Source organism: Mycolicibacterium boenickei, assembly GCF_010731295.1.
GTDB lineage: Bacteria > Actinomycetota > Actinomycetes > Mycobacteriales > Mycobacteriaceae > Mycobacterium > Mycobacterium boenickei.
In genome coordinates this window covers 1-57671 of the sequence record NZ_AP022579.1, presented here as the reverse complement: position 1 = coordinate 57671, position 57671 = coordinate 1, and the positions used below count along the sequence as shown (strand labels likewise).

Sequence of the window (57671 nt, the reverse complement as noted above, 5' to 3'; positions counted from 1 at the left end):
TGGACGGTCACCGCCCAAGCCAATTCGAGTGGCGGGTCATCTGAGCTCGATGGCCAGTAGGTGTACGTAGCTCCGACCTGTGATGAGAATTCAACATTGGCAGGGAGCCCGTACTTGTTCCCCCAACGGCCGACGACGACACCAATCTCACCGTTAGCGACGTAGTTCAGTCCCGCGCCGTCCGGATAGGCTTTCGCGCGAGAGTTGTTCCGCGTCTGCATCACCTTGTCGCCGCGAACGATCTGCTCTGGCCCAATGGGTTTCGGATTTCTCCAACCTCGATACCTGAATGCCTTCTCGATGTCTTGAGTTCTCAAGCTGCGTTTGAGATGACGATTGATCTCGACTGTGCCAAATGCTCGCGACCGGTAGGGGCTCAGGATCTGCCAGTCCTCTGCGCGGTCACCGGCGCCGCCCTTGCCAGTATCCCAATTCATGTACTTGCCGTCGTCGGACAACGTACCGCCGTAGCTCAGGCTGAAGGCGTATTCGCGGTCCGCATGTTTGGTCCAGTCGACGACGTCGTTCAGCACCTTATCGACGGATGCAACCACACCGCCTTCACTCCATATTCGATGCTCCAGATGCTGTGACGTGACGCCGGCCCGCAAACGTTCCCATACTGCGTCGGCGCCGGCGCCCAGCTCGCCGTTGCCGAACCATTGCGCAAGCAACACATCGTCGCGACTGCTTCCACCCTGGCGACGGGACACAGTCAACTCGACGTAGGAAGGTCCGACGCGTGAAGTCGTCTCGAATAATTCGGGGCGGAGATGATTGATCAAATCGACGAACGGCCGCCCTGCACCGATCGGTGGGAGCTGCTGTGGGTCTCCCACCAGAATGAGCCGCTGAACGCTACCGAGCGCGGATAGCGTCGATGCCAACATCTCTTCAGTCAGCATCGAGGCTTCGTCAATCACCACGAGGCCAAAGTCTTCGGCATATCTGACGTCGACTGGTCGATAGATGTCGCGGTCCGGATCGTAACCGCCCTTTCTGACAAGGAATGATGCAAGCGTCCTGGCGTCCCTTCCCACCTTGGTTCTCAGCTGCACGCTGGCTTTGCCAGTCGGAGCAAGTAGAAGTACGCCCTTGTTGGATACAGAGGGAATATCGGCCAGCGCCTTCAACAGCGTGGTTTTTCCGGTCCCGGCCGGGCCTATGAGCACTGCCAGTCGGGAGCGAAACAGTTCAGCTAGACCGGCCGCCTTTTCCTGCCTCGCAGCCTCCTCATCCCCGTCGATCGCACCGCCGTGACCACTGGCCTGCAAAGTTTGGTCGATCTGTTCGCGTGCATCGAAGTCGCCAGAGTAGGACGCCGCGCCGATTCGAGGGGAAATCCATTCAAGGATAGTATGTTTGGCATCGGCTAACTCCGGAAGCTTGTACGCAGGTTGATCATTGCCCAACCGAGCGCCGACAAACGGTTCCCACTGGTCTTGACTGGCGAGAGAATCAGGGTCCAGTCGGAGCCCCGCCAGCAAGGCGGAACTCAGCTCGACAGGTTCAGTCAGTTCGAGGCCGTTCACCCAGTCAATGAGCGATTGTTCGGGAGCAAGAGTGTCGCCCTGCCTAGCGGCTTCCCTGAGTCCTTCAGTCATGAACGCGCGAACGCGTCGGCGATCGCGGGGGTCAGACATCCTGCACTCGTGAGGGACCTGTGAACTCCATTTCGCGTGCGCTGATGGAAACATCGCGCGGTCGACAGTTCGGATGTCGATCCGTTCAATGTCGGGAGCAGTGCAAATGGCAGCCAGGTATGGGTCGTCAAGCAGTTCAACGGGGTCCAACTCTCCTGCAGCCTTGCCGGACATCACTAACCCAACCTGGTCGGGACGCAGGTCCATGGTTGACATCAGCTTCAGGACGGTCCGGGATTCCTGCGACGTGTGGTTCCACTCGACTCCGACGGATTGGTGAATCAGTCCTGTCAGCTGAGAAGGCCAGTTGCTATCATTGGCGAATCCTCGCTCTAATACCTGCCAAGGATCCGCGCTTAGTTTGACCAGCTCGCGAGCAACGAGATGTGCATGTCGAACATGCAGGTGAGCAAGGACGGCCGGAAGCCCAGGCGTTGCCCCGCGTTCGTCCCAGAGCCGATGGACCTGCGAGTCGATCCAGGCGACCGCAGACGCAGGGACATCGATGCCAAGGCTCTGCATTCCCTCCGCTGCTGACCGTAAGGAAGCGAGCGCATCGATCGCGATATCACTACTGACGTGCTCGGTAACGTATGAGAACTCGGTGTTTTTACCGTCTGGAACCCATGCCAGAGCGCGCGATATATCAGCACCGGCGTCTAGTCGCTCGACGAGCTGTTGGTAGGGCAGCAGCACGCCCCGCTTTTGGTCTGGCCGCAACGAGTGGACGACTTTGGTTTCCCACATCGAGGAGTCGAACGGTTGGTCACCTGACTGCGTCCAGAACCCAGGTAGCGCAATAGATTCAATCAACGCGGCTCCGACTAGAAGCCGGTCCGTCCGTTCGTCCTGGAATGGCGAGTGCTTCAGATAAATGAACACGAGACTGGCTGCCGGGACGACTGGTTCGAAGAAAGAGCGGATGACAGCCTGCTGGTTGCGTCCATCCATGATCCAGTTGGTCTGCTTCAGGCCGAGGATGCGAAGAGCCTTGTCCTCTGCCTCGGGGTCATAGTCGGCTCGCCATGCTTGCCACAACTCCGATTCGAAGGTCTCTCGCCCCATCCATCGGTACGGGATAGCTTCAAAGGCGTACCCCGGCATGCTGAGCACCGTAGGTTCGAGATGGCCTTTCAACGCCTGATTGAAGGCATATGGGTGGTGTTTCGTGATGTGGTAACCGTTGGGAGACATGAATGTTCCGCGCTCACTGAGGCACGGGATTTCGTTCAGGGCCCCGATATCGCCGAGCGCGTGGGCAACCTCGTAGTCATCGTCTCTCTTGTCGCCGATGCCTTTGAGCAGGAGGCAAGATGAGTTGTCGAGCGGATGCGCGCACACGCGATGGTCCCATGGCTGGTCGCGCCAAGGGACCCGCATCGACAAGTGTGTGATCACGCTGCCACCTAACTGTTCCGAAGCCCATCCGGCAACGACCGTGAATAGACCACTGCGAGTTCGCGATTCGCACGGGTAAGTGCGGTGTACAGCGGCCCCTGCCGTCCGACGTTGAGCGGAAAGTCGCACGGTTCCATGACGACGACGCCGTCGAACTCAAGTCCGCGGGCTTCGTCGACGGTGAGTACGGAGACCTCACGCTTATCGTGTCGCCACACGGTCTCGTCGAACGCCGAATTTCTCCACCCACGCGTCCGTAGCGCTCGGGTTACCAGAAGCGGAGCGGCCGAGATCGCAGCCACCGTGCCTGCCGGATATGCCTCCACCAGACGTTCCAGCTCCGCTGCCGTACGGTTCGCAAGGTCCTTGTTGGGTACTTTGTTGACGCTGGGGGTCGGACCAATCTCCTGTAACGCATGCAGCTTTCGCTGACTTCGGGGTAGGAGTCGATTTGCGAACTCGAGGATTGGCCGAGTTGACCGATAACCACGGCTCATCCGACGGACCGGTGTGTCTTCTTCGATCGCGATGACATCTAGGACTCGGGACCAGTCATTGAGAGTGTGGTCCGACCGTCGCTGATTTAAATCACCGAGGATTGTCCAGGCGTCAGCCTCGTTGATCTCGTCGAGTAATAGCCACTCTAGCGGGGTTACGTCTTGGGCCTCATCGACGATCACATGCTCTATACCGGAGAAGTCGCGCGGTCGCAGTACCTCCCATTTGATGAATGCAATCAATGGCGCGTGGCGGTCGTCCAAGATCGCTGTCTTATATGGGGGGAGGTTCTGGAGATATCGGGCCCACTCTCGGTCCGAAGTGACACTGCCGGGACGGGTGCGGAGATGCTCATAGATCTCTTCCGGCGGCGGCGTTACACCCTTGGCGCTCTTAATTCTAGCGAGAGCTGAGCGCGCCAACTTAGCCAACTGCCAGTCCGCGTCGTGCCATGTACGGGTTTGGTGTGACCGCGGCGGGCGCTTGATTCCTATGATCTTGTTAATCAGTTCGGGTAGCGACAGCACCTTGATCCGCTCTGTAGGGCCGGCAAGGCGGAGTATCACCTCCTGAACATGCCTCGAGTAACCCGACGTCGGGCCAACTACAAGCACGATGCCGTCGAGCGTGTTTTCCGGTGGCGTGTCGTCGTTTACGAGGTATGCAGCGCGGTGCGACGCGACGATCGTCTTTCCAGTTCCAGGTTGGCCCTCGATGATCACGTTATCCATCGCCGGCAGCGTGACGAGGTCATACTGGTCCGGCTGCAGCGTCGCCAACACCGGCGCAAGGCTTTTCGTCCGCGGTGCCTGCAGCTGCTCTCTCAACAGTGCTTCGGCGCGCAAAGGCGTGAGGTCTCCTACCTTTGGCGCCGAGGCTGGATGGGACGGTGCCTTCGGCCCAGGTCTCGGATCGTGCTGAGTAGGAGGCTGGCCGTGGATTGGTGCAGACGATGGTGGTGGAGTTGGAACGGGCCGGGGTTGTGTCGACCGTCTTGGTGGCGTGGGAATACTCAGGCCACGTTTCCGGAACGGAGCCGCAGGGGCGTCTGCACGTACGGTCTCGTCGACGAAATCGACAATCTCACCGTTGCGCGACACGAGTGCCCGCACGACAGCGACATCCTCACAGAGGTAGTGCTGACCAGAGCCGCGAAAGAACGTGCAGGCAATCGGATTGGCCCATCCAAACACGTTGACTTCGTTGACTTTTGCATGAGACTCGCCGATGTAGAAGTCAGCCCCGCCGTCCAGCAGGTCTTGATCAGGCCGGACGAGTGCGACGCGACCCAACAGATCTCCGGTGCCCATTGCCCGTGGTTTCGGCATCCCGGTCCCTGTCCACTGTCCGTTGGCAGGCCCGCTGTAGGCAATTGGCTTCGCAGCTTCTTCACGGAGAATCTTTCGGTACTGCTTTTGCGCGGTCTGTTCGTCTGCCAACTCCAGCGCCTTCGTCTGATTCGTACTCATCGCGATACCCCACCGACCGTGATGTCAATGACGCAGGCAGCCAGAGGCTCCAGCTGAATCTCGGGTTGCGCCTGGGCGGTGATCTCGGCGTGCAGGGCCGAGTGTCGTTGTTCTGCTCGCTGCAGTTGTTTATGGAAGAGAGTGATGCTGCGCTCTTGCCGGCCCCGGCTTCGCGAGGTCGCGATTCGGTTCTCAATCGCGGCCTTCCTACGCTGATGCTGAGCTTCCAGGCTGATGAGTTTGGCTTCCCGCAACGCCTCAAACTCTGAGTCTCGCTTGGCTTGCTCGTCTGCGTGACGGATGTGAAGTTGATTGAGTGCGCGCTCTGTGAGGCGATCGATGCGCTCAATTTCTGGCAACGGTTCGTCGGCGAGGCTGCCTTCGGCCAGCGCTGCCAGCAAGGCGTTTACCGGCGCGTCGCCCGCATCGCGTCCTTGTCCCGTCACGGCACACCCCCAGATCTCATCTCCACCTTGCGAGGCCGAGATCGCTGTTGCTAGGACGACAATGTAAAGACCGGGTACGACATTCTCGGAAGTTGTTATCCGGAGGGATGCGAACCGGGCTTGGCGATGACCTGGCACGGCTGCAGCCGCCATTGAGAGGGGGCTGGTCGCGGTCAAGAGGGTTCCACCGCTCGTACGCGCGAACTCTTGATCGAGTACAAGCGAAATCGGTAGCTCGTTGCGAAGAAATGTCGAGATAGAGCTGGTTTCGGCGCGGCTGCGTTGGCTGGTTTTCGTCAGCTCGTCGACTCGCGCCGCCATCGCTGGGTTGCCATGGAGCTCTAGCGTCGTGCCGTCTTGGATGAACGTCACCCCGGGAGCACCGTCGGTGCGAGCCCAGTCATCTAGCAGCAACGCCAATTCACGTTGCCCGATGTATTGCCCGGTCCGAATCAGATCGTGTTCCAATCCCGCCACATCTACGTCGTTGCTCACGAGCAGCGACGTCGCGGCGTCAGCGATGTCCTCTAGCCCGACCCGTTGTTCCTCCAACGCGGTTAGCATTTCGTGGACCTTCTGATTGCGCTCGTCTCGCGTTAGCGTGAAGTCGAATCCGGCTTGAAGGATCTTCGGTGCGCTCGCTGCGATGATCGGCTCAAGTGCGCCGATCGACGATTCAAAGATGTCGATACGATCAAGCAATCTGCTGAGGATTCGTTCGTCAATGGTGCTGTCATTAACGAAGTTGACCACCAAGATGGTTTCTTCCTGTTGGCCTATGCGGTCGATACGGCCGATCCGTTGCTCGATCTCCATGGGATTCCAGGGCAGGTCGTAATTTATTACCGCCGAGCAGAATTCGAAGTCGAGACCCTCGCTCGCGACGCGATTGGCCAGCACGTAGTCGTATGCTCCGGCGCGGAACTCGGCCATGATCTTGAGGCGTGCCTCGCGCTTCACACCTCCATGCATGACTGCGATTCTGTAGTGGCTGCTCAACCGCTCCTTCAGGTACGCCAGCGTAGGAACGGAGAAGGTGAAGATCAGTGCACGCCGGTTTCCGGCATGGAGATTAGCGAGTACTGCGCTTAGGTTGTCGAACTTTGTGTCCACGCCCTCGGGCAACATGCGTGCGGCCGCGATGAGCTCCACGTGGGGTTCGATTCGGACTCCTGCATCGTTGGAATCCGCATCGGAGATGGCACCGAATCCGACTGGATCCAGAACGGCCCGTCGTGCCATCGGTAGGCATGCGCTTGCAAGCCGTAGCGGCATTTGCATTGCGAAGTACAGCGGCAAACCGGTGGCCGCGGCCCGCGCTTGGCACCAACTGAGGTATTCGGCGTAAAAGTCTTCTTCAGCCTCGGTCCAGTGGACCTCCTGCCGGTCTTCCTTTCGTTTGGCCTTGCGGTCATCCACTTCGACCTTCTTGGTACGCGTGATGACAGTCGACAACGTGTTCAGATCAGACAGGTACCTCTTGGCGTCAACTATGTTGCGGGGCGTCAGGCCGTCGGAGTCGAGCAACTGCCGGAGGAGCGCGAAGTCTGGCCGTTGCATTAGGCTGCGGCCGAGCGGCGTTGACGAGAGCTTTTCCAGTTCACGGAGAAGGTCTCGTCCCCGTACCCCCTTGTCTCCGAGCCGAGTGGCCACACTATTGGTGATTCGATTCGGCTCGAGACGAAGTTCGAGGTCTGCCAGATCGCCATAGTCTTCGGGTGCGAGCAACTCCAGCAGATTCAATAAGTCGTGTTGGCGTAGGTTGATCGGAGTCGCCGTCAGGAACACCAAGTTGTCAGCCCAGTCGGCGAGCTCGGTACCGAGCGCGTAGCTCTTCGTATCCGAATTCCGCATCGAATGCGCCTCGTCGACGATCACCAAGTCGAACTCTGGCGGAAACTCTCGGAGCTCATCAAGCCCGTCCCAGCCTCGCAGTCGCTCTAGGCTGCAGATATACGCCTGCCTGGCGGGTAGTCGGTTTTGTCGATGTTTGTCGAGGAACTCGCCGAGGCTTTTTGTGTCGAGCTCAACGAGCTCAAATTCGAACCGGTCAGCCATCTCAAGCTTCCATTTGCTCAGCAGGCTGGAAGGGCACACCACCAACACGCGGTCGGCCTCCTGGCGCGCCTCCAGCTCCGTCCATATGAGGCCGGCTTCGATGGTCTTGCCGAGGCCGACTTCATCGGCGATCAGCAAGCGCGCTTTCCCGGTTTGCAGCAGTTTGAGGACTGGCTTGAACTGGTACGGGCGAAAGGAAGTTCGCGTTGCTCGGAAAGAGAACAACGTGTTAGCGAACTTGCCGTGCAGCTTTGCGCGCGTGAGGGTTGCGCCGAACCGACTCGCTGGTGTGGGCGCCATGGTCACCCAAGAAGTAGGGTCGTCGAGCTCTGGACGCGGCCTCAGTTTGGACTCAATGACGTCCTTGCGGCGACCCTCCATGACCACGGAATATGACCATTCATTCCTAAAGAATCTGCGGTCCCGAATCGTGACGTCCACATCGCCTGGGTGCGTAACGGCTACGTCGTTGATTTCAAACTTCGGAGACGGCACGGGCGTGGCCGTTTCCCAGAGATGCTCCGCCCAGTCCCAAGCGCTCCTAAGCGGATGGTCATCCTCGAGTGACGCCAGTGGTGCTACGGTGGCGTCCCCTGGCGGGGCTCCCAACGCCACCTGCATGACTAGCGGCCCTTCAATGCCCTCAAACCAGTAGATCCCCTCGGGCAAGGCAACATCCGCGTTCCAATGAGTACGGCAACATCCGACGCGGTCAATGAGCCCGTGAACGGGGCGATCCATGACGAGGGCGCGGTCGAAGAGCGTGCGGCTGAGTGCCACATCGGCGCGGTCGGCGTCGGGGTGGTACCCGAACGACGGTGCTGAATCCGGAGAAGGTGTAGGACTGTTAGCCATAAGACCACGTGGTTTCTAATGCGATACGGAAGGTGGACGCCTGTGCGGCTGCACCGAACTAGTCACGGTGTGCGTTCTAGGGGCGGGGGTCCTCGAGGGTCGGACTCCGACGCCGCATGACTGTCTGCGAGCAGGTGTGATGCCTGCGGCAATGCGCGCTGGAGACGTGGGCTGCACGTGCGACGTCCTTCGGTTCTCGAGTCGGCGCCACAGCGAAGTCTGTGTCGCTATGTGACCTGGCTGTATTGCGCAAGACAAGATGGCACTTTAGGTGAGTCCAGCAACTCTCGGAGTTCGGTTGGCGGAAATTTTCGTCTGTGTTTGTGGCGGTGCGGAGCTCCGGGTCGCAAACCGGGCGCCCAGTCGCGGGAACAGGACCGTACGCATGCAGGTTGACGAGTCGAGCAGTCCGTTGAACAGCGAGTGTGGCAGTCGACTCACGTGCCGAGTTGCGTTGCGCGCGGTGTGTGGCGGCTGGTGGCTGTCAGCGCTTCCGGCGGGGTTTAACTCTCCACTCGCTCGGTTTCCGCGACCGGAACGTCTCGTCAGCCAGGATTGCAGATGCATCCGGGATTCCAGGACCGTCAGAAGCAGGCTGGCGTGACTTTTCGGGGGCCTGAAGATTCCTGCCGGACGGCTTAGATCCCAAGGAATCCTTCTCGTGCGCCCGCGACTTCTGAGTCTCGGACTTCGGAGTCTTGGCCCCCCTGCTCATAGCACTGAGCGTATCTCCCAGAGTTTGGTCTTACTAGCGCCCGAAAGCAGCGGTAGGCGCATCAGTCGGGCGAAACCAGAAGGGTGGTTGTCTGGTCGACGTGCTCTGAACCGGGCAAGCGTTGGGAGGTGCTCCGTCCAGGCCGGCGAGATCGAATTCTTTGAGGCGTTTGCCGTCGTTGTCCTTGATGCCGCCATACTGGCCACCCAGCGATGCCACGTCGACTCTGTGATCTCCAAGGGCCGGCACACCGCTTTGAGCTCTTGGACGGATCCGGGGACTTATTACCCTCGGCGGGCTTACGGATAATCTGATCCGGCGAAAGCGGCCGGCGCGCGAGAGATCAGATAACCGGCAGCGAACGCGCTCGTGCCTCGGCAGCTGCTCGTATCTCCGTGAGCTCTCGGTGAAACATGTTGTGCGAGTTATCGTGGAGATTCAACGGAAGGTCTAGTGACTCGAACAGCGCGTGCTCCAGTACCCAAGGCTCGGGAGTCGTGATCCAGGAGACGAGTGCGTTGTCGGACATCCATTGGCTGAGTACGGCTTCGCCATCACCGAAGGTACGTCTCGTTCCAGAGCCAACCCGTCGCAATTCGATACCGAGGGCGTCGGCGAGTAGGCAGCCCAGGGTCTTCCGGAGGGTGGAACCTTCCGCGTTGCCTCGATAGTGGTACGTGACTCGAGTTCGCACGTTCTGCCGGCTGGCCGGCTTCCCGTTGGTCGGCGGCCGGCTCGGACTGATCCCGGCGTACAGGAGCGTGAGCTCATCCTTTTGCTCGCAGTGTGAGACGTCGATATCCGCTGGCACTGACCGGAACCACCACCCATAGACGCCCGGCTCGGCGGGAAGAGGACATGGCCGTGCTAGGACCTCATCTCGGGTGTGCGGCCGGGCCGCCAGATACTGCTCGATCAGGGCCGGAATGTCCATGGTTGCTTCCGAGGTTCCAATTGTGGTGTGGTCGGGTATCGGTATGCGCCGCTGTCATGCGACGCCCAAGCCCGAGACGCGACTGCAGCTCACCGGTCACCGGTGTCAGCAATCGGAACGTCACCAGCATGGGCTGAGATCCTTCATGCCTGATCGGCACGACTCGGACGAGATACGTGAACGCCATATCATGGCTACGTCGACGCATCCACAGTTCGATCGACTTACCCGTCTGTATCGACTTGAGGGTCTCGCGACTCTTCTCGTGTTCCAGCGAGGTTGACAGTTGTGAGCTCCAGACGAAGACATTTGGTCCCTCGAAGTGCTCGGCTGTCAACGGCATACTGAATTCTGTCAAGGATCTCCTGAGCCGAAACACCGACACACGTTGAAGAAGTCCGACACCGACTGTTCGCTGACGGCGACGTACCGGGACTTCGCGCTGAGTCCGGACCTGTTCCACTCGGAGTCGCAGGCGAAGACGGGCGCAGTCAGCGACCGGGCGGCGGCACATTCACCATCGTGAACGCAGGTCGCACGTTCTGTTGCTTGTGCGAGGGGAGCGAAGTCTGCGCTGGGTGATGGTGCGTCGAATTCTGCTTGGGGCCAGCCGACTACGTGCCGTACGAAGCGAGCGGGCGATGCGATCACGCAGCGGCTGCACCAGGCTATGCCTACCGAGATCTACTCGGTTCACCCGACACTTTTAATCTCGTCGTCGAAAACGTCCGCTACGTATTCGCGTCAGAATAGCGGAGGCCGCAACCGGCAGGAACCTGATGATTTTTTGAGCAGCCGCGATTGCGGCCCCGCCAGCCACACCAATCGACGCACCTGCCAGAAATGTCAGTTGGCTATTCTCGGCGAGAAGGTCTTCCCGCAATCCACCGGCGCCCTCCGGTGGCTGTAGCGCTTCTTTCCCGCCGACCTCGTAACTCCACAGCTGACCTCGTGAACTATCTGGCAGAGGTTCGGTCCTCGACCATGTGAGCTTGCTTCCATCGGTAATGTCGTACCGCGCCTCCACCGCAACTGCCGCGTCGCCAGTGCCAGTCCTGGGTGGTCCCGGCGTAGGGGGATAGCCGCCGAGAGTGACTGACGGAAAGCGTGTCTCTGCTCTCGTTCTCGACTCCACAAAGCCAATGGCCTCAACCCCGGCTATTTCCATCTGTACGAATAGCTGGGTCTGATCGTGTGAGAGTCGAAGGCGTCCGGGGCCGTCATCAAGCAGAACGGAGTAGCCATCTCTACTGGGATTTATGTCACGGGTAACGGTGAAGGAATAGCCATTGCCGGGCCGATCCCTGACGCCAATGGATGGCTTCGTCGCTTTGCAATCACTGTAGCGAGTCTTTCTAGTTCCGCCCTCCTCGGATTCGGGTGCGGTGCAACCGATATGCCCAGAACCTCCAACGGCCTCATCTGCCGACAGGGTTATGGTCACCCGGACGTCACCTACGACGGGACGATCGGTCGCGACCACGAATTCTGCTCGTAGTCGCCCCGGGTCACGCGTTCCATCGGCTGCGGTGTTGTGCTGCTCGCGGTAGTCGATTGACTTCACCCTCAGCAGCCCTTGCTGGTCATGCAGGGCGCCCGCAAAGTGCAAATCATTCTGAAGTTTGTCGGCGACCAGGTCACGCTGGCCTTCTGGGGTTTGCTCCGGTGAGCTGATGTCGATTGAGAACGCCCGCGGCAACCGCTGCAAAGCTGGATCAGAAGCCTGTTGGAACGTTCTCCAACCCCACTTGCCAGGCACAGCGGTGAGCAACAGCAAGAACAGTATCTCGGCGAGAGCCATACAATGGAGATGCTTGTGAGCCGGCCGCTGTTCGGAATCGCTGTTTCGGCTGTCGCCGGCGGTTTCTGGAGCAGAAATGGCCCTTGCGGGTCTTCGACGTGGTCCGATTACCCAACCAATGAGAATTGCCGCGACTACCGCTTCGACCTTTGCCCGAGCGGCCGGCCCCTTAGCTTTGTTCATCGTCCCTCCCGTCGGAGAACATAGTGGGTGGCTCCGACATTCGGTTTCTACGCGTATTCGCCGACAGTGGCGGACTTTTGCGGCGCGGTTTCTCAAGTGCTTCGTGGCCGTGTCCTCGCATCCATCGTGTCTCGGGCAGAGAGCGTCAACGATGCTGCGCTCCAAGAAATGCTGCGAGGATAGGTCGGTGTCCGACGAGCCGAGCTTTGTCGACGTGGTGAATCCGACGCCAGAGGAGATCCACGCCTGGGCATACAGCGGAGCGTGCGAGCCGATGCAGGACTGGGACCTCATCGTCGCCGACGTGGACAACGTGGAATTGTTCCTGGAGCTCGTCGGTGATCCAGCGTGCCCTGCTCGGGAGTACCTTCTCGGCAGTTTGTATTGCCTGGTAGGCCATTCGGACCGCACCGACCCACGTCTGTTGAGGGCCGCCGAGGCAGCACGGACATCCTCGGATGCGTGGATCGCGACGTGGGGTCGGCGCGCCTGTCAGGTCGCTGAACATCCCTCCGGTTTCGATCGCGCGGACTGGTGCGGCTTGGACGGTCTTCGCTCGAACCCGGACAGATAGGGCCTCAGCGTCCGTACAAGCGCTCCAACGATGTGACCTCAGAAGCTTGTCGGTGGCCTCTGCCATTCTGTCCGGCTGCCCTGAAGACGGGCAGTGCCATTCAGCGTGAGAGGTAGGCCAGTGACACATCAGGACCGCCGCAAATATGCGGCGCAGCTCGACGACGACCTGTTGGAGCGCATCACCGGAATGATCGCCGGCAGCGATGCCATCGAGACATTGAGTAACAAGCGCAGCAACTGGATTACGTCGTTCGACCGTGCGGGCGTGTGGGTGGAGACCGAGCGGTCGCGGGCACGGGGAGCGGGGCCTCAGCTGGTGCCGGCATGGATGATCGTCGCGGCCTGGGAACGGCTGCGTGAGAACGGAACTCTCAGCCATATCGAACTGCTCAAAGATATGAAGGTCATGCGGTCGGCGTTCGTCTGCGCCTTGCTCGCGCAGTTCTCCGATGTCGTGGTGGTGCAGGATCGCCCGGCTGTCCTCGAGAGGATCGGCAACCCATGAGGAGGAACACGATCAGGACGCCACGGCAGGGCTGGGAGTATTGGCGTCTCAACCGCATCGACGATGACAGTCTGCAGTGGCTGGCTATCAGCCTTCCTGAAGCGCGGGCAGTCATCGACCGCTCCAAGGTGTGGACACTGATCCTGAATCGGCGCATATTTCTCGCCAATTGGGTTGTGACTGAGGACCATCACCGCCAGGAAGAACCGGGGGTGTGGGCCCACGAGAACATCGACATCGATGAGGCCCGGGACGTCGCCCTGGAAGTGCCGCAGATATCGCCGGAGGACCTGGCCCGGATTCTGCGACCGGAGCGCTGCCTGACTCTCGACCAGCTCGATCGGTATCCGGCGGACAATATTCTGGGGGCTCACATAGCTCGACTCCTGCGCCGTGAATAATCCGCAGTTATTGCGGATACCGCACTATCTGCGCTATGGTGGATCATGTCCAACTCCTACGAGCAGATCCGCAGCCACCTCGCTCACGCAGAAGGCGCCGGTACCGCCGCCGATGCCCTACAACACCTGCGGCTCGTTTTGACGGAGGTCGGTCAGCTCCTCGACGCTCAGCTGGCCCGTGCCGTCGTCGACGACGAAATATCCATCGCGGCAGCAGGAAAGAGCGCTGGCCTCACCGAGAACGCCGTCGGGCCTCGGCTGGCCAACACCGCTCGACTCGCTCCGTACGCCACCACCGAAGGCCGCGTCACCGCCGAGGACGTCAGGCGCGCCCGCAATGACAAGTGGGCCAACACCCCGCTGCCACCGGCCGCACCCCCTGAGCCGATGCGGTTCAAACCGCGTCGAAACACCAAGCGTTCCTAGATTTTTCAGAGAGAGGCTCCGTCATGACCAACCCGAATCTCAGCCACCTCGTATTCCTGCTCGACCGGTCCGGGTCGATGCAATCGATCAAATCCGACGTGATCGGAGGGTTTGACGCCTTCCTCGCCGAACAGCGGGCCGCTGACGGACAATGCGTCGCGACCCTGGCGCAATTCGACAATGAATACGAGGTCGTCTACCGCGGTGTTCCGCTGGCCCAGGTGCCGCTACTGGATCTGTCGCCGCGTGGGACTACCGCGCTGCTGGACTCGATGGGCAAGCTCATCACCGACACGGCCGCTGAGATCGACGCGCTGCCGGAGGATGACAAGCCGGGCACGGTGGTCGTGGCGATCATGACCGACGGTCACGAGAACGCGAGCGTTGAATGGCAACGGCCGGCCATCAAAGCCTTTGTGGAGCAACAAACCAACGACCACGGGTGGGCGTTCCTGTACATGGGCGCCGATCAAGATGCCGTGGAAGTCGGCGCCGGCCTGGGCGTCAAAGCCGAGCAGTCCGTCACCTACGGACGAGGGAAATCCCGCGAGGTGTGGGCCGCAGCGTCCGGCAACGTCGCCCGGTACCGCGGCGCCAAGCGCCTGGACGCGGACGCGGCAATGCCTGAGTTCAGTGACGAGCAACGGGCCGAGTTGGCGGACGGTTAGCCTCTGCGGCCACGGGGGCCGACTCGTAGTCGGCCCCGAGTTTGGTCAGGAACTCCCTCACCTGGGCACCGACGGTGTGTTTTTCGCTCTTCGCGGTCAGCTTGACGAGCTCGTCGAGTGGCTCGATCAACTCCGACTCGCTCTCGGTGAGATCGGCGTAGGACTCATCGAGGAAGAACGCCGCCGCCGGCACAGCCAGGTAGCCGACGAGGTCGAGGAACAGCTCAAGCTGCCGAGCCGCCCCGGGAAGGTCGTCCTCGTATTCGTCGCCGGCCACAAGGGGGACGGTGTTCAAGTCGTTCTCCCATAGCTGGCGTTCGAGGTGGTCATCGCGCAACGTGAGTACGGTCCCGCGACCCAATTCAGTTGTGTCGTTCCCGCGACCTGCCCGCACCTCGTCGAGCAGGTCGTGAAAGTCTTCGTCGCTCAACGAATAACCGACGAACACCATCTTGCGCATCATGAGCAAGCCTTGAACCAGTCCCATCAATGCGCCGTACTGGCGGGGCATCCTGAGATAGTCGGCTCGCGTGAGAATCATGTCGTCATGCCGGTCGACACTGCCGTGCAGTTTGAGGAGCAGTCGACCATCGGTCTTCCGAGGGTCCTTCGGAAGCACGGCTATGGCATCACGCCCGACGGCATCCTCGAACAGTTCGTCGAAGTTGGTAGTGACTGCCTCTTTGCTCGGCAACGAGGCAAGCAGTCCGTGCACAAGTGAGTAGTGCTGCCGGTCGCGAATGCGATCCGCGACGCGCTTCTTGAAACTGCCGCTTGTCTCAGGCAACGCTGATTGGATCAGTGTTGCTTGGTCCCGCAAGTCTTTTGACTTGAGGAGTTCTCGTTGGGCGTCGGTGAATTGGGCAACGACAGCCAGATTCTCCAGCAACCCCTTCCAGGTGTCCACCCCGGCGCCGGCGCTCACTCCAACACCGACGAACAGCACGAGCTGGCGTTCTTTGGCGTCCTCGGCCAACGCTTCTGCTTCCGATATCAGGTCGTCACGGAGTGGCCACGTGTCGCGTTCTCTGGCGCCTCCGAGGAACTTTCGGCGCGCCCATTGTGCCGCTGCGTAGGCCCGGTCACCGCGAGTGACAAGGATGATGTCCACCGCGTGCTCACGGGCAACTCTGGTCAACAGTTCAACCAGCCCCAGGGTCAACTCACCCTTCTTGCCGCGACCGCCACCTTTCCCCGACCCGACTACGTTCACGGCGAGACGCGGCAACGGCCATTCATAGATGCGGTCTGGTTTCGGGGTGGATTTCGCTTCGGCTGCGGCGTGTTCGACGAACTCCTCGACGGTGCGGGAGACGGCAGAGAACTCCGACTGCTCGCCATATTGCCCAACATTGCCCAACCACACCCGTGGTTTCTTGTGCCGCCGGCCGAGCGGGATGACCTTGTGTCCGTCCCACGTACTGGGTACCTCGTCGCTGTAGCCCTCGATCAAGCCGTTCCACTTGGGCTCAATCGTGAACGCGCTGTCGGTTGGCAGTAGTACCGCATCGCAGGCGATCTTGTTCAGGTCGCCGTTGATGATGAAGAGGTGGCCGCCCATGAACGAAGAGGCTACCGATGAGGCGGTAGTCCATTCATCGGAATCGTCCCGTCGCCCCGCCGTTGGAACGATCTCACCGCTGGTTTTTGCCCCCGATTCGGCAGAGGCATTAGTCGATGGTAGCGGGAGCTGGTGGCACGAACATCTATTTGTCGGTGTGCTCTGTCATTCTGTGCGGCTCGCGTGTGCGAGCACCACGAACAACGAACGGAGCACACACGATGACTACCCACTTGATCAAGACGACCGCGACGCCGGATCACGCCACGACCCGCGCCCCTGCGGAGGTTGCCCGCGTCACGGGTATGCAGTTGGCGATCGGTTGCGCCGCGCTGTGGGCGATCACTGCTGTCGCCGGGGGGCTTGATGTCGCCGCCCCGTCGGTGCAGCTGGCGAGCACCGTCACCAGCCTCGAAGCGCACGACGAACCACATGTCCGTGCGCTGTCCGGACCCATGGTCCCGTTGGGACCAGGTTCGACGGTAAGCCAGCGCAACGCGGTGCGTTCCGCCGAGCAGTACCTCGACTACAGCGCCTTCTCGCGTCAGGGGCTCATCGAGCAATTGGAATACGAGGGATTCTCAACTGCCGATGCGACTTTCGCCGTCGACACCATCACTGTCGACTGGAATGCGCAAGCCGCGAAAGCCGCCAAGGCGTACTTGGACTATTCGGCATTCTCCCGTAGCGGACTCATCGAGCAGCTCGAGTACGAGGGCTACACCCCGGCCCAGGCGGCCTACGGGGCCGCTGCCGCAGGGTTGTAGTGGAGGTGCTTCATGAGCAGAAATAAGAGCTCCTCGGGTGCCGGCGGCGCCGTGTTCTTCGTCTTCGTGCTCATCGCGTTGGTTCCGGCGCCGGTCTGGATCGCCCTCGGCGTCATCACCGTGGTCGTTCTTGTGAGCTGGGGTGCATACAAGGCGGTCGTTGTGCTGGAGCAGCGCAGTTACGAAGCGCAGGAACGGAACCGCAAGCAGCAGGTGAAGCAAGTTGCCGATGCGAAACGTCAACGCGAAGAACGGATCCGCAAGGAGAAGCAACGACGGGTCGACACGCTCGGCAAGCAGAACGCCGCGCTAGTCGAGTCGGCTCTGGACGCGGTGAAGCAGGTCGCGGCATCCGAAGCTGCCCGGGCGGGATGGCTGGGCGACGTCGACTTCAGCGCCGACCTCAAGGGGATCACCGAGAACTTCGCCAAGGCGCACGAGCTGCGGGGAGCGATCGGAAAGTTGTCGGCATTGGACAGGCCGAGCGACGACGATCGCAAGATTCTCGCGGAGGCCAAGACCACCGCGGCCAACCTGGAAACGGCCGCGATCGAACGGGTGGAGCTCATCGGGAAATGCGCCAAGGAAGCGCAACTCATCGACCAGTCCCTCCGCACTGAGCGCGAGGACGCCCGGGTCGCCGAGCAGCGCGCCGAGTTGCACGCGAAGTTGAGCGCCATGCTTTACGGCATCGAAGCCACCCCTGAAGCCACGCAGCAGGATTCGACGGTGGACGCGGTGATGGCACGCGTGCAGGCCTACCGGGAGATCAAGAACCAGATTCAACAAGCCCGTGACGGGGAGGCCGCGTAGCTGCGCATACTGGGCCCATGTCGAACATCACCGCGGTCCACGGCGACATCACGCAACAGCAGGTGGATGCGATCGTCAACGCCGCAAACAACGCCATGCGCGGAGGCGGCGGCGTCGACGGCGCGATTCACCGCAGTGGTGGACCGGCGATCCTGCGGGACTGCATCGAGCGGTTCCCCGACGGGTTGGCCACCGGCGATGCGGGGTGGACCACCGCCGGAGACATGCCTGCCCGTTGGGTGATCCACACCGTCGGGCCGAATTACCGTGCCGGACAGCGTGACCGGGCCTTGCTGACATCCTGCTATCGGCGAGCACTGGAAGTCGCCGACGAGCTCGGTGCACTGACCGTGGCATTCCCGCTCATCAGCTCGGGCATCTACGGTTGGCCACGCCTGGATGCCATCGCCGCTGCTGTCGAGACCATCGCCGGCACGGCGACCCGCGTCGAAGAAGTCAGGATCGTGGCTTTCGATGCTGCGACGTACGACGACGTGAACGAGCAGCTCTCGACGTACCAGTGACGACCGAGCAGTCAATCATGTGCGAGTGAGTCGATTCCTAGGCGAGTGGTCCGTGCGCGCTCGGCGATCTCCAGGATGCGAGGGGTAAGCCCTGGATCGGGACAAGATTCGGTGGACGGCTCGTCTGCGTCTTCGACGTCGTCATCATCGATCTCCCAGTCGATGTCGAGGATGCACAGTGTCTTGGTGTCTGCTCGAATGCACCGGATCAACCGTTGCAGGTCGCACCAGTGCTCATGCATGCACCGCGCCACCGTGCTTTCGGACACCGATCCAGCGAGAGGGATGGGCGGCGTGAGTTCGCCATCCCGATAACGAGCGAGGGTCACGTCGGTGAACCCGTATCCCGGATCGGCGTCCGGTACCTCGGTGACCACGCGCACAATGCCCACGCCCTCGATCGGGATCTCGGTGCGCTCTCGAAACCCGCCACTTGGATAGCTGAACGAGGATATCCGCGCAAGATCACGGTCCAAAACAGGGTAGATAGCTCGGTGTACCTGCATGTTTGAATTTTACCGGGCGGCACTGACATATTTTGTGGAGCTTTGCTGACGACGCAACGCGCGACTACGGCGTCCCCTCAAACCCCGGCCCCCGCAACGGCTCCCCGAACCGTGCCCGCAACTCCAGGAGCGGATCGACCGTGCGGACCGCGAGATCGATGCGTTCCTCCAAAGTTCCGGTCAACAACACCCACGAATGCCCGGCCGCGGTGAGCGCGTCGGCGAACCAACCCGTCATCGACGCGCGGATTTCCAGGTCGCCTTCCCTCATCCCGTCGTCGTGCCAGGGCACGCCCTCGTGGTCGGTCAGCAGGTACACCGCCCGGGGCGGGACGTTCGTCCAGGACCCGCCGGACGCGTCGCCGAGGTAGCGACGTTTCCAGATGGCGGTGGCGAAGGCGTCGGTGTCACAGATCAAGATGGGTGAGCCGGCGCGTGCTGCGAGTTCTTCGAGTCGGGTCTGCTCGGGACCGATGACATCGAAATCATGTGCATTCCACTGCAGTTCGGTGATGTCGACGTCGGGGTGGGCGGTGCACTTGAGCTCGGTGTGCTCGCGGCCGTACTCGGGCACACACTGCGTCGCGGCCCAGGCTCCGCCGCGCGCGGCATAGTGACGGGCCAACTGTTCGGCCACCGTCGTCGTCCCGGTCGACTCAGCGCCCACCACGACGACCCGCGTGGTCAACCTGGCCCGGGTGGCCGGGGCCAACTCGTGCCAGCGCCCGGCGAGGTCGCGTCGTACCGCGGTGCTGCTGCCGGTGCGTCCGGTCCGCACGGCAGTCGCACCGAACCACCGGGCGAGCTCGTCGACATAGTCGTCCCCGCTGAACACCGCGTCGACGTCGGATGCGGCACCGGCGGCGCGCACGCCGGCCCGCATGGCGGCGACCTGCGCCGCCCACACCCGCTGATCGGTCACGTCGACGGGTGCGTCGCAAGGGATCCCGGCGATCCGCACGTTCGCATCGCACTGATGGTCTTCGCGGAGCCAGGCCATCCGGTCGGCCAGCGGAATCGTCTCGACCGCCGCGGCCATCACCAGCACGGTGAACTGGTCGCAGCGCGCGGCGGCGGCCCGGATCGCGTCGTGATGCCCGATCCGCGGCGGATAGAACTTGCCGATCATCAGGCCGTGCCGGAACTCGGTCATCGGGCCGCGCTGTCTGCTGGCAGGGCAGTGTCGGCCGGCGTCAGCTCACGGGTCCAGGCCCTCAGCCCGGCGACACACAGGCCGAGGAACAGCAGGTACACCGCCGCGGTGAGGACCAGGCCCTGGCTGAGGTAGAGCGGGATAAAGATGCAGTCGGCGGCGATCCAGAAGTGCCAGGTCTCGATCCGCCGGGTATTGAGCAGCCACTGCGCGATCAACGACAGGCACGTCGTCACCGCGTCCAGGAACGGCGCCGCATCGTGGGCGGCGGTCAGGATGACGTACAGGACCAACGTGCCGAGCACCAAGAACACGGCGCACCAAGCCAACTCGGTCCGGCCGCTCCGCCGCACCACGGTGGTGCCGGTGTCGGCTCGGCCCTTCAGCCACTGCCACCACCCGGCGAAACCGAGAGCGAGATAGAGCACCTGCAGGCCCGAGGCCGCCCACAGGCTGGCCGAGGTGAACAGCACCAGGAAGAACGCGTTGTTGGCGATCCCGACCGGGAAGTTGAGGATGTTGCGCCGAACGGTCAACGCGACGCACAGGCCGCCGGTGACGAACCCGAGGAACTCGGCCGAGCTGACCGTGTCGGTGCCGATCGTGAAGAGCGCACCGTTGAGCGGTTCCGCCAGTCGGGCCAGCCAGTCGATCACCTGCCACAGCCTATTAGCTACGTTGCCGCTCATGGCCAGACGCTAGTCGAACAATGCGACCAGCCCCGAATGGTCCGTCTCGCCGGCCAGCCGCGGCGCATGGTCGAATTCGCAGGTGCGGACGCGCCGCGCGAACTCCGGCGTGGCATAGATGTAGTCGAGGCGGAACCCATTGTCGCCGGGGCGGCTGAACCACGAGTACTCGCGGACACCGGGATGCAGAGACCGCCACACATCGACGTATCCGGACGCGATGAAACGTCCCGGCATCTCCGGCCCGACGAACCTCGTGCCCGCCGGGTCTTTGTCGAGATCGTTGTTGCCCGTGTTGAAGTCACCGATGAGCAGGTCGACCTCACTGCGTCGAGCCCGGTCGATCAGGGCCTCCCAGTAGGGGAGCTTCGCGTCGGCCTGCGGCAGGTAGACACCGGCGACGATGGTCCCGTCGAACTCGACGCACCACAGGTGGTGCGCCGACAGATCCCGGCTGAAACGCGAGGCCCGGTCGATCGGGGTACGCGAGGCCATGAGCACAGAGTTCTGCCTCGGATCGGCGCCAGGATGCGAGGTCTCATATCCGGCGAGCTCGAGCTGCGCGATCAGGCGCAAGCCGGTGTCGTCGACCCGGAACTCGGTCACCACGAGCAGGTCGGCGTCATAGCCCACCAGCCGCGCGGTGAGTTTGTCAGCGTTCTTGCTCCCGCCGTGGCGGATGTTCAGCGTGGCGATTCGCAGCGTCATCGGGAGTGTCCTCTCGCTCGACGTGGAATCTCCAGCGAGCCGGACAGTATGAAGGAGGGCGCCGACAATCACTCGGAGTCTGATATGCGGGGTTGACGATCGGCGGGATCTATGAGGTTCGTTTCGCCCGGCGGCCTGGACGTTAGCCCAACCACACGTCAGACTGCTGCCGCTTTGGCCCGCTCCTTCTTGGCATTACGTGATTGGCTGTGGCGCATCCACACCGCGGCGTCGAGCAGGCGCAGCGTCGAGATCTCATCAGGGGCGAGATGTGGGCGGATCGCCTCAATGGACCTACGTAAGTCTGGATCAGCCAGACAGTGACGCAGCTCAGCCCAGGGTTGATCACCGAGTGCTAGTGCGCGGCGAATGACACTGTCGATCACTGGGATTAGACGTGGACGCTTGCGGGCCATGAGCTTGCTTGCACGAGTCTCTCCCACCTTGGGCAACTCATCGAGCGCGTCGTATAGCCGGAGAGCAGCTGCGAGATGCTCGTCGCTCGCCTCCCAAAGGTCTACATCGGCGGGCACAGCATCGAGAAGGGCGCTGAATCGGTCTCCATCAGTGTCGAGCAGTTTCCGCACAGCATTCGGCGGCAACACCACATCGAGCAACGTAACAGCGAGTAGGTCCGTGGCCGTGAATCGATCCGAGGGGTTATCCGGCAGTGTGTCGAAGGAGCTCGCAGCGAATGGTCCAGCAGGGCTGAAGAACTCGGCTGCGAGGCGGTCTGCTGGAGGAGAAAGATTGTCGAGGATGCGTGCCCGTAAGGTCGCGGACGAATCAATTTCCGTCATGCTTGTTGCCGTCGGCGAGGCGGCCGTGCGTACCGATTGTGGACTGCGTCGACTTGGGCCGACCAGAAGATGAGTTTGTCGTCGGAACTGGCGGTGTTCGGCAGCAGCCCCAGTTGGATAGCCAGCCGATAGAACCCGGGGCCTGCGTCATTTCGGTCCAAGTAGGCGACAATCGCAGACAGCATCAGCTTCGTTTCTCCGATTGTTCGGTGGACCGCGTGGCCGAGAATCGCACCGACTGCGTTGCGGTCGCTTTCGATCGCGAAGTCGAACGGATTGTGGCCGCGGCGAGCTAACGCAGAATTCAGCTCGCTGTAGCTGACGATGCGCCGAAGCCGGGCTTGGTCGCACAGAAACGTAATGGCATCGTCAACCATTGCGTCCCACTCGTCGTCGCTTCGTCCGAACATGCTGCGATCAGCCCCCTGCCTCGCCGCAACATCACTCATCCGTTGGATGGCGGTTCGGCAAATCCGGAAATTGCGCTCACACTACCTGCCAGAACGTGTCGTACGGCGGGATTCGCGACACGTGGAGTCGAAGGCCCTCTGGGATCTCGGACCTGCTTACTTCTTCACTACCTCACGCCCCGAAATCTTCCGCGTCCGCTGGTACAACCACCAGAGCACGGCCGCGAACCCGATGATCCCGAGAACCTCAGCGAAAGTCCCGTCATTGCCGGTGAAGATCGCGAACGGATCGTCGCTTCCGGTCCCGGCGACGAACCCGGCGAAGACCACGCCGTAGAGGCTTTCGCCGACGATCATGCCGGTGGCCAGCAGCACTCCCAGCCGCTTCTTACGCTCGACGTTGCCTCCGGTGCGGTCGGCCCACTTGTTGTAGAAGAAGCCCAGCAGTGAGCCGAGCGGGATGATCAGAGTCAGGCTCATCGGCAGGTACATGCCCATCCCGACGGCCAGCGGCGGCAGGCTGAATCGCGAAGTACGCGTGAGGATCTCGTCGACGACGACGATCACCACCCCGATCGCCGCACCCAGCCCGATCAGCGACCAGTCCAGGGATCCACCGAACACGCCCTTGGCCAGTGAGGAGATCAGGGCGGCCTGCGGTGCGGCCAGGGCGTGATCGGTGGCGCCCGGTGCACCGAGGAACCCGAAAGCGCGTTGCATCAGGTCGAGCACCGGCGGGATGATCGCCGAACCGAACAACACACCAATCACCAACGCCACCTGCTGTTTCCACGGGGTGGCCCCGACCAGTTGGCCGGTCTTGAGGTCTTGCAAGTTGTCGTTGGAGATGGTGGCCACCCCGAAGGTGATGGCCGCGACGAACAGCGTGAACGCCACCAGCGCGAGCGACCCGTCGTCGGACGTCGGGCCGTACACCAGCTTGATCAGCAGCGCGGCGATGAGCACGGTGAGGATCCCGACGCCGGAGATCGGGCTGTTCGACGAGCCGATCAGGCCCGCCATGTAGCCGCACACCGCGGCGATCATCAGACCGATGACAAAAATGAACACCACGCTCGCCACGATGATCCCGGTCGAGCTGCCGTGCAGCACTGTGGCATGACTGAAATCCCACAGCAGCACGGCAATTGGGATCAGCATCGCCACTACGATGCCCACCACGATGGGGAACGGGATGTCGCGCTGGGTGATGTCGACCAGCTGGCCCTGCCGGCGGTCGCGGGCCGAGGCCAGGGCCTCGGTGATGCCCTTGATGATCGGGCGCAGGATCTTCAGCAGCGTCCAGATCGCACCCACCGCGATGGCCCCGGCCCCGATGAACCGCACTTCGTGGGTGAACACCCCGTCGATGACGTCGGCGACGGACTCGCCGGTCCCGAACGTCCCGATGGTGCGGATCGGCAGCAGCACCCCGAAAGAGATGACCAGTCCGACGAGCATCGCGATGCCGACGGTCATCCCGATCAGATGCCCCACACCGACCAACGCCAGCGACAGGCTGGCGCCGAACATCGAGCCGCCCGCGCCGACCCGGAAATAGGCCGCCACGTAATTGGCCAGCACCTTGAGATTGGCCAGCAGTGCGAACCCGGCCGACACCAGCGAGCCGAACGCGATCACCCGGATTCCGACGCGGTTCTCCTCGACACCGCCGCTGCTGTCACCGACCTTGAGCACCTCGGCCGCGGCCACCCCCTCGGGATAGGGGAGATCCGACCCGGTCACCAGGGCCCGGCGCAGCGGGATGGAGTACATCACGCCGAGGATGCCGCCGACCGCGCACACCGCCACCGTGATCCAGTACGGGAACCCGGTCCACCAGCCGATCATGATCAGGCCGGGCAGCACGAAGATGATCGCCGAGAGCGTGCCCGCCGCCGAGGCGATGGTCTGCACGATGTTGTTCTCCACGATGGAGTGGTTCGCGAAGTTGCGCAGAAGCGCCATCGAGATCACCGCGGCCGGGATCGCCGTGGCGAACGTCAGCCCGACCTTGAGGCCGAGATAGACGTTGGCGGCAGTGAACACCAGCGTGATCGCCCCGCCGAGCAAGATCCCGCGCAGGGTCAGTTCGCGCAGTGTGGGCGTGGTGGGTTCTGCGACGGCCAACTCGGCATCCTCTCGGTTTGCAGTTGCTGCCTAACCGTAAGCGCTGGGTCACGCTGTCGCGGGGTGATCGGCGCAGCGGCCCGGTGGGACCGTGACCCACTGGGTTGATTTGTCGAAGCGTGATGTGAGTCGCAAATTCGATTTGTGCGAATTCGCCCTCTACTGAGGCGAATTGTCGGCCATCAAACATGAGTCGCTCCACGCATTCGACGCGGCCGTCAGTTCTGTCGTACGGTCGAAAACGTGGAGATGTACAACCAAGCTTTCGAATGGACAGATACCAATCGACATTGGCTGATCGAGGTTCCCATTCGGGTTGTCGCCTACATCGTTGTCGCGTTAATCATTCGATTTTTGCTGCATCGCATGATCGACCGTGCGACCACCGGCCGGACCAAGAAGTCCCGTAGCGGAGAGATCGAGGGGCAAGCCAGGAAACCTCCGCTGCTGCGTTATCTGCGGGATCGGGCCTCGGCGACGACCAATGGCATCCGAGCGGCCGAGCGCCGCCAGCAGCGGGCGCAGACCATCGGGTCGGTCCTGAAATCAACCGTATCCATCGTGCTGTTGGTGTGGGTGGTGCTGGCGATACTGAGCGTGCTCGGGGTGAACATCGCGCCGTTCATCGCCTCAGCCGGTGTGGTCGGCCTCGCGATCGGCTTCGGTGCCCAGAACCTGGTGCGCGATTTCGTCAGCGGCGTGTTCATGCTGCTGGAGGACCAGTACGGCGTCGGCGACAATGTCGACCTCGGGGAGGTGTCCGGGGAGGTGCAGAGCGTCGGGCTGCGGATCACCACGGTCCGCGATATCGACGGCACGCTCTGGTATGTCCGCAACGGTGAGATCGCCCGCGTCGGCAACATGAGCCAGGACTACGCGGTCGCCCGCGTCGAGGTGCCGGTCGCGCTGACCGCGGACGTGGACCGTGCCGAGCAGGTGGCGGTGGAAGCCGCCCACGACGTGATCGCCGACCCGTCGATGTCCGGCAAGGTCATCGGCGAACCCGAGATGCTCGGTGTGCAGTCGTTGTCGGCCGACCAGCTCACGCTGCGGATGACGCTGAAGACCCGGCCGAACGCGCAGTGGTCGGTGCAGCGCAAGCTGCGTCGGGAGATTCTGCGTGCCTACGACGAGAACGGGATCAACCTGCCCTACCCGCAGGGCCGCATCCACGCCGTCGTCGGCGGGCCGGAGACCAACGGCTCGTAATCGCCCAGGTTGCGAGAATCTGGAAGCGCCCAACTGACGGTCTCGACAAATTTGTCGGGCGCAGGCTGTTAAATCGTTGCATGCCGCAAGAGGGTGGAGCCGACACCGCCGCTGTCGAACAGTCCGTTCACGACGTGATCTTGGAGCTGCTCGGCAACGACAACGCGTTGTCCAACACAGCTAAAGACGTGGTGCTCAACGCGCTGGCCGAGGTGTCCGGCGGGGCCGGGGAGGCGACGCAAACCGGGCCAGCTGCAACCTATCTCAGCTCGATTTCGGTCTCCGGATTCCGGGGTGTCGGCCCGTCCGCGCGGCTCGACCTCTACCCGGCGCCGGGCCTGATGGTGGTCAGCGGGCGCAACGGCTCTGGAAAATCCAGCTTCGCCGAGGCGCTCGAGCTCACCCTGACCGGTACCAGCTACCGCTGGTACAACAAGAAGGAAAGCCTGTGGTCGGAGGCCTGGCAGAACCTCCACCATCCGGATCCGTGCGAGATCGAAGTCGGGTTCACCCGCGAGGCAGCCGACCCGTTCACCGTCGGGGTGCGCTGGGCCCAGGGCGCGAAGCTCGACGACTGCACGACGTGGACGAAGACGGGCAACGGGAAACGGGTCGACGGCACCGACGCCCTCGGGTGGTCCCGCGCCCTGGAACTGCACCGTCCGCTGCTGTCATATGAAGAGCTCGGCCGGCTGTTCGACGGCGGCCCGTCCGCGCTGTACGACGCGTTGGCCAAGCTGCTCGGCCTGGACGCGCTCGCCGACACCGAGAAGGTCCTCACCGCACGCCACAAGACGATCAAGACCGCCAGCGACGCGGCCGACACAGAACGCCGGCGCGTGCAGAACGCACTCGCCGGCCACGCTGACGAGCGTGCCGAGCGCGCGGCCAAGCTCCTGCGTAAACGCGTTGTGCCCCTTGACGATGTCCGGGCACTGGCGACCGGGGCAGGGGAGGCGCAGTCTGACGTCGCACCCGCACTACGCGTCCTGGCCCAGCTGGAGACGCCGAACATCGACACCGTCGAAGAGGCGACCCGACAACTGCGAGCCGCCGCGCAGGCGGTTGCCGACACCGCGAACGCCGCGATCGACCTCACCAGTCAACGCATCGACCTGTTGCGCACCGCGCTGCGGTTCCACGACCAGGGCGGTGACACCGATTGCCCCGTGTGTGCACAGGGCCGCCTCGACGCCGACTGGGCGACCGCCGCACAAGACACCATCGCCAGCAGCGAGGAGTTGCTCGACGAATACCGTGCCACGGCACAGCAACTGAAAATCGCACGGGCAACGCTGACCACGCTGATCCAGGAGCTCGCCACGGTGCCCGAGGTGCCTGGCATCGACCTCCCAGGACTGTCGACCTACAACGACGCCGTCGGCGCCGCGAAGAAAGCCCCCGTGGGCGACGATGCCCTCGCAACACACGCGGAGTCGACGCTGACCGAGGTGATCGCGGCCGCCGAATCCCTGCGGACACAGGCGTCCCACGAACTCGAGCGGCGCGAAAGCGCATGGGCACCGGTGGCCGCGCAACTGGGCGGCTGGGTCGGTCTCGAGGAACAGGCCCGCAAGGTGGACGACGAGCTCAACGCCGTCGCGGCGGCCAAGAAGTGGGTTACCGAGCACGCCGCCGCCTTCCGCAATACGCGGCTCAAACCCATTGCCGCACAAGCCCGCGACATCTGGCATCAACTCCGTCAGGAAAGCAACGTCGACCTCGTCGAGATCTCGCTGGAGGGAACCGCGACCCGGCGGAAGGTGGTCCTGGAAGGGGCTGTCGACGGCAAGCCGACCAAGGCGCTATCGGTGATGAGCCAGGGTGAGCTGCATGCACTGGCCCTAGCGTTGTTCCTGCCGCGGGCAACCTCGGCGAAGAGCCCCTTCCGGTTCGTCGTCCTCGACGACCCGATTCAGGCCATGGACCCCTCCAAGATCGACGGATTCGTCCAGGTGCTGTGCGAGATCGCCAAGACGCACCAGGTGATCGTCTTCTCCCACGACGACCGGCTGGCTTCGGTTATCCGGGAAACCGGGGTCGATGCCAGGCTCATCGAAGTGGTCCGCGAAGCCGGTTCGCGAGTCACCGTGCGCGACAACGTCAATCCCGCGCTGCGTCAGGTCGCCGACATATTCGCGTTGATCAAGGACACCAAGATGCCCGACGACATCAAACGGCGCGCCGCTCCGGCGCTGTTCCGGATGGCACTGGAGTCGGCTGCCAAGCAGGCCTTCTATGCCAAGCAGGCGCGGGCCGGGCAGGCCATCGCGGAATCCGAAGAGAAATGGTTGTCGGCCAAGAAGACGTCGAGCCGCCTTGCTCTGGCGGTGCACGGGGACCCGCAGACCGATTTGACACCGTGGCTCAGGCCCGAACGCAAACAGGCGCTGCGGATCTGCAATGCCGGCGCACACGGGGACGCGGGGCCGGTCTCCATTCGCGACGCGCGGGATCTGGAGCAGACGGTCCACGCAGTGCTGGCGATGCGATGACTGCGCTGGATCTGCTCGGCCAGGCCCAGCGCGTCCTGCGGGCGCCCGGCTCAGCCGAGGGACTGTCATCCCGGGTAGCGGCATTCCTGGCCCGGCAGGCGCTGGAGGAGATCATCGAACAGCGTTGCCGAGCGCTCGACGCCGACGCTCCCCGGGCGAACTCGCGTAGCAAGTTGGTAGTGCTCAAATCTCTCGACACCGCGGAGGCCGCCGACCGTGCGGCGCTGGCATGGAACCGGCTCAGCGTCGCCTGTCACGTGCACGCCTTCGAGATGCAGCTGTCCACCGCCGAGGTCGAGTACCTGTGCGGGGTGGTCGCGTCGCTGATTCCGGTCGCTGGGTGAGAACCCATCTGACATGCACATTCAGGCCTCGACCGTCGTGCGAAAGAACTAAACTCCGCACATGACTCGGGCCAGATTGGTGCTGTTGTCAGGGGCCGTGATCGGGGGTTTCGTGGGCGCCGCGATACCCGCCCACGCCGAACCGGCGCCTCCATGTTCCTTCGCGTTGTCGCCGCCCGCCGTCGTCCACGTCGACGGCGCCGACATGGTCAGCGTGACCGTCTCCCCGGATGCATGCGGAGGGCCGGCCGACCCCCGCTTCAGCGTGGCGTGTGTCCAACGCCAGGACAACGCTTCACCCGTGCAATGCAATCAGGGCCGGGGAGCCCAGCCGGCGCAGGTGCTGACGCCGTTCCGGCCCGGTGCGACGTATGTGGCCACCGGCCGGGCCTGCGGCGGGTGGATGGGCATCGCGGAGATCGCCCCGCAGTGCCAGGTGCTCGGACCGATCTCCGCGCCGCTGTAAGCCGCCCTAAGCGGCTGGAAAGCTCGTTGCCGTTCGTTCACCTGCGAACTCCCTGTCAGTCACCTGTACGAGGCAAGCTCGTGCGTTCGACGTCGGCAGAACTGAAGAGGGTGACGGATGAGAACGGCACGGGCCGCAGCGGTGACCACCGTGGCAGCGCTGATCCTGGCGGGATGCTCCACCGAGGACAAGCAGTCAGAACAGAGCACCCCGAAGGCGACCTCACCGATCGACTGGAATCTTCCAGCCCAAGACCGCTACCACCGCACCGCCACCTACCCGGTGTACCTCAACAAACCGGCACAGGACCCGGTCGACAAGGAGACCGTCGCCGAGATCTCCACGGTCACCCCCGACGGCAACACAGTCATCTACACCGACGCCGCCGCCAAGCGCATCGGCTTCCTCGACATCACCGACCCCGCCAAACCCATTGGCAAAGGCACACTTTCCCTCACTGAGCTGGGCCACAAGGACGACCAGCCGACATCGGTGGCGGCGGTGAACGACCACGTCCTCGTCGTCGTCGACACCACCGGCGGCGACTTCGCGCACCCGTCCGGACGCGTCGACATCGTCCGGATCAGTGACCGCACCCGGGTGCACAGCATCGACCTGGGCGGTCAGCCCGACTCGATCGCCATCAGCCCCGACGGCTCCTTCGCCGCGATCGCCATGGAGAACCAGCGCAACGAGGAATTCGCCCCGCCCGGCAAGGAGGAAGGCGATCTCCCGCAGCCGCCAACCGGATTCGTGCAACTGATCGACCTCAAGGGCGCACCGGACACCTGGACACCCCGCAAGGTGGACTTCGATGTCGACGACGCGCGACAAGCCGGCCTGGACACCCCCGAAGACCTCGAACCCGAATACGTCAGCATCAACTCCCGCGGCCAGGTCGCCGTGACCCTGCAGGAGAACAACGGCATCGCCGTCATCGACGGCCGCACCGGCACGGTCACCAAGATCTTCAGCGCGGGAAGCCAATCCGTGACAGGCATCGACACCAAGGAAGATGCCGCGATCGACCAGACCGGCTCGATCAAGGACACCCCGCGCGAACCCGACGCCATCGGCTGGATCGGTGACGACTACTTCGCCACCGCCAACGAAGGCGACTGGAAGGGCGGCACCCGCGGCTGGACGATCTTCAACGCCGACACCGGCAAGGTCGTGTGGGACGCCGGCAACTCCTTCGAACAGTTCGCGGTGCGCACCGGGCTGCACATCGAAGGCCGGGCCGAGGCGAAAGGCCCTGAGCCGGAAGGCCTGGCCATCACCACGATCGGCGGTCGGCCCGTCGCGCTGATCGCCTCGGAGCGCAGCAACTTCGTCGCGGTCTACGACGTCAGTGAACCGGCCGCCCCGAGGTTCCGGCAGATCCTGCCGACCACGCCCGGTCCCGAAGGGGTTCTGCCGATCCCGTCGCGCAACCTGCTGGCGATCTCCTCGGAAGCCGACGATGCCGAGGCCAAGGTGAGAGCCTCGGTCAACCTCTACGGCTACGGCGAATCCTTCGCCACCGCAGGCAAACCGGACTTCCCGTCCATCGTCTCCGGCGATGTCGACGGCGCACCGATCGGCTGGGGAGCGCTCGGCGCGCTGTCGGCAGACCCGCGCGACGGCAACCGGCTGTACACCGCCACCGACATCGCCTACGGCCCGGCCCGCATCCTCGGCATCGACGTGGCGCAGAAGCCGGCCCTGATCGACACTGCACTGCCCGTCACCGAAGACGGCAAGCCCGTCACCCTCGACACCGAGGGCGTCTCGGCCCGGCCTGAGGGTGGATTCGTGCTGGCGGTGGAGGGCGAAGACGGCGCCGGTAACCAGATTGTCTATGTCGCCGCCGACGGCAGGATCGAGAAGCGCGTCCCGCTGCCCAAAGACATTGCGGCACAGCTCGGCAGCAACGGTCTTGAAGGCGTTGCCGTTGACCAGAATTCCGTCTGGGTTGCCCTGCAGCGCGAGCTCAAATCCGACCCGAAGGGCGTCGTCCGCATCGGGCGCTACACACCCGACGGCGACACGTGGGAATGGTTCGGCTACCAGCTCGACTCCACGAGCACCAAGGACGACTGGATCGGCATCTCCGAAATCTCCGTCCACAACGGTGAATTGCTGATCCTCGAACGCGACAAGCTCAACGGACCGGACGCGCGTCTGAAAGCGCTGTACCGGGTCGCGATCCCCGAGGGCGCCGGACAATCCGACGCCACACCGCAAGTCCTGCCGAAGAGGTTGGCCCGCAACCTGGTGCCGGATCTGCAGGCCACCAACGGCTATGTGCAGGAGAAGGTCGAAGGCGTCGCGATCGCCGGAAACCAGAACCTGTATGTGGTCACCGACAACGACGGGCTCGACGACGCCAACGGCGAAACGGTGTTCCTCGACCTCGGACCGGCTGCCGAGGCCCTCAAGGGGTAGCGCCCCGACTCGCGGGGCTAATGGTGCAGGGTGGTGTGGGGCTGTGTCGAGAGTGCAGCATATCCCGGCGAAATGTCGAAATCGTCTGGAAAGGTTGCACTCTCGTCACAGTGGCTGGAGGGGGATAGCACCTCCGCGATCGATTCCCCCCAAAGGCGTCGATCTGAGTTTCAACCTCAACCTGTAGGTCCACGTGTCATGATGGCGCCCATGAGGACGGCGTTCATCCGCTCCGACAAGCTGCTGATCTTCGGTGGCCTGGCCATTTGCGTCGTGGCCGGGTTGTCTCACTACGGCGGCTGGCCACATTTGGTCGGCTTCGTCGTCAGTGCGCTGGCAGTCACCGTGTTGGCGTCCCTGGTCGGCCTGGCCGTCGACCAGCTCGGAGACCGGTTCGGTCCCGGCGCAACCGGAGTGCTGCAGTCGGCACTCGGCAATCTGCCGGAGCTGTTCATCTGCATCTTCGCGCTCAAGGCCGGGTTGGTCGACGTGGTGCGCGCGGCGTTGATCGGCTCCATCCTGGCCAACCTGCTGTTGGTGCTGGGCCTGGCGTTCCTCGTGGGCGGACTGAAACACGGCCCGCAGAAGCTCGGCTCGGCGCAGGTGCGGACCATCCTCGTGCTCATGGTGCTGTCGGTGACCGCCATGGCGATTCCGTCGATCGCCCACGAGGTGCACGCCCCCGCCTCCGAACACGAAGTGTCGTTCTCGATGATCGTGTCGGTCGTCCTGCTGGTGCTGTTCGGGTTGTCACTGCCGTACTCGCTGAGCCGGGACAAGGACAAGACCAGTGAGCCTGCGCCGCAACCGGATAAGGAGCCGCAGCGGTGGCCGGTCGGATTGGCGATCGGCATGCTGGCCATCGCAGGCGGGGCGGCGGCGTTCGTCTCCGACTGGTTTGTCGCCGCGCTGGAACCGGCGATGGATTCGCTGCACATTTCGCAGGCGTTCGCCGGCTTGGTGATCGTGGCGATCGCTGGCAACGCGGTGGAGAACGTCGTCGGTGTGCAGCTGGCCGCCAAAAACCAGTCGGAGTACGCCTTCTCGATCATCCTGAACAGCCCGATCCAGATCGCCCTGGTGCTGGCGCCGGTGCTGGTGCTGGTGAGTCAGATCTTCGGGCTCGCGTCGCTGACCCTGGTGTTCGGGCCGATGCTGATCGTCGCGCTGCTGGTCGCCGTCATCCTGGCCGCGATCATCGCCTTCGACGGGGAATCCACCTGGTTGGAAGGCGCGGCGCTGATCGCGTTGTACTGCATCATCGCTGCCTCGTTCTGGTGGGGCTGACCCGTTGCCTGCCCGCGATTGAGGTAGTCGGTTACTCGTGTGCCCGCACGGTTGTGCTCGTCAATCTGAATGGGCGCGGACGGATTCACACACCGTAGGTGTGCAGCCGAACGCGTCCGACAACGAGTCAACAGGGGGTACTGCCATGGAAACTTCATCTGGCCGGCGGGCATTCGCCGGCGCGGTGCTGACGGGCGTGTGTGCGGTCGGCGTGATGTTCGCGCCGCCGGCGCAGGCCGCGTCGCCGAAAGCCAAGCTCGTCAACACCCAAACCGGTCTGTGTCTGACGATCGCCGGTGGGGAGAGCACCGACAACAACGTTCACGCGCTGCAGTTCACGTGCGACTCCCACCCGTCGCGCCAGTGGTTCCTGGACGACATGGGCAACGGCACCGTGCAGATCAGAAACGTGCAAACCAACAAGTGCCTGACCATCGCCGGCGGGGTGAGCCGGGAGAACAACGTTCCCGCACTGCAGTTCACCTGTGACGATCACCCGTCGCGCACCTGGGTGCTGGACGACCAGGGCGACGGGACCACTCAGATCCGCAACGTCCAAACCCAGAAGTGCGTGACGATCGCCGGCGGGGTAAGCCACGAAAACAACGTCGAGGCCGTGCAATTCGATTGCGATGACCACCCGTCGCGGACCTGGCGGCTCGTCTTCCAGGGCGGGTGACTCAGACGGCGAACGCCAGCCAGTAGCCGATCGGGATCATCGCGAAATACCCGAGCATTCCGACGGGGATCCCGATCAGCGGTGTCCATTTGCGCCATTCGGCCACCGCGGCGCCCACGACGGCCAGGACGGTGCCGGCCACCAGGCACATCCACGGAATCCACACGAGGACGTTCTGGCCCTTCGCGGACAGTTGGCACACCTTGTCGGTGACGCCTTCGTGACAGGGGTCGGTCGCCATGGCCAGCGGCAGCATCAACACGACGGCCGCCAGGAACCCCAAAACACCCATGACGCTGAGCAACCCGGCGAACCACACCCAGTGCTTGCCGTAATTGCGCTCGGCGGCAGGGGGTTCCGGGGTGGTCATCGTCAGCCTTCGGCTGCCACCAACGACCCGAGCTTGATGTCGGGGTTGTCGCGCTGGAAACCCTCCAGCCGCCAAGGGGTGGAGAACAGCACCAGCATCACGCCGTCGCTGCGGGTCAGCACTTCGGCCGAGACCTGACGATTCACGTACTCGGCGTCCTCGGGGCGAACGACGCGCGCGACCTGATAGGGCAGGGACTCCAGGGCGATCGGCGCGCTGAGTTCGGTGGCCATCCGGTGGGCGGCCACCTCGAACTGCATCGGCCCGACGGCGGCGAACACCGGCGCCTGGTCGCCGCGCTTGTCCGAGCGCAGCACCTGCACGACGCCTTCCTGCTCCAGCTGCTCGATCCCCTTGCGGAACTGCTTGTGCTTGCTGGGGTCGGTGCCGCGGGCCACCGCGAAGTGCTCGGGGGAGAAGCTCGGGATCGGCGGGTACACCACGGGGATGTCGCGGTACAGCGTGTCACCGGGGCGCAGGGCCGCGGCGTTGGCCAACCCGATCACGTCGCCGGGCCAGGCGTCGTCGAGCGTCGAGCGCTGCTGACCGAACACCGACTGCGCGTACTTGGTGACGAACGGCTTGCCGGTGGCGGCGTGGGTGAGCACGTCGCCGCGCTCGAACGTGCCCGAGACCACCCGGGCGTACGCGATGCGGTCGCGGTGCGACGAGTCCATGCCGGCCTGCACCTTGAACACGAACGCGCTGAACGGGGAGTCGACCGCCCGCCGCACACCGTCGACATCGAGCGATCCGCTGGGCGCCGGGGCCAGCTCGACCAGGACGTCGAGCAGCTGGTTGACGCCGAAGTTCAGCGCGGCCGAGGTGAACAGCACCGGCGAGGACTCACCGGACAGGAACGTCTCCCGGTCGTAGTCGGACCCGTCGGCGCTCAGCAGCTCGGACTCCTCCACGGCGGTATCCCAGTCGTCCCCGGCCGCGGCGTGCGCGTCAGCGGCGGCGATGTGTTCCTCGGGGGCCGCGGTGGCGCCGCCCGCGGTGCGGGTGAACCGGATGAACTTCTCGGCGCGACGGTCCATCACGCCCTTGAAATCCCCGGCGATACCCACCGGCCAGGTCAGGGGCGTGGTGCGCAGCCCGATCCGCTCGTGGATCTCGTCCATCAACTCCAGCGCATGCCGGCCCGGGCGGTCCCACTTGTTGATCACCGTGATGATCGGGATTCCCCGGTGCTTACACACCTGGAACAGCTTGAGGGTCTGCGGCTCAAGACCTTTCGCGGCGTCGATCAGCATGACCGCGCAGTCCACCGCGGTCAGCACCCGGTAGGTGTCCTCGGAGAAGTCGGCGTGGCCGGGGGTGTCGAGCAGGTTGATGACGCAGTCGCGGTAGGGGAACTGCAGCGCGGTCGAGGTGATCGAGATGCCGCGGGCCTTCTCCATCTCCATCCAGTCCGACACGGTCGAGCGCCGGCCCGCCTTGCCGTGGATCGCGCCGGCCTCGGTGATCACCCGGGCGTGCAGCGCGAGCGCCTCGGTCAGCGTCGACTTACCGGCGTCGGGGTGGCTGATGACGGCGAAGGTGCGGCGACGGGCCGCCTCGGCTGCGATCTTGGCAGCTTGGGCGGAGGTGGTGGCAGGCGAGGCGAGGGCGTTGTCGGTCATGTCGATAAGCGATGGTATGGCGGTTGAGGCGCAAACCAGTAATTGAGCTCGCGGTGCCCGCTATTCGGACGAGCCGCTCCATGCGCGAAGCTGCGCGGCGATCTCGTCCAGGTCAGCCTCTGCGCCCGTGGCGACTCGGATCACGAAGTCGAAGCGATCGTCCTCAGGTGCCGTGATCCATTGGCCGTTGAGGCCGAGGAATGTCAGGCAGGCTGTCCATGCCAGCCGCTTGTTGCCATCGACCAGTGCGTAGTTGCGGGCCAGCGAATGCAACAGTGCGGCGGCCTTGAGGTGCAGCTCGGGGTAGGCGTCTTCACCGAAGACTGATGCGCGCGGCCGGGCGAGCGCCGATTCGAGCAGCCCGTAGTCCCCGACCTTGACGTCTTCTCCTACTGCGTGACGGGCAATCCGAGGAGGTCGTCGAGATCCAGGTATTCGATCATGCGTCCTTGAGGCGCTCCAGAACCCGGCTTCCTCGGCGACGACGCGTTGCAGCGCCGACTGAACCTTGGACTTGTGCGCTCGACGGGCGATGTACTCATCGATAGCGGACAGCGCGACAGCCTGCATTGACCGCCCTTCGGCAGCGGCCTGCCGACGCAGCGCCTCGGTCTGTTCGTCACTCGTCCGCAGAGTCATACCCATGACCCGATGATACCGGTTTGATACCACCACAGAGGTGGTCAACAGTCGAAGGCGTGCGGTGCCGGAAGGCATGATCGTTCGTGATGAACATCTGCGTCTTCCTCTCCGCCGCCGACCTCGATGACCGCTACACCGAACCGGCGCGGGCCTTCGCCGAACTCCTCGGCCATGGCGGCCACACGCTGGTGTGGGGAGGTTCGGACAAGGGACTGATGAAGGTCGTGGCCGACGGGGTGCAGAGCAGCGGCGGCCGCCTGGTCGGGATCTCGGTTGAGTTTCTGCGGTCGCACGCCAGAGATGGGGCCGACGAGATGGTGATCACCGCGGACCTCGCCCAACGCAAGGCGACACTGCTGGCGCGTTCCGATGCGCTGGTGGTGATGGCCGGCGGCCTGGGCACCCTCGACGAAGCCACCGAGATATTGGAACTGCGCAAACACCGGCATCACGACAAGCCCGTGGTGCTGCTGAACACCGCAGGCTTCTACGACGGCCTGGTGATCCAGTTGCGGCGGATGGAGCAGGACGGCTTCCTGCCCGTACCGTTGGACGACCTGGTGTTCGTCACCGAGGAACCCGACGCGGCGATCGCATACCTACAGGCAAGTGTCGGAGGCGCTGCCTAGCATCGGGCCATGTCGGCGCAGCCTCTGGGCTAGACGCGTTCCGTGCCTGGCGCCCGCACAACGACCCGATCACGACTCGCCCACATCCGGTGGCCGTTGCGCCGAACACCAAGCGGTCCGGCTACGATTTACGCACGATCGGAACCTCGATCAATATGGCCCTCGCCGAACCACATTGGAGTGATGTTGACGTCTGTTCGTCGTGCCTACCTCGCGGTCGCACTCGCTGTGTTGGCCGTGTCAGGTGGTGTCGTTGTCTCGGCCCTGCCGGACTGCGCCGAGCACTGCCAGACGTTGGCCGCGCCGCCACAAGGCGTCCCTCAGCCCTCACCCACCGAGCCGGCCCGACTGACCATCACCCCCAAGCCTGACGCCGAGGTCGATCCGCTCGCCCGGGTCATGGTCACCGCCGACACCGGCACCGTCGCCCGGGTGACGATGCTCAACGACGCCGGCAAGGAGATCCCCGGCGTCCTCACCCCCGACGCCAGGACCTGGAAGCCGACCACCACGCTCGGCTATGGGCGCACCTACACACTGAAGGTGGACGCTCGCGGTCCCGGCGGCATGCCGACCCGCAAGACCGTCTCGTTCAGCACCGTGACGCCGGGCTACCAGGCCCGCGTCTACCTCAACGGCACCAACTACGCCCCGCTGCAGGACGGCGCCACCTACGGCGTCGGCATGGTGGTCGTCGCGCGCTTCGACGAGCCGGTCACCGACAAGGCCACCGCCGAGAACCGGATGAAGGTGATCACCGAGCCCAAGGCCCTCGGGTCGTGGAACTGGATCGACGATCAGACCGCGCACTGGCGCCCGGAGAAGTACTACGCCCCGGGCACCAAGGTCACCGTCGACGCCGGCATCTACGGCGCCAAACTCGGCGACGACCTCTACGGCGCGCAGGACGAGAAGGTGACGTTCACCATCGGCCCTCCCACGTCACGGTCGCCGACGACACCGACAAACAGGTCAGGGTCTACGACAACGGCAAGCTCGTGCGCACCATGCCGACATCGATGGGCATGGGTGGAACCGAGACCGTCGGCGGCACCACGATGAGCTTCTGGACCCCGCGCGGCATCTACACCGTGATGGACAAGGCCAACCCGGTGATCATGGACTCGTCGACCTACGGCCTGCCCGTCAACTCGCGGCTCGGCTACAAGACGACCATCCCGTGGGCCACCCGGATCAGCATCGACGGCATCTACCTGCACCAGCTGAACTCGACCATCTGGGCGCAGGGCAAGGAGAACGTCAGCCACGGCTGTCTGAACCTCAGCGGCGAGAACGCCGAGTGGTTCTACAACTTCTCGGTGCCCGGCGACATCGTCGAGATCCGCAACACCGGCGGCGACCCGCTCAAACCCACCAACAACGGCGACTGGTCCGTGCCCTGGGCCGAGTGGGTCAAGGGCAGCGCCCTGCGCTGAGCGACCCGGCCCGGTCTACTTCGGCGCCGGCAGCTTGGCTGCGATCCGGTCGATGACCTGATTGGCCTGCGCCTGCGAGTCGCCGTCCCCGCAGACGATCGACTCGACGACGCGCTGCCGCGGGCCAGGACGGCGTGATAGCAGTTGCGGGCCTGCGCTCCCTGCCGCGCGACGCCGCCGCCCCCGCGGGCGGTGTCGCGGCGCGGGTCGGGCAGGGCTTCCGGGTTGTCCGCGGTGACCGGCCCGGCGGTCCAGTGCTGGGTGACGTCCTTGGCGGTGGTGGTGAAGACGACGCCCGCGCGGCACTGCTCGTCGTTCATCATCCGCACGGTGTTGCCGGCCACCCGCAGTGCCTGACGGCCCGGCTCCGGCCACACCGGTGAAGTCTCCGGAAACACCTGGATCAGCTGGGCCGCCGACTGGCCCCGCGCGCCGCGGGTGTTGTCGCCGACCACGGCCTGGTAGCCGTCGGCACCCACGGCCTCCTGAAACAGCAGGCGGGCCGCGCAGTCACGGGGCTCGATGCCGTTCGAAGACTGCCCGGGTTGACTGAACGTCGCGGTCTGCTTCATGTCGGTGTCGCCGATGATCTCACCCAGCTCGCCCGGGGTCAGCAGCGCCGCGCGCGCCGACGCGATCGGGTCCGCTCCCGGGGCAGTGGGCGGAGCCGGAGCGGCCGCCGACGTCGTGGCCTCGTCGGCCGAGCCACCGACACTCTGCGAGCATCCCGCCAACAGCAGAACGGCTCCAAGCAAACCCACCACGCCCCGCACTGCGCCCCCTCGTTCAATCCTGTCGACCGGGTTGAAAGTGATCGTGCCGGTCGCGCGGCACCGTTCGATCACGGCCCGACGCGCCGCGATTGATCTTGCCCTAGGCCCCGGGGGTGCGAACGCGGCAAATTGCTCGACCCGCGGCCGGGCGATCGGGAAATTAGTGCCTGTGAAGCCCGTCAGCTGTGGTTACGATTTTCACGGTCACTGCCCGGTGGCTACCAGACACCGCGCGAAGGTCTGGTCGGCGGTGAACGATTCGAGGGATGCGGTGCGATCGATGCTGACTGTCGGGACGAGCCTGTGACAGGCGGGGGTTACGGCGGCCCCGGCCCGTTCGCGGGACAACCGGGGCCGGGCCCGCAAAATCAACCACCGCATCAAGGCGGCTGGGGTGCCAACCCCGGGCCGCAGTTCCCGCAGGCGCCCGCCGGCGGGCAGCAGTTCGGTGGGCCACGACTGCCACCGCCTCCGCCACCGTCGTCGCCGCCTCCTCCTCCGCAGTGGGGCCCCGGCGCACCGCAGCCCGGTCCGTTCGGCAACCAGCCACCGTTTCCCGGGCAGCCGCCCGGTGGCCCCGGATACCTACCGATGCCCACCCCCAAGCCGGCCCGCAAGCCCCTGTTGCGGCTCCCGTCCGGCAAGCGGAGACGCCAGATCCTGCTCGGCGCGGGCGCCGTCGCGGTGGTCGCGGCCCTCGTGGCCGGCGGCTTCATGGTCTTCGGCGGCGGCGGTGCGGACGAGGGCGGCACGGGTACGGCCGGCGAGGCGGTGACGGCCTATCTGGAGGCCCTGCAGAATGGCGACGCGAAGGCGGCGTTGGCGCTGGGACGCGACCAGCCGCCGGACACGTCGATGCTCACCGACGAGATCCTCAAGAAGCAGATGGAGAAATTCCCCATCACCGACGTCAAGGTTCTCGCCGACCTCCCCATGGGTGACGGCGGTGCCCTGGTACACGTGATCGCGAAGGTCGGCGGCGTCGACAGCGATCAGAGCATCCGCCTGGAGAAGCCGCCACCGGGCCAGGGCTGGAAGCTGAAATCGGCTGCGATGACAGTGGAATTCAACATCGACAACACGAGTCCCGAACTCGCCAAATACATCACGGTGTGGGACAAGCCGGTTCCCAAGAGCAACAAGGCCTACATCTTCCCCGGCCTGATCCAGCTCGGCAGTTCGAACCCGGCCATCGACGTCGGCAATTCGCCTGCCGTCGGCAGGACGGATCCGTCGCTGTACGAGATCTCGACCATGAGCAAGCTGGTGTTCCCCGATTTCAAGATCAGTGACCAAGGCCGCCAGATGGTGAAGGACGCCTTGAAAAAGGCGTTGGACGAGTGCGCCAGCAGCTCGAGTCTGGAACCGCCGAAATGCCCGAACAAGGCGGCTCGATCCGACTTCGTGGCCGATTCCGCGAAATGGACCGCTCCGGCCAACCTCGACGCGCTCACCATCAACTTCATGGACCCGAAGACGGGAAAGGTCATGATCATCGGTAACGCCGAATTCGGTATCTCTGTCCGAACCCAGTCGGGCTCAACCGAAACCGGAACCTTCTTGGCGACCGTGTTCGGCAACGCCGACCTGACCCAGAACCCGCCCATCGTCGATTTCGACAGAGCCTGAGCGCGGAGAAACCAACGTGACGAATTTCTCGAACTGGCCCGGGCCGGACCCGACGAGGGGCGCCCCACCGCCGCGTTTCGATCAACCGGTGCCGCAATCAGGCTTCGGCGGCGCCGCACCCGTTGGTGGACCACCGCCGACCTTCGGCGGTCCACCGCCGGCTCCGAACACGAACTCCCGCAGGGATTTGGCGGACCCCCATCCGTGACGCCGACTCCGGGGCGGCCGGGCAACAACCGCAAGCCGCTGATCATCACCGCCGGGGCCACCGTCGCGGTGCTCACCGTGATCGCGGTCATCCTGGCGTTCCTGATGAACAAGGGCGAGGACGGCGGCAGCTTCAATCCCAGCGGATCACCGGTCGACGTCGCCAAGGCGTACCTGGAAGCGCTGTCGCGGGTGACGCCCAGGCGGCGCTGGATCTGAGCGCGACGGAACCGGCGACCACTGCCTTCCTGACCAACGACATCTTGAAGATGCAGTTGGAGAAGCTGCCGATCACCGATGCCGAGGTGGTCGAGCAGAAAGACCTGCCCGACGCCGACAAGCGGACGGCCGTGGTGAAGGTCGCCGCGAAGTTCGGTGGCCAGCGCACCGAAGGCGAACTCGACATGGTCGTGGTCGACAACCAGTGGAAGCTGGCCACGGCATTCGTCAACGGCACCACCGAAGACATCGCCGGATACGGAGACGCGGAGGCGGACGCTGCCCTGACGGTGTTCGGCAAGCCATTGCCGAAGAGCAAGCACTTCTACGTGTTTCCCGGCTACCTCCAGATGGGCGCTGCCACCCCGTATCTCAACATCAACGCGCTCCCGCCGACCACCTTCGAAGACATCAGAACGTTCATGCCCACCACGGTCGAGCCGAAGTTCTCGATGAGCGAACAAGGGCTCAAAGCCGCCCAAGACGCGCTGCGGGCATGGATCGACAAGTGCTTGAACCCGGGCGGCGACAAATCCGATGACTGCAAGACACTCGTCAACGGCAGCTGGGCGTCGTTGTACGACCCGAGCACGATCCGGGTGAGCCGCCCGTACGACCTGCCACCGGACCTCTTCAGGCTTCCCGATCACACCAGCCTGGTGCAGATCGGCAGCCTCAGCGTCCCGATCAATGTGGTGCAGAAGTCCACCGGGCAGCCGGTCGACGTCGATCTCGGGATCTCGGACCAGGTCAAGGTGAACCTCGGCGAGCAGCCGCCGAGAGTGTTCCTGGACCGGTGATGACGGCGTTGATCGACAGGGAGGCGCGGTGACCAACTTCGGGGGAGACAATCCCATCGGTGGCAGCGGTGGTGCGCCGCAGCCACCGCAGGCCTTCCCGCCGCCACCTCCGTATGTACCCGGACCCCCAACGGGGAGCGGTGGTTTCGGTGGCGGCTTCGGCGCCCCGCCGCCCGGCCCCTCCGGCCCACCGCCGTTCTCCGGTGGTGGCTACCCGAATCCGCCGGGCAACGCGCCCTTTCCGGGTGGCGCACCCGCCTTTGGCGCCCCGTCCTTCCAGCCGCCGTCCTACAGCGCCCCGCCCAAGAATCGGCGCAGGCTGTTCGGCATCGTCGCCGGTGCGGTGGTGGTCATCGTCGCGGTGGTCGTCGGGATCGTTGTGTCCGTCGGGGATTCCGATTCGGATGCCACCACGGCCGGCGGCGCGGTCAAGGGCTATCTGAAGGCGCTGGCAAAAGGTGATGCCGAAAAGGCACTGTCGTTCGGCATCAACGAACCGCCCGACAAGACCTTCCTCACCGACGAGGTGCTCAAGAAGCAGATCGAGAAGATGCCGATCACCGATGTCCGGATCGTCGGCGAGGACAGCAGCACCGTGCATGTCCTGGCCAATTTCGGCGACCAGGCGCTCGATGAGGAGATCCCGGTCAAGCAGTCGTCCGACGGGTTGTTCAAGGTCGAATACCCGACGTACTCACTGAATTTCGGTAAGGACAAGGCCGAGGGCTCCAGCGCGCTGCTGGAGTCGGTGAGCATTTTCGGCAAGCCGCTGCCCGCCTCGGGCATCGCCTACCTGTTCCCCGGGGCGATCGAGGTGACCAGTACCAACCCGAACATCGACCTGAAGTACGGGCGGGACGCTTACCTGCTGTCCGGAACCTCGTACAAGGAGCCCGAGGAGAGGGCGGACTTCGCACTGGAAGTCAGCGAGGAGGGGAAAAAGGCTGCCGACAAGGCGATTCTGGACGCGATGACCGAGTGCGCCAAGTCCACGTCGCTCTCGCCGCCCAACTGCCCACAGGGCGACGCCTACATTCGCAGCTACTACCTCGTCGACGGGACCGCACGCTGGACGCCGCCGACCAACACCGACAAGGTGATGCTGCGAATCGGGTCGCAGGTCTACGGGGACGGACTCGACGGCCACGCCGACATCACCGGCGCTGTCGATTTCAAGCTGAGCGCACAGGGTATCGACCCGCGCGACACCATCACCGACGAGAACGTGCGGATCGAACTGCGCGGCTATGTCGATCTCACCAAGAATCCCCCGACCTACATCTACGAGAAGGACTAGACCTAGTGGAACTTCAACAGCCCGGCGCGGATGCGGGGGAACGTACGACACTGACCAACCGGGTTCAGCCCGGTAATCAGGAACTGCAACTCGCGATGCAGGCGGTCCGCGAGATCGGCTATGCCTTCGGTGCCAAGGTGGTGGGGCAGGAGCAACTGCGCGAGACGCTGCTGATCGGCCTGCTCGGCGGCGGCCACATTCTGCTCGAAAGCGTGCCGGGTCTGGCGAAAACCACAGCGGCGCGCACCCTCTCGGATGCGATCGCGGGGAGTTTCCAGCGGATCCAGTGCACGCCGGACCTGCTGCCCAGCGACATCCTGGGCACCCAGATCTACGATTCGACCGCCGCGGAGTTCAAGACCCAGCTGGGCCCGGTGCACGCGAACATCGTGCTGCTCGACGAGATCAACCGGTCGAGCTCGAAATCGCAGAGCGCCATGCTCGAAGCGATGGAGGAACGCCAAACCACCATCGCGGGAACGACATACCCGCTGCCCGAGCCGTTCCTGGTGATCGCCACCCAGAACCCCGTCGACCAGGAGGGCACCTACCCGCTGTCGGAAGCCCAGACCGACCGGTTCATGCTCAAAGAGGTCCTGCGGTACCCGACGCCCGACGAGGAGGTCGAGGTGCTGCAGCGCCGAGACCGCGGGGTCTACGACCGCACGGGCGTGCCGCGGGCGGTCGTCAACCTGGAAACCATTCGGCGCCTGCAGATCACCACCCGCAACGTGCACATGGACCCGCTGCTGATGCAGTACGTCAGCCGGCTCGTCCACGTCACCCGTGAACCGCATCAGTTCCTGCGCCCGGAGGTGGCCCGGCTGATCGAATACGGCGCCAGCCCGCGCGCCACGATCGCCTTCGTCAGCGCGGCGCGCGCCGCCGCGCTGATCGCCGGTCGCAATCACGTTCTGCCGCCGGACATCCACAAGGTGGCCTACCGGGTGTTGCGACACCGGCTCATCCTCGGCTTCGAGGCAGTCAGCGCCAAGGTCACCCCGGAGTCCGTGATCGACCAGGTGCTGCAAGCGGTCCCGGTACCCGGATAGTCCGGCGATGGGTAGGCACCTCAACCGTTCGCGGCAGTTCTTCGGCAACGTCAGCCGCAGCATGCTGCAAGGAGGCAAGCACGCGTTGCTGCACACCCGGACGCTGGAGTTCGACGACCTGCGTCCGTACGTGCCCGGCGACGACATCCGCGACATCAACTGGAAGGCCTCGGCGCGCTCCAGCGACACCCTGGTCACCAAGTTCGTCACCGAGAAGCACCACAAGATCCTGGTGGTCTGCGACACGGGACGGAACATGTCGGCGCTGGCGCCCAGCGGCGAGTTCAAACGCGACGTCGCCGGCGTGGTGGCCGGTGTCATCGGGATGATCAGCATGAGCCGTTCCGATGAGCTCGGCATGGTGTACGGGGACGCCCGCGGCAGCGTCACAGTGCGAAGCCGCAAGGGGGAGAACCACATTGAGGGCATGCTCGAGCAGCTGGTGTCGCACAGCGTCGGCGACGTCGGGGAAAGCCGCGTCATCACCCAGCTGAACTACGTCGCGCACAGCCATCGTTCACGGCTGTTGATGGTCGTCATCGCCGATGAGCCGGAGATCTCCGCCGAACTTGAGGAAGCCGTCAAGCGACTGGCCGGGCGCCACGAGCTGCTGTGGGTGGCGATCTCGGACATGCCCGCCGTCGGAGCGGACCAGGGGGAGATGGACGGCTACGACGTGGGCACCGGACGGTTCGTCCCCGACGGCACCACTCTGGGCCGGGCCGTGGTCGACGCCTACCGCCGAGCCGAGCAGCAGCGGATGGTCGAGCTCGACCGGTTCTTCGAACGCATGGCGGTGCCCTTCGTCCGGATCGGCGGCAGCGTCGAAGTCCGCAACCGGATCACGCACCTGACGGAGGTGTACAGCAATGCCCGGTGATGACCTGCTGAGGTTCATCGGCGGACCGCTCGCCCCGTCCGGATGGTGGCTGGTGCTGGCCGCCGTGATCATCGTGGCGCTGGTGGCCTGGTGCGCCGGCGTCGTGATCTGGACCCTGCCGCCGCACCGGCTGCGGACCATCCCCGTCCTTCGCGACTGGCACGCCAACCTGACCCGGCGCCGGTTCACCCGTGCCATCGAAGAGACGACCGCGCGCTACGGCCGGCGCGAGCTGTCGCGCGAAGGCGCGGCCACTGCCTACAACCACACCCTGCGCAGCTTCCTGTACCTGCGCACCGGGGTGTACGCCAAGAACCTGCTGACCGAACACCTCGCCCAGAGCGAGCTTTCCGACGCCGTCCCGCTGCTGACGCTCCTGCAGGACGCGCAGTTCAATCCCGAATCCCGCGCTGACGTACTGGCTTTGGGACGCTCGGCCGAGGAGTTGATCCACGCATGGACCTGAGATGGAGCTGGCTGCTCATCCTCGGCGTGCTGGGCCTTGCCATCGCCGTGGCCATCGCCTGGCGCCTGCCGGTGGCCAAGGTACAGCGCCGGATGCGACCACTGGCCAACGTGAGCCGCCTGACGCGGCTGCCCGAATTCGCCCGGGTCCAGCGCATCTACCTGATCTCGATGGCTGTCGTGGGATCGATGGTGGCCATCGCCTTCCTGGGCGCCCTCGTCGCCGCTGCCCGGCCTGCCAAGCTCGCATCGGCCGACGACGGCTACGACGCGGCCTACCCCCGCGACGTCATGTTGTGTGTCGGCCAGCCCGTCAACGACCCGACCACCGCTGATTTCCTGAACTACTGGGCCGGGAAGGCCAAGGACGCCACCAGCACCTCGTTCGGCATCACCTCACAGAACCTGCGTGCGCTGCCGATCACCCGGGACAACGCCTTCGCCGAGCAGCGGATGCGCTACTTCGCCGGCCTGGCCGGGATTCAGCACAAACTCGACACCCACCAGAACGTGCCGGTGGAACAGAAACTCGAACTGGCCGCCGGCCTCGAGGCGTTCTCCCGTCCCGTCAAGTACGTCGACTACGCGCCGAGCCTCGAAGACACCCTCGCCATGTGCCTGGCGGGATTCGGGCCCAGCAGCGGGTCCCACCGCCGCCAGCTCGTCTACATCGGCTACAGCAAGTTCCGCGCCGACGACGAGAAACGGCCGTCCCTCTACGACCAATCTCAGGTGCTGGCCATCGCGCAGCGTGAAGGGATCCAGATCAACGCGATCTCGCGGGCCGACGTCCAACAGATCAGCCAGTCCGGCAACGATTCCCTGCGTGCACTGACCGACGCCACCAAGGGGAACTTCTCGCTCTACAACCCGGCAGGCACCGGATCCTCGGGCGGCGCCAACGACATCCTCAACGGCGCCCTCGACAAGATCAACCAGAACCCGCCTGCGCCGCGGTACCTCGGGATCAACCAGGACTCGAAGCGCTACTTCGACATCCCCACGGTGCCCTTGGCCATCGCGGTCGTGGCGGCGTTGGCGCTGTCCGTCGGGCTGGGGGTGCTGCGCCGATGAACTTCGCCCCGGTCCTGCCTGCCTACCTGCTCGCGATTCTGGCCTTCCTGATCGTGGCCGTGCGGGTGTTCACCCTCTATCAGCTGCTGGTCCGCACCACGCCGGGCCGCTACCGGCCCGTCGTACTGCGCTGGCTCGGACTGACATTCGCCGCGCTGCTGTTGGTGCTCGCGGCGTTTCGGCCAGGTATCGCCGACGACGGCGATCGCAAGGCCTCCGCCGCCGGCGGCGCGGTCTCCGACATCAACGTGTTCTTCGTCGTCGACCGATCGGTGACCTCGCGGATACCCGACTACGGCAACGGGCAGGCGCGCATGGAGGGCATCCGCGCCGACATCGCCGCGCTGATGGAGAAGTACCGAACGGCCCGGTTCGGCCTGATCGGATTCGCCAGCAAGGCCAAGGTCAACTGGCCGCTGTCGCCCGACACCGACAGCTTCGAGGCCTACACCAAGAACCTGTCCGCGTACTCCCTGACGCCCTACGACTCCTTCAACTTCATCGACCCGGTGGCGGCCAATGATCTGCTGCGCCAACAACTCGAGGCGGCGAAGAAGGCCTACCCCGAGTCGAAGAGCCTGGTGTTCTATTTCGGTGACGGCATCAAGGGCGACCAGGTCAAAGCGGGCACCTTCGACATCTCCGAGGATCTGTTCAAGGGCGGGGCAGTGCTGGGCTACGGCACCCCGGCCGGAGGGCCGATTCCGCACAGCTACGCCAACGGGCACAAAAACTACCTCGGTGATCCGAACACCGGCGCGATCATCCGCTCCGGACTCGAGGAGGTCTGGCTGCAGGAAATCGCGAAGAGCTTCGGCGTCAGATACTTTCACCGTGAGGCCGGTCAGGACATCGTGCCGGTGCTGCCACCGGTCGCCTCGGGCGGACTGGTCGACGGCGGCGAGATCAGCGGTGACCAGGATCCGCTCGTCGGACGCACCGAGTGGTACTGGGTGTTCGCGTTGATCAGCGCCGCCCTGTTGTCCATCGAGGCGGTGTTGATGGTTCGCGAGGTGCGGCGCAACCGCTTGTCGCGGCGCGACCTCACCGCCGAGGACGTGGTGGCCCAATGATGTTGCGTCAGAAGCCGAACCAGATACTGGGCCAGATCATTCCGTTCCTGCGTCACTTCCTGCAGCTCGCCCGCCGTCGCACGGTGGCGTGGTTCAACCCGTCGCAGCGGCGGCTTCGACTGCGCCGCAGGCTGTTCCTCTACACCGTGCCCGTCGCCGCACTACTGGCGGTCGTCGTCGCCGGGCTGATCTCGGTGGTGGTGGTCGGGAACTCCGCCGTCGACTCGTTCAACCGGCACGACATCGAGGCGCTGCGGATCGATGTCGACAAACTGAAGAAGTTCGGGGTGATCGAAGCCGGCAGCATCGCGTTCGCCGAAGGCGATCTGCTGGTGCTGGAAGGCAAACTCGACGACGCGGAGAAGCGGTTCAGCGAGGCACTGGAGAGCTTCGACGGCGCCGACTCCTGCCCGGTGCGGATCAATCTCGAACTGGTCCGGGAAACGCTGGCCGACCTGGCCGTGCGGTCCGGCCGCCCCAAAGATGCCGACCGGCTCTACAACGACGCGCTGGCCGTGGTCAAGGACGCTCCCGACGGGTGCTTCCTGTACAACACCGATCCCAATGACGAGCGACGGGCAGTGCGTGCCGATGCCAAGCCGCGGCTGGAACGCAAACTGGCCGCCATGCACGCCCCGCCTCCACCTCCGCCGACCGGACCCGCCGTCGTGACGCCCGAACCGCCGCCACCGCCGCCGGCTCTGCCGCCCCCGCCGGGGCAGGGCATCGGCCAGGGGGACGGTCCGGGCGAAGGCCCGGTCAGCCCCGGGCAAGGCCAAGCTCCACCTCCGCCACCGCAGGGACCTGGCGCCGCGCCTGCCCTGCCGCCGATCGGGCAGGGCGGGGCACCGCAACTGCCGCCACTGGCACCTGACGGGCAGTCTGGAACCGAGACACCGCCGTTGCCGTCGCTGCCCGGCGAGAACCTGCCTGCAGCGCCGCCGCCACCGCCGGCTCCGCCAGGTGCACAACCGGGCCCCGGCGATGGTCCACTGCAAGTGGCCGATCCGCGCGCGCCGAATCCCGCGCAGATCCTCGGTCCGGTGGGGCCCGACGGATTGCCGTTGGGGGACAAGAACACCAGCGCTCCGGACCTGCGTCTGGAGGAGCGCGAAGGCCATGGCTCAGGTCCCGCGGACAAGCTGCAATCCATCCTGGAGGATGCCAGTGCCTATGGCGGAGAACGGGAATGACGGTCGGCGGCTAGGGGAACACCTGACGCGGCGGCGGGGGTTTCTTCACGACGGCCGGCAGGATGAACGTCTCGATGTAGCTGCGCGCCACGGCGGGGTCGGCCATGCCGGGCACCGCTTTCACCAGGAACCCCAGCGCCGTCGCAATGATGAACTGCGCCAGGTCATGTGCGTGCAGGCCGGGCCGGAACTGACCGGCATCGTCGGCGATCATGGCCTCGATGGTGGTCTGCACCAACTCGGTCAGGTCCGAATCACCGGCGATCAACGATGCGATCGTGCCTTCGGAGGTTTGGTCGGCGATCGTGTTGAGCAGCGGGTCGGCCACCAGCTCGGTCGCGACGATGACCAGACTCTCGACGAGCAGATCGACGGGACCGGCGCCCTCGGGTATCCGGGTGAGGATCGACGCCATGTGCCGCTGGGTGGTGCGCTGCACCATGGCCGCGATCAGCTCGTTGCGGTTGGCGAACTGCCGGTAGATCGCGGTGCGTGAATAGCCGGCCTCGTGGGCGATGACCTCCATGGTCGAGGCGCGGTACCCGCGGGTGACGAAAAGGTGCTCGGCGGCATCCATCAACACCTCGCGGGACTGCTCGGCGGTGTTGCCGCCACCAACCGGACGTCCCCGGGGTCGGCGTTCTGGTGCTGACAATCGACTGTCCTGATTCGCTGCGTAATGGGGTTTCAGTATGACGGACGCGTGGCGATGCACCGGGGACTGTGAGCACTTAAAGAAACATTTAAACGGATTTGTGCATTTTCCTGCGAACGGGCGGTGAGGCCGGTTAGCGTGCCTGAGTGACCAAACGGGGGCGGGCAATTCATGTGTTCACGGCAATGGGGTGGGGCGTTGTGGTTCTCGCCCTGTGGATGGGGTTGATCGCGGGCGCGGTGTCGACGGCTCATGCCGACCCCGGCCGCGAGAAGTCAACCACGCAGTCCACCAACGACTCTGACAAGCCGACGAAGCACCGGGACAAGCCGACCCGCTTCGGCCCGCGCAAGCAAGAGCCGCGGCGGGCCGACGATGCGCCGGTGGGTCAGCGCCCGCGGCTGTCCGTGCCGAAGTCTCTGCCGAAGCCCTCCGAGGTCCGCGACGCGGTCGACGACCTCCGGACCCAGGTACGCACCGCACTGACCGAGGTTGCCGACCGGGTGCCGAACATCCGCTCGGCGCAACCACTTACACGACCCAAGGCCACGACGAAACGTGACACCCCCGAGCCGCCTGCGGTCGCCGACGCCACCATGGCCGAGACGGCGGCACCCGACATCGCCGAGGCGATCGACGCCGTCACCCACCGCGTCGATCAGAAGGCGCCGCCGGCGCAGGTGAACGCCGTCGTCGACCGCATCGCCACCGACGGACGCGCCCTGCTCACCGGCCTCACCGATCGGGCGGCGAAACCGTTGTCGATCAACCGGTGACGCGGCCGATCGCCCAACTGGCCGCCGCCACCGTCGGTCGGCACCGGTCACCGCGCCGCGGACCGCGCCGTTGGTGAACATCGTCGGCTCGCTGGTGTTCAATGTGGTCGGCGCTGCGTTGCAGGTGTTCTCCGGGCCACCGGTGCTCCCGCCGGGCAGCAACGTCACCGTCCGCACCTCGACGCTGGACATGCCGGGGACCAACCAGACCGTGCGCGCGGACTGGTACTTCCCGGAGGACCCGGACTCGGCCACCGGCGTCATCTATCTGCAGCACGGGTTCATGGCGACGGGGCCGATGTACAGCTACACCGCGGCGTACCTGGCCGAGGAGACCAACAGCATCGTCGTGGTACCGACGTTGTCGTCAAACCTCTTCGACACCAACGGAGAATGGATCGGCGGGGAACCGATGCAGCAGTCCGTCGCGGACCTGTTCGCCGACGACCGGCCCGAACTGACCGCGAGCGCCAGCGCGGCGGCGGGCCACCCCGTCACACTGCCGTCCGTTCGTGCTGGTCGGGCATTCCTGGGCGGAATGCTGGTCACCGGCGCCGCCGCATGGTCGACAACGGCGCGGTCGACGACCTGGCCGGGGTGGTGCTGCTCGACGCGGTGGACACCCACAATGACATGCCCGACGCGCTGAACCAGCTGACCGGTGCCAATTACCGTCCGGTGCTGCTCATTTCGTCCGAGCCCTATGTGTGGAACCGCAACGGGACGGTGGGCCAGGAACTGCAGGCCGCGCGGCCCGGCGAGTTCAACGGCGTGATGCTGGTCGGCGGACGTCACATCGACGGACTGCAGGGGGCCAACCCCATCCTGCAGTTCGCCGAGTACCTCATCGCCGGCTTCTCGCAACCGCAGAACGTCGATGCGGTCAAGACGATCTCGGCCGGCTGGATCAACGACATGTACAACGGCACCGAAACCGGCGTGTACGGCGCGCCGCAGGAGAGCATCGAGATTCCCACCGCGTCTGGTACCGCTACCGCGGTGGTGCTGCCGTTCGCCTCGACAGATCCGGTGCAGGCCACACCGTGGGACGGATTGGTGGAGCCGATTCTCGATGCCCTGTTCCAGTACGCGGTGTACGAGCCGCTGGCCGGGCAATCGGTGGCGCTGACCGTCTGACGGCCGAAATCGGTGCCTGTCGAGCCCTCGTGGCGCCCATATCCTGGTAAGGACGCCGAATCGGGGATTGCCGGAGCAGACACCGCCAGAGGAATACCCGCACGAGTGGGTGGACCGGTACGGACCCCAGGCGTTCGCACCTCAGGCTTATGTGCAGCCGCCGCTCAACCAGCACGACCAAGTCGTGCTGGGCATCCGCTGGGTCGCAGGCGTCATCGGCGGCTGCGCGGCGGCGTTCTGGGCGCTGATCGTCTACGCGATGCTGGGTTCGGCGTTCGACACGAACCCGGCCACGGATCCGCACGGCTACGGGATCGTCTTCGGCGTGCTCATCTCGGTGCCGGTCAGCCTGTTCTGGGCCCTGGTGTTGCCGTTCGCCGCACCCAGACGCTGGTGGGGGCGCGCCTTCGCGATTTCGTTGCTGAGCTTTCTGGCGCTCAACGCGCTGGTGTTCTGGGCGCTGAGCGTCTCGGGTGCCGGATAGCGCCGCGTCCGTGTTCGCTGACATCCGCTGAACAAGGCATATACCAAGCTCAGCTATACATTTTGCCGCGAAATCGTTAACCGAATTGGTGCGTGATCCGTATGTGATTCAGCCCACCGAGGGGGTACATTGTGATCGCTGTCATAGGAAAGGGCGTGCAATGGTCGGTGCATTTGTGGGCGTACTTCTGCTGGTGCTGGGCATCGGCGCGGTCGCCGGCGTCGTCACGGCTGTCGCGATGGGCTTGCCCACCCTGGCAATCGTGATCGGCCTCATCTCCGGCGCGTTTTCGCCGGACGCGCCGTTTAGAGCTTCAGCCGCTTTCGCAGGCCGGTCGCTCGGACTGCCTGCCGGGAGATCGCCGCGCGAATCTCCGCTTCGGATCCCACGACGCGTACCCGCGTCTTGGCCCGGGTGACCGCGGTGTAGAACAGCTCCTCGTCAACAGGCGGGAGTCCTCCGGCGGTAGCAGCACGGTCACCTCGTCGGCCTGGCTGCCCTGGGACTTGTGGATCGTCATGGCGTGCATGGTCTCGACCTCGGTGAGCCGACCGGTCGCGAACGACGCGGACCCACCCGCGGTCCCACCCACGATGGCCCGCAAGCCGTCGGGGTGGCGACGGTGACGCCGGTATCGCCGTTGTACAGCTTGAGCCCATAGTCGTTGGCGGTCACCAGGATCGGCCGCCCACGTACCACGACGCCCACATGGGCTCACCGGTCGCCTCGGCCAGCCACCGCTGCACCTGGCGGTTCCATTGCGCGACACCGAACGGACCGCGCCGCGCGCACAACAGCCGATGCTCGTCGAGAATGGCCAGGCGCGCGCGCATCCCCGAGGATCGCCGCCTGCCGCAACGCAAGCGGCACAAGCACTTCCCGCAAGCGCTCGGCCGGGTCCGAGGACACCCACTCGACGTGCTCGCCCCCGGCCGCCAGCACCTCCACCGCGCCGGACGCGTCCCCGGCCCGGATTGCTGACGCCAGCGCGCCGATCGATTCACCGAACCGGTGCGAGGTTTGCAGGGCCGCCACCCCACGCGAGCCCAGCCCCTCGACCAGATCGGCCAACACCGCGCCGGCTTCCACCGACGCCAGCTGATCGGGATCGCCGACCAGCAGCAGCCGGGTTTGCGGACGCACCGCCTCCAGCAGTCGCGCCATCATGGTCAGCGACACCATCGAGGTCTCGTCGACGACGATCACGTCGTGCGGCAACCGATTCGCCCGATGGTGACGGAACCGCGACGACGTGTCCGGGCGGGGCCCCAGCAGCCGGTGCAGCGTGGTGGCCTGCAGGCCCGAGATCCGTTCCCGGTCCACGGCGTCGAGCCGGTTCACCTCAAGCTGCACGGCCTCCTGAAGCCGGGCCGCGGCCTTACCTGTCGGCGCGGCCAGCGCGATCCGCAGCGACGGGAGGCCGGCCAGCGCGGCCTGCTCGGCCAGCAGCGCCAACAGCCGCGCCACCGTGGTGGTCTTGCCGGTGCCGGGCCCACCGGTCAGCACCGTCAGCCCCTGTGACAACGCCACTTTCGCCGCGGCCCGCTGCTCCTCGAACCCCGGTGGAACAACCGCGCCACATCGGGTGCCGATCCGGCCGGCTGCGCACCCACCAACGTCAGCACGTCGTCGCAGACCTGCTGCTCCTCCAACCAGTAGCGGTCGAGGTACAGCAGGTCCCCGAACAACCGCAGCACCGGCGGAGCGCCCAGTAGCGGGCTGGCCGCCACGGCCGCCAACCACTCGTCGGGCTGCGGCCAGGGCAGGTCCGGCAATTGGGTCTGTTCGGCGACCGCCCGCAGGTCGACACAGACCGAGCCGCCGCGAAGGGCCCGCACCGCCAGCGCCAGGGCCAGGACGACCGACGGCGTGCTTTCCTCGGCGAGGGTGCTCAACCGTTGGGCCACGCACATCGGCGGGCCTGAATCTCGGCGAAAGCGTCCAGCATCACCCGGCTCCCTGATCGAGTAGCTCCGATATCGCGATCACCAGCGGCGCGGGCGGTTCCCAGCTGAACACCCCGGCCGGGTGTCCGTCGACGACGGGCGTCTGCGCCCCGCACATCCCGCGCACGAACAGGTACATCACCCCGCCAAGATGGGTGGCCGGGTCGTAGCCGGGCAGCCGCCAACTCAGGAACCGGTGCAGCACAACGCTGTACAGCAGCGCCTGCAGCGGATAGTCCGAGTGCAGCATCGCCTCGACCATCCGGTCCCGCCCGTAGTCGGCCGCGGTGAGCGGCTCGTCACCGGTGCCCAGCCAGTTGGTCTTGTAGTCGACGATGACGAAGCGATGCTCGATCCGCAGCACCACGTCCACCGAACCGGACAGATAGCGCAGCGGCTGACGGCCCAACAGCCCGGTCGTCAGTCGCTCGGCATAGACGGCCATCGGATCGCCGGCGGGCAGGTGCTGATCGAGCAGTGCGCCGACATCGGCCAACCGGGCGAAGTCGCCGCCGCGCAGATCGCCCCCGGCCATGGGGAATTCGAAATCCAGCTCGCACAGCCGGTCGGCCATCCCGATCTGCCGCAGCGTCACGCCGGGCGCCAACGGCCCCAACGGGTGTCGTGCATGGGCAGCAGGGCCGCAGCCAGTTCATCGGCCTCGACCTCGACGGGCCAGCGGGCGGCGTGCTTACGCACCTCGGTCAGCAGTTCGGCAGACAGATCCGCGGCCAGCGGGTCGGCGGTCTCCAGCACCGCGTGCACGAGTGAGCCGAACGCCGCCCCGGTGGGCAGCGACGCCATCGGGGAGGGCAGGTCGGCGCCCTGGGCGGGAGCGACGACGGCGATGTCGGTCGACTCGTCGTCGAGTTCGGCGACCTCGGGCTCGCTGGACACCCCGGTATCGCCGTCGTCCTCGGCCGCGCGTAGCAGCCCCGAGTACGACGTGCGCCGCCATGCGGTGTCGATCGAGCGGTGAAAGTGCCGCGCCGCCAGGTCATCTGGAACGGGCGCGTGGGGACCGGCGGGGCCGGGACGATCACCGACTGCTCCAGCACCGGACCGCCCTCGGCCTCCCACGCCCGCAACCGGGCCAACGCGTCCTCATCGGTGACCTTGGCAGGCACGCACCGGTCGGGCACCGCGGCCTCGCCGGGAGCGCGCCCGCGCAGCAGCCGTGACAGGCCGCCGTTCGGCTCGTCGTTCGACGGCGCCCACCACGCGACCACCTGGGACTGGGCCCGCGTCATCGCCACGTAGGTCAGCCGGCTGTCGTCGGCGGCTGCCTCGGTCCGCCCGGCCCGGGTCACCGCTGGATCCGGGCCGCCGACCTGCAGGCAGCGCACGCCGTCGTCGTGGAACAACACCAGATCGGGTTCCGGCACATACCGATTGAACGCGAACGGCAGGTACACGATCGGGAACTGCAGGCCCTTGCTGACCCACACCGTCATGATCTGCACCGCAGCGGCGTCGCTGTCCAGACGGCGGTTGCGCTCGGAGGTGCCGCCGCCCTCGGAGCGCTGCGTGCGCAGCCAGTCCCGCAGCGCGGCCAGCCCGAAACCTTCCCGGTGCGCGGTGTCACCGAGCAGCTGAGTCAGGTGGGCCACGTCGGTCATCAGCCGCTCACCGCCCTGCCAGGACAGCACCCGCTTGCCCATGCCTGCCAGTTGCGCGGCCTCGAAGATCGCCGCGACGCCGCGCTCACGGGCCTGGCCGGCCCAGGTGCGCAGGGTGTCGGCGACCCGGTCGGTCAGTGCATCCCCGCCCGCGGCAAGGGTTTCGGCGGTCTCGCCGAAGAACATCGTGGCCGCCGCGGCCCGCACCAGGCCGGGGCGGTGCGGCTGGTCGAACGCTTCCAGCAGATACAGCCAGTCCTCGGCGGCCTCGGAATTGAACACATCGGAATCCCCGGTGTAGACCGCGGGGATGCCGGCCTCGAGCAGCGCGGTGTGGCAGGCCCGGGCGTCCTTGTGGGTCTCGACGATCACCGCGACGTCGCGCGCTTGCAGCGGGCTGCCGTCGAAGGTCGCACCGCTGGTCAGCAACGCCCCGATGTCGGCGGCCAGATCCTTGCCGATGTGGTCACGAAGGTCGGCGATCGGAATCACCTTGGTGCCGGTGCGGTTTCGCGTCACCATCCGCAGCCGGAACGGATCGTTGTGCGGCGCCCCGGCCAGCCGATGCCCCTGGTGATTGGCCTGCACGTCGTGCACCACGATGTCCGGTCCGCCCAGCTCGGCGCCGCGCAGCACCGCCTGCAAGCTGTCCACCAGCACGCTGTCGCTGCGCCAGTTGGTGCCGAGCGTCTGCTTGTCCCCGGCGGTCGCCGCGGCCCGCAGATAGGTGTCGATGTCCCCGCCGCGGAACGCGTAGATCGCCTGCTTGGGATCGCCGATCAGGATCAGCGTCGACCGCCCGGAGAACGCCCGCTCGATCACCTGCCACTGCACCGGATCGGTGTCCTGGAACTCGTCGACCATCACGATCGGCCAGCGTTGCGCCATCCGGACCTGGGCCGCCGACTCTTCCGTCGCCAGCGCCCCGGCCAGCCGGGTCAGCAGATCGTCGTACCCCAGCACGCCGCGGCGCCGCTTGCGAATCTCCAGCTCCGCCAGCACCGCCCGGGCGAAACCGAGACGTATCCCGGCCGGGGACTCGGGCTCGGGATCCCGTGGCCGCAGCTCGGTGGCCGGGTTGGCCACCACGACCCGGGCCAGCCGCAGCGCCTCGGCATACCCCAGCTCGGGGACATCCCGCTGAGCCCCGAAATGCGCGAGATACAGATCGTCGACGATCTCGCACACCAGCTCGTCAAGACTTTCGACCAGAGTCACACCCGAATCGCTGTCGCCGGCCACGCCAAGGGACTTCAGGACGATCTGGCAGAACTGGTGCGTGGTGGCGATGGTCGCGGCGTCGAAACCGGCCAGCGCATCACGCAGCCGCTGCCCGCGGGCCTGCTGGTCCTCGGCGATCAGGTACTGCAGCAGGTCGTTGTCGGCGCGGGACGGATCCTCCAGGGCCGCCAGGGCCCCGACGATCTGGGCCCGCACCCGCTCCCGCAGCTCCTGGCTCGCGGCCCGGCCGAACGTGATCAGCAGCATCTGATCCAGCGTCGCCGCGCCTCTGCCACGAACCGCGTCACCAACCCGGCCAGCGCGAAGGTCTTGCCGGTACCGCTGGCCTCCAGCACCGTGGTGCTGTTGGTCTGCGGCAACGGCCCGAGCAGATCGAATACCTTCACCGGGGCGACCTTTCGGCCTGCAGCAGCGGAAGCCACAGCCGCCCGAATACTCACCCAACCCGGCCAGCCGGCTCAACGGCGCGCCGCGACCCCACGCCCGCACATGTGCCGGCGCCTCATCCTCGCCGGGAATCTACCGCTGCGCCAGCGGAATCCGGCTTCACGCCTCGTCGCCGGCGTGCCGCGCGGCTGCCCACGCGTAGGAGGTCTTGATGGGCAGCGGCAACGGCTCCCGGCGGCCCGCGTCGTAGATGGCGACCAGATCGGCCAGCAGCGCGACCGGATCATCCGGACGGCCCAGTCCTCGACCCGCGGGTGTCGCCGCGCCGGGGACGCCCGATGCACACCGCCGACCAGTCCTGGTCCGGAAGTCCTGCGGCCAACGCCAGCAACGGAATCCAGGACTGCAGCAGGTGCTTGCCGTCGAGCTTGAATACGTCACCGACACCAGCCGGTCGCCGAACACGGGGAGACCGTGCCGGTCAGCCGTCGCCCGGTGCCGAGATCGATGTCGATGT

At 65.0% G+C, this 57671-nt stretch carries 47 protein-coding genes and 7 pseudogenes (1 of these 54 running past the window's edge); 32 read left to right on the top strand and 22 right to left on the bottom strand.

The annotated features are described in order from the left end of the window. The 3 genes in view from G6N57_RS00260 to G6N57_RS00250 are tightly spaced (at most 8 nt apart) and all read right to left on the bottom strand, a layout consistent with a single transcriptional unit that may run on beyond the window. On the bottom strand, positions 1-3041 hold the 5' portion of the coding sequence (locus G6N57_RS00260; RefSeq protein WP_097926237.1) for an AAA family ATPase. 706 nt of this gene lie to the left of the window's left edge; only the first 3041 of its 3747 coding nucleotides appear in the window; its start codon is at positions 3039-3041; its stop codon lies beyond the left edge, outside the window. Between the two features lie 8 nt (positions 3042-3049). After that, entirely contained in the window at positions 3050-5008 is a 1959-nt protein-coding gene (locus G6N57_RS00255; protein WP_077742344.1) for an AAA family ATPase, read from the bottom strand. Beyond that, positions 5005-8181, bottom strand: a complete 3177-nt coding sequence (locus G6N57_RS00250; RefSeq protein ID WP_162563997.1) for a helicase-related protein — start codon at positions 8179-8181, stop codon at positions 5005-5007. Before G6N57_RS00250 ends, G6N57_RS00255 begins: the two co-directional genes overlap by 4 nt. Before the next feature lie 18 nt (positions 8182-8199). Here G6N57_RS00250 and G6N57_RS00245 point away from each other — a divergent pair, with 18 nt between their 5' ends. After that, positions 8200-8337 (top strand): hypothetical protein, encoded by a 138-nt coding sequence (locus G6N57_RS00245; RefSeq protein WP_162563996.1) that lies wholly within the window; start codon positions 8200-8202, stop codon positions 8335-8337. 895 nt (positions 8338-9232) lie between these two features. Here G6N57_RS00245 and G6N57_RS31875 read toward each other — a convergent pair. From G6N57_RS31875 to G6N57_RS00235, 3 genes and pseudogenes are all read right to left on the bottom strand, one after another. Next, positions 9233-9392: pseudogene (locus tag G6N57_RS31875) on the bottom strand (IS3-like element ISMyma8 family transposase); the annotation flags it as partial. Positions 9393-9425: 33 nt separating this feature from the next. After that, a complete protein-coding gene (locus G6N57_RS00240; protein ID WP_077742342.1) occupies positions 9426-10016 on the bottom strand; it encodes a GIY-YIG nuclease family protein in 591 nt (196 codons plus the stop codon). Positions 10017-10722: 706 nt separating this feature from the next. After that, a complete protein-coding gene (locus tag G6N57_RS00235) occupies positions 10723-11817 on the bottom strand; it encodes a hypothetical protein (RefSeq protein WP_133118355.1) in 1095 nt (364 codons plus the stop codon). A 370-nt stretch (positions 11818-12187) separates the two neighbouring features. Between G6N57_RS00235 and G6N57_RS00230 the strand changes: the two genes are divergently transcribed. From G6N57_RS00230 to G6N57_RS00210, 5 genes are all read left to right on the top strand, one after another. After that, positions 12188-12574, top strand: a complete 387-nt coding sequence (locus G6N57_RS00230; RefSeq protein ID WP_133118354.1) for a hypothetical protein — start codon at positions 12188-12190, stop codon at positions 12572-12574. A gap of 120 nt (positions 12575-12694) precedes the next feature. Further along, complete coding sequence (locus G6N57_RS00225; protein WP_077742340.1) at positions 12695-13081, top strand: hypothetical protein; 387 nt, start codon at positions 12695-12697, stop codon at positions 13079-13081. Further along, positions 13078-13482, top strand: a complete 405-nt coding sequence (locus G6N57_RS00220) for a hypothetical protein (RefSeq protein ID WP_077742339.1) — start codon at positions 13078-13080, stop codon at positions 13480-13482. The genes G6N57_RS00225 and G6N57_RS00220 overlap by 4 nt, the downstream gene beginning before the upstream one ends. A gap of 45 nt (positions 13483-13527) precedes the next feature. Continuing rightward, positions 13528-13908: a hypothetical protein gene (locus G6N57_RS00215; protein WP_077742338.1), complete on the top strand. Its 381-nt coding sequence runs from the start codon at positions 13528-13530 to the stop codon at positions 13906-13908. Positions 13909-13931: 23 nt separating this feature from the next. Beyond that, positions 13932-14576, top strand: a complete 645-nt coding sequence (locus tag G6N57_RS00210) for a vWA domain-containing protein (protein ID WP_077742337.1) — start codon at positions 13932-13934, stop codon at positions 14574-14576. Here G6N57_RS00210 and G6N57_RS00205 read toward each other — a convergent pair. Then, the gene (locus G6N57_RS00205; protein WP_077742336.1) at positions 14539-16137 is read right to left on the bottom strand and encodes an SIR2 family NAD-dependent protein deacylase; all 1599 of its coding nucleotides are present in this window, start codon (positions 16135-16137) and stop codon (positions 14539-14541) included. The two genes, G6N57_RS00210 and G6N57_RS00205, sit on opposite strands and share 38 nt — an antisense overlap. 221 nt (positions 16138-16358) lie before the next feature. Here G6N57_RS00205 and G6N57_RS00200 point away from each other — a divergent pair, with 221 nt between their 5' ends. From G6N57_RS00200 to G6N57_RS00190, 3 genes are read left to right on the top strand one after another with little or no spacing between them, the layout of a single operon-like run. Next, on the top strand, positions 16359-16904 hold the full coding sequence (locus tag G6N57_RS00200; RefSeq protein WP_174814437.1) for an Ltp family lipoprotein: 546 nt from the start codon (positions 16359-16361) through the stop codon (positions 16902-16904). Positions 16905-16916: 12 nt separating this feature from the next. Then, positions 16917-17717, top strand: coding sequence for a hypothetical protein (locus G6N57_RS00195; protein ID WP_077742334.1), 801 nt, complete (start codon positions 16917-16919; stop codon positions 17715-17717). 17 nt (positions 17718-17734) lie between these two features. Continuing rightward, positions 17735-18241: an O-acetyl-ADP-ribose deacetylase gene (locus G6N57_RS00190; protein ID WP_077742333.1), complete on the top strand. Its 507-nt coding sequence runs from the start codon at positions 17735-17737 to the stop codon at positions 18239-18241. Between the two features lie 11 nt (positions 18242-18252). Here G6N57_RS00190 and G6N57_RS00185 read toward each other — a convergent pair whose 3' ends face one another. The 7 genes from G6N57_RS00185 to G6N57_RS00155 form a co-directional block, all read right to left on the bottom strand. Further along, entirely contained in the window at positions 18253-18747 is a 495-nt protein-coding gene (locus G6N57_RS00185; RefSeq protein ID WP_163646567.1) for a hypothetical protein, read from the bottom strand. Between the two features lie 64 nt (positions 18748-18811). Beyond that, positions 18812-19900 (bottom strand): AAA family ATPase, encoded by a 1089-nt coding sequence (locus G6N57_RS00180; RefSeq protein WP_097926235.1) that lies wholly within the window; start codon positions 19898-19900, stop codon positions 18812-18814. Continuing rightward, the gene (pnuC, locus tag G6N57_RS00175; RefSeq protein ID WP_197908780.1) at positions 19897-20589 is read right to left on the bottom strand and encodes a nicotinamide riboside transporter PnuC; all 693 of its coding nucleotides are present in this window, start codon (positions 20587-20589) and stop codon (positions 19897-19899) included. Before pnuC ends, G6N57_RS00180 begins: the two co-directional genes overlap by 4 nt. 9 nt (positions 20590-20598) lie before the next feature. Further along, positions 20599-21297 (bottom strand): endonuclease/exonuclease/phosphatase family protein, encoded by a 699-nt coding sequence (locus G6N57_RS00170; RefSeq protein WP_077742330.1) that lies wholly within the window; start codon positions 21295-21297, stop codon positions 20599-20601. A 158-nt stretch (positions 21298-21455) separates the two neighbouring features. Beyond that, positions 21456-22097 (bottom strand): DUF6308 family protein, encoded by a 642-nt coding sequence (locus G6N57_RS00165; RefSeq protein ID WP_133118353.1) that lies wholly within the window; start codon positions 22095-22097, stop codon positions 21456-21458. Beyond that, positions 22094-22546 (bottom strand): hypothetical protein, encoded by a 453-nt coding sequence (locus G6N57_RS00160; protein ID WP_197908778.1) that lies wholly within the window; start codon positions 22544-22546, stop codon positions 22094-22096. The genes G6N57_RS00165 and G6N57_RS00160 overlap by 4 nt, the downstream gene beginning before the upstream one ends. Positions 22547-22663: 117 nt before the next feature. Beyond that, a complete protein-coding gene (locus G6N57_RS00155; protein ID WP_077742329.1) occupies positions 22664-24637 on the bottom strand; it encodes an OPT family oligopeptide transporter in 1974 nt (657 codons plus the stop codon). Between the two features lie 249 nt (positions 24638-24886). Here G6N57_RS00155 and G6N57_RS00150 point away from each other — a divergent pair, with 249 nt between their 5' ends. From G6N57_RS00150 to G6N57_RS00120, 7 genes are all read left to right on the top strand, one after another. Then, positions 24887-25846 (top strand): mechanosensitive ion channel family protein, encoded by a 960-nt coding sequence (locus G6N57_RS00150; RefSeq protein WP_407666003.1) that lies wholly within the window; start codon positions 24887-24889, stop codon positions 25844-25846. 80 nt (positions 25847-25926) lie between these two features. Continuing rightward, entirely contained in the window at positions 25927-28341 is a 2415-nt protein-coding gene (locus G6N57_RS00145) for an AAA family ATPase (protein WP_077742327.1), read from the top strand. After that, a complete protein-coding gene (locus G6N57_RS00140) occupies positions 28338-28685 on the top strand; it encodes a hypothetical protein (RefSeq protein ID WP_077742326.1) in 348 nt (115 codons plus the stop codon). Before G6N57_RS00145 ends, G6N57_RS00140 begins: the two co-directional genes overlap by 4 nt. Positions 28686-28746: 61 nt before the next feature. Then, complete coding sequence (locus G6N57_RS00135; RefSeq protein WP_077742325.1) at positions 28747-29151, top strand: hypothetical protein; 405 nt, start codon at positions 28747-28749, stop codon at positions 29149-29151. Positions 29152-29268: 117 nt separating this feature from the next. Further along, a complete protein-coding gene (locus tag G6N57_RS00130; protein ID WP_077742324.1) occupies positions 29269-31578 on the top strand; it encodes an esterase-like activity of phytase family protein in 2310 nt (769 codons plus the stop codon). Between the two features lie 210 nt (positions 31579-31788). Further along, positions 31789-32865, top strand: a complete 1077-nt coding sequence (gene cax, locus G6N57_RS00125) for a calcium/proton exchanger (protein ID WP_077742648.1) — start codon at positions 31789-31791, stop codon at positions 32863-32865. A 145-nt stretch (positions 32866-33010) separates the two neighbouring features. Next, positions 33011-33544: an RICIN domain-containing protein gene (locus G6N57_RS00120; RefSeq protein ID WP_077742323.1), complete on the top strand. Its 534-nt coding sequence runs from the start codon at positions 33011-33013 to the stop codon at positions 33542-33544. 1 nt (position 33545) lies between these two features. Here G6N57_RS00120 and G6N57_RS00115 read toward each other — a convergent pair whose 3' ends face one another. The 4 genes and pseudogenes from G6N57_RS00115 to G6N57_RS31835 form a co-directional block, all read right to left on the bottom strand. Then, the gene (locus G6N57_RS00115) at positions 33546-33914 is read right to left on the bottom strand and encodes a hypothetical protein (protein WP_077742322.1); all 369 of its coding nucleotides are present in this window, start codon (positions 33912-33914) and stop codon (positions 33546-33548) included. Between the two features lie 2 nt (positions 33915-33916). Then, positions 33917-35539, bottom strand: a complete 1623-nt coding sequence (locus G6N57_RS00110; protein WP_077742321.1) for a peptide chain release factor 3 — start codon at positions 35537-35539, stop codon at positions 33917-33919. A 60-nt stretch (positions 35540-35599) separates the two neighbouring features. Further along, positions 35600-35982: pseudogene (locus tag G6N57_RS00105) on the bottom strand (type II toxin-antitoxin system death-on-curing family toxin). Further along, positions 35979-36184: pseudogene (locus G6N57_RS31835) on the bottom strand (CopG family transcriptional regulator). The pseudogenes G6N57_RS00105 and G6N57_RS31835 overlap by 4 nt, the downstream one beginning before the upstream one ends. 83 nt (positions 36185-36267) lie before the next feature. Between G6N57_RS31835 and G6N57_RS00100 the strand changes: the two are divergent. From G6N57_RS00100 to G6N57_RS00045, 12 genes and pseudogenes are all read left to right on the top strand, one after another. Next, complete coding sequence (locus G6N57_RS00100; protein ID WP_077742318.1) at positions 36268-36810, top strand: LOG family protein; 543 nt, start codon at positions 36268-36270, stop codon at positions 36808-36810. A gap of 180 nt (positions 36811-36990) precedes the next feature. Continuing rightward, positions 36991-38246, top strand: a pseudogene (locus tag G6N57_RS00095) (L,D-transpeptidase). Positions 38247-39322: 1076 nt separating this feature from the next. After that, positions 39323-40648: a hypothetical protein gene (locus tag G6N57_RS31755; RefSeq protein ID WP_133118351.1), complete on the top strand. Its 1326-nt coding sequence runs from the start codon at positions 39323-39325 to the stop codon at positions 40646-40648. A 204-nt stretch (positions 40649-40852) separates the two neighbouring features. After that, positions 40853-41074, top strand: coding sequence for a hypothetical protein (locus G6N57_RS00085; RefSeq protein ID WP_163646565.1), 222 nt, complete (start codon positions 40853-40855; stop codon positions 41072-41074). A 44-nt stretch (positions 41075-41118) separates the two neighbouring features. After that, positions 41119-41874, top strand: a complete 756-nt coding sequence (locus G6N57_RS00080; RefSeq protein WP_220098783.1) for a hypothetical protein — start codon at positions 41119-41121, stop codon at positions 41872-41874. A gap of 28 nt (positions 41875-41902) precedes the next feature. After that, positions 41903-43171 carry a DUF4878 domain-containing protein gene (locus G6N57_RS00075; protein ID WP_077742313.1) on the top strand — a complete coding sequence of 423 codons (1269 nt, stop codon included), beginning with the start codon at positions 41903-41905 and terminating at the stop codon, positions 43169-43171. 95 nt (positions 43172-43266) lie between these two features. Further along, positions 43267-44223, top strand: coding sequence for an AAA family ATPase (locus G6N57_RS00070; RefSeq protein ID WP_077742647.1), 957 nt, complete (start codon positions 43267-43269; stop codon positions 44221-44223). Between the two features lie 7 nt (positions 44224-44230). After that, a complete protein-coding gene (locus G6N57_RS00065; RefSeq protein ID WP_077742312.1) occupies positions 44231-45103 on the top strand; it encodes a DUF58 domain-containing protein in 873 nt (290 codons plus the stop codon). Further along, positions 45093-45569 (top strand): hypothetical protein, encoded by a 477-nt coding sequence (locus tag G6N57_RS00060; RefSeq protein WP_077742311.1) that lies wholly within the window; start codon positions 45093-45095, stop codon positions 45567-45569. The genes G6N57_RS00065 and G6N57_RS00060 overlap by 11 nt, the downstream gene beginning before the upstream one ends. Further along, positions 45560-46642, top strand: a complete 1083-nt coding sequence (locus G6N57_RS00055; protein WP_077742310.1) for a hypothetical protein — start codon at positions 45560-45562, stop codon at positions 46640-46642. The genes G6N57_RS00060 and G6N57_RS00055 overlap by 10 nt, the downstream gene beginning before the upstream one ends. Further along, the gene (locus tag G6N57_RS00050) at positions 46639-47715 is read left to right on the top strand and encodes a vWA domain-containing protein (protein WP_077742309.1); all 1077 of its coding nucleotides are present in this window, start codon (positions 46639-46641) and stop codon (positions 47713-47715) included. The genes G6N57_RS00055 and G6N57_RS00050 overlap by 4 nt, the downstream gene beginning before the upstream one ends. Next, entirely contained in the window at positions 47712-48908 is a 1197-nt protein-coding gene (locus tag G6N57_RS00045) for a tetratricopeptide repeat protein (protein WP_163646561.1), read from the top strand. The genes G6N57_RS00050 and G6N57_RS00045 overlap by 4 nt, the downstream gene beginning before the upstream one ends. Before the next feature lie 10 nt (positions 48909-48918). Here the strand turns inward: G6N57_RS00045 and G6N57_RS00040 are convergent, their stop codons facing one another. Further along, complete coding sequence (locus tag G6N57_RS00040) at positions 48919-49563, bottom strand: TetR/AcrR family transcriptional regulator (protein ID WP_234815767.1); 645 nt, start codon at positions 49561-49563, stop codon at positions 48919-48921. A 146-nt stretch (positions 49564-49709) separates the two neighbouring features. On the opposite strand from G6N57_RS00040, the gene G6N57_RS00035 reads away from it, so the two are divergent. The 4 genes from G6N57_RS00035 to G6N57_RS00020 all read left to right on the top strand — a co-directional run bounded on the left by G6N57_RS00035 (position 49710) and on the right by G6N57_RS00020 (position 51960). Then, the gene (locus G6N57_RS00035; RefSeq protein ID WP_163646559.1) at positions 49710-50339 is read left to right on the top strand and encodes a hypothetical protein; all 630 of its coding nucleotides are present in this window, start codon (positions 49710-49712) and stop codon (positions 50337-50339) included. A 94-nt stretch (positions 50340-50433) separates the two neighbouring features. Beyond that, positions 50434-50988, top strand: a complete 555-nt coding sequence (locus tag G6N57_RS00030) for a hypothetical protein (protein ID WP_163646557.1) — start codon at positions 50434-50436, stop codon at positions 50986-50988. Beyond that, positions 50901-51476, top strand: a complete 576-nt coding sequence (locus G6N57_RS00025) for a hypothetical protein (protein ID WP_163646555.1) — start codon at positions 50901-50903, stop codon at positions 51474-51476. Before G6N57_RS00030 ends, G6N57_RS00025 begins: the two co-directional genes overlap by 88 nt. A gap of 67 nt (positions 51477-51543) precedes the next feature. Continuing rightward, positions 51544-51960, top strand: a complete 417-nt coding sequence (locus G6N57_RS00020) for a hypothetical protein (protein WP_163646553.1) — start codon at positions 51544-51546, stop codon at positions 51958-51960. A 305-nt stretch (positions 51961-52265) separates the two neighbouring features. Here the strand turns inward: G6N57_RS00020 and recD are convergent. The 3 pseudogenes from recD to G6N57_RS00005 all read right to left on the bottom strand — a co-directional run. Next, a pseudogene (gene recD, locus G6N57_RS00015) lies at positions 52266-53908 on the bottom strand (exodeoxyribonuclease V subunit alpha). After that, a pseudogene (gene recB / locus G6N57_RS00010) lies at positions 53908-57153 on the bottom strand (exodeoxyribonuclease V subunit beta). Before recB ends, recD begins: the two co-directional pseudogenes overlap by 1 nt. Beyond that, a pseudogene (locus G6N57_RS00005) lies at positions 57150-57669 on the bottom strand (exodeoxyribonuclease V subunit gamma); the annotation flags it as partial. The pseudogenes G6N57_RS00005 and recB, both read right to left, overlap by 4 nt. Between the last annotated feature and the right edge of the window lie 2 nt (positions 57670-57671).

What these genes read in the sequence shown, in the direction of transcription:
- G6N57_RS00135 (WP_077742325.1), top strand. Translation starts at nt 28,747, where the DNA reads ATGACTCGGGCCAGATTGGTGCTGTTGTCAGGGGCCGTGATCGGGGGT.
- G6N57_RS00200 (WP_174814437.1), top strand. Translation starts at nt 16,359, where the DNA reads ATGACTACCCACTTGATCAAGACGACCGCGACGCCGGATCACGCCACG.
- G6N57_RS00190 (WP_077742333.1), top strand. Translation starts at nt 17,735, where the DNA reads ATGTCGAACATCACCGCGGTCCACGGCGACATCACGCAACAGCAGGTG.
- G6N57_RS00160 (WP_197908778.1), bottom strand. Translation starts at nt 22,546, where the DNA reads ATGAGTGATGTTGCGGCGAGGCAGGGGGCTGATCGCAGCATGTTCGGA.
- G6N57_RS00130 (WP_077742324.1), top strand. Translation starts at nt 29,269, where the DNA reads ATGAGAACGGCACGGGCCGCAGCGGTGACCACCGTGGCAGCGCTGATC.
- G6N57_RS00245 (WP_162563996.1), top strand. Translation starts at nt 8,200, where the DNA reads ATGAGTACGGCAACATCCGACGCGGTCAATGAGCCCGTGAACGGGGCG.
- G6N57_RS00235 (WP_133118355.1), bottom strand. Translation starts at nt 11,817, where the DNA reads ATGGCTCTCGCCGAGATACTGTTCTTGCTGTTGCTCACCGCTGTGCCT.
- G6N57_RS00165 (WP_133118353.1), bottom strand. Translation starts at nt 22,097, where the DNA reads ATGACGGAAATTGATTCGTCCGCGACCTTACGGGCACGCATCCTCGAC.
- G6N57_RS00240 (WP_077742342.1), bottom strand. Translation starts at nt 10,016, where the DNA reads ATGGACATTCCGGCCCTGATCGAGCAGTATCTGGCGGCCCGGCCGCAC.
- G6N57_RS00170 (WP_077742330.1), bottom strand. Translation starts at nt 21,297, where the DNA reads ATGACGCTGCGAATCGCCACGCTGAACATCCGCCACGGCGGGAGCAAG.
- G6N57_RS00145 (WP_077742327.1), top strand. Translation starts at nt 25,927, where the DNA reads ATGCCGCAAGAGGGTGGAGCCGACACCGCCGCTGTCGAACAGTCCGTT.
- G6N57_RS00120 (WP_077742323.1), top strand. Translation starts at nt 33,011, where the DNA reads ATGGAAACTTCATCTGGCCGGCGGGCATTCGCCGGCGCGGTGCTGACG.
- G6N57_RS00060 (WP_077742311.1), top strand. Translation starts at nt 45,093, where the DNA reads ATGCCCGGTGATGACCTGCTGAGGTTCATCGGCGGACCGCTCGCCCCG.
- G6N57_RS00110 (WP_077742321.1), bottom strand. Translation starts at nt 35,539, where the DNA reads ATGACCGACAACGCCCTCGCCTCGCCTGCCACCACCTCCGCCCAAGCT.
- G6N57_RS00195 (WP_077742334.1), top strand. Translation starts at nt 16,917, where the DNA reads ATGAGCAGAAATAAGAGCTCCTCGGGTGCCGGCGGCGCCGTGTTCTTC.
- G6N57_RS00185 (WP_163646567.1), bottom strand. Translation starts at nt 18,747, where the DNA reads ATGCAGGTACACCGAGCTATCTACCCTGTTTTGGACCGTGATCTTGCG.
- G6N57_RS00055 (WP_077742310.1), top strand. Translation starts at nt 45,560, where the DNA reads ATGGACCTGAGATGGAGCTGGCTGCTCATCCTCGGCGTGCTGGGCCTT.
- G6N57_RS00050 (WP_077742309.1), top strand. Translation starts at nt 46,639, where the DNA reads ATGAACTTCGCCCCGGTCCTGCCTGCCTACCTGCTCGCGATTCTGGCC.
- G6N57_RS00180 (WP_097926235.1), bottom strand. Translation starts at nt 19,900, where the DNA reads ATGACCGAGTTCCGGCACGGCCTGATGATCGGCAAGTTCTATCCGCCG.
- G6N57_RS00220 (WP_077742339.1), top strand. Translation starts at nt 13,078, where the DNA reads ATGAGGAGGAACACGATCAGGACGCCACGGCAGGGCTGGGAGTATTGG.
- G6N57_RS00205 (WP_077742336.1), bottom strand. Translation starts at nt 16,137, where the DNA reads ATGGGCGGCCACCTCTTCATCATCAACGGCGACCTGAACAAGATCGCC.
- G6N57_RS00070 (WP_077742647.1), top strand. Translation starts at nt 43,267, where the DNA reads ATGCAGGCGGTCCGCGAGATCGGCTATGCCTTCGGTGCCAAGGTGGTG.
- G6N57_RS00025 (WP_163646555.1), top strand. Translation starts at nt 50,901, where the DNA reads ATGGTCGACAACGGCGCGGTCGACGACCTGGCCGGGGTGGTGCTGCTC.
- G6N57_RS00100 (WP_077742318.1), top strand. Translation starts at nt 36,268, where the DNA reads ATGAACATCTGCGTCTTCCTCTCCGCCGCCGACCTCGATGACCGCTAC.
- G6N57_RS00255 (WP_077742344.1), bottom strand. Translation starts at nt 5,008, where the DNA reads ATGAGTACGAATCAGACGAAGGCGCTGGAGTTGGCAGACGAACAGACC.
- G6N57_RS00065 (WP_077742312.1), top strand. Translation starts at nt 44,231, where the DNA reads ATGGGTAGGCACCTCAACCGTTCGCGGCAGTTCTTCGGCAACGTCAGC.
- G6N57_RS00215 (WP_077742338.1), top strand. Translation starts at nt 13,528, where the DNA reads ATGTCCAACTCCTACGAGCAGATCCGCAGCCACCTCGCTCACGCAGAA.
- G6N57_RS00045 (WP_163646561.1), top strand. Translation starts at nt 47,712, where the DNA reads ATGATGTTGCGTCAGAAGCCGAACCAGATACTGGGCCAGATCATTCCG.
- pnuC (WP_197908780.1), bottom strand. Translation starts at nt 20,589, where the DNA reads ATGAGCGGCAACGTAGCTAATAGGCTGTGGCAGGTGATCGACTGGCTG.
- G6N57_RS00210 (WP_077742337.1), top strand. Translation starts at nt 13,932, where the DNA reads ATGACCAACCCGAATCTCAGCCACCTCGTATTCCTGCTCGACCGGTCC.
- cax (WP_077742648.1), top strand. Translation starts at nt 31,789, where the DNA reads ATGAGGACGGCGTTCATCCGCTCCGACAAGCTGCTGATCTTCGGTGGC.
- G6N57_RS00150 (WP_407666003.1), top strand. Translation starts at nt 24,887, where the DNA reads ATGTACAACCAAGCTTTCGAATGGACAGATACCAATCGACATTGGCTG.
- G6N57_RS00140 (WP_077742326.1), top strand. Translation starts at nt 28,338, where the DNA reads ATGACTGCGCTGGATCTGCTCGGCCAGGCCCAGCGCGTCCTGCGGGCG.
- G6N57_RS00115 (WP_077742322.1), bottom strand. Translation starts at nt 33,914, where the DNA reads ATGACCACCCCGGAACCCCCTGCCGCCGAGCGCAATTACGGCAAGCAC.